Below are 56,522 nucleotides of genomic sequence, written 5' to 3' on the forward strand. Positions count from 1 at the left end.
CCGGTTGGTCGAAGGACGCCAGCTGCACCGGTGCGGGCGGCGGAGGAGCGTCCGGTGGCGGGGCGTCGGCCGGCGGCGGGGCCTGCGGGCCGTTCAGACCGGGCAGGTCCAAGCCCGCCGGAACCGGCAGGACCTCGCGCGGAGTCGGGCCCGACAGCCCGGTACCGCACACGGGCCATGCACCGCGGCCCTGCGTCGCGAGGACTCGCTCAGCGACGGCGATCTGCTGCTCTTTGGTGGCCAACTGAGCCGACGGGGCGTATTGGCCCCCGCCGTGCGCGGCCCACGTGCCGGCGTTGAACTGAACGCCGCCGTAGTAGCCGTTGCCGGTGTTGATTCCCCAGTTGCCACCCGATTCGCAACGGGCTACCTGATCCCATTCGCCATCCGTGGCCGCGGCTGCTTGACCAGCCATGGCAATGCTGCCGCCACCAAGTACCGCCCCCGTGAAGGCGATCTTGGCGACGCTGATGTTGGATGTCGAGGGCTTGCGGTGACGTCCACTCATACGCGCCGAAATTTTCCTCTCGTGACGCGCCTGCGAGGTCAGCTGTCGGGTTCGGGTTCAAGAGGTCACCCGGCCTCCGTCGTCTCGCGAGAGCCGACGTCGGCTTCACCCCAAGGAGTCGCACGCGACCCCGGTCCGGCGGACCGGTGGGTCCCCCGTCTCCATCCAGATTTCGGTGTCCCTCGCCCGTTGGATGGAGCTCGGCGCTACGGGTGAGGGAGGACCGCCGCTCGGTTGATCTTGGCGAGCCTTCGCAGACGGTAGCCGGTTCTGTTGACCCCGTCACTTTCTGCGAAACTCGGCGTTTCCCGCACGGACATGTTCGAAAGACGCAGGAACACCTGGGATTTGCCCAGCTCACCACATCCCGATATCGGGCCGTGTCCCGGCCGTTATCATTCCGTTACGTGAGCTATCTCACAAAATTAACCGCCGGCGAAGGGGGGTAACACGTCAATCGTGTTACCCGAGCGCAACGGTTTGGTTTCGTCGCGGACCGCGATGCCGTCGCAGAGGTACGAGCAACGTTCCAGCACGGTTGCAAGGCGGGTACCCGCAGCGGCGAGCTTTTCAATCAATTCGGCCATCGTGGCGCCCGGGCGCAGCACCACCGTTTCCGATTCGGCTCCGCAGGCGGCCCGCGCGGCGGCGAAGTAGCGGACCGTCACCTCGATGCCGTCGGTGTCCTCGACGTCCAGCGCAAGCTCAGCCACCGATCGCGCTCATCGGGCGGTCGGGCTGGATGAAGTTCGGGTTGTTGATCCCGTGGCCGGCGGGCTTGGCCCACATCGCGGTACGCCAGGCCAACCCGATCGCGTCGTCGGAAGCACCGCCGCGTAACAGGCCGCGCAGGTCGGTCTCGTCGGTGGAGAACAGGCAGCTGCGGATCTGGCCGTCGGCCGTCAGCCGGGTGCGGTCACACGTCCCGCAGAACGCGTGCGACACCGAGGCGATGACACCGAACTTTCCGGCGGGCGTATTCGGGCCGGTGTCCACCAGCCACAGCTCGGCGGGCGCCGAACCGCGCGGCGTGGGGTCCGGGCGCAGCCGGAAGTATGGTCGCAGCGCCGCCAGCACGTCGTCGGCGGTCAACGCGGCCCCCCGGCGCCACTGGTGCCCGGCGTCCAGCGGCATCTGCTCGATGATCCGCAACTGGTAGCCGTGTTCGAGGCAGAACCCCAGCAGCTCGACGACATCCTCGCGACCGGTGGCGGGGTCCAGCACCGCGTTCACCTTGACCGGCGCCAGTCCTGCTGCCTTGGCGGCGGCCAGGCCGGCCACTACATCGGCGAGCCGGTCCCGACGGGTGATGGCCGCGAAGCGATCCCGGTTCACGCTGTCCAGCGAGACGTTGACGCGGTCCAGCCCGGCCGCGGCCAGCTTGGCGGCGCGGCGCGCGAGCCCGACGGCGTTGGTGGTCAGCGAGATCTCCGGACGGGGCCGCAATGCCGCCGCCGCCGCGACCACGCCTTCGAGGTGGCGGGACAACAGCGGCTCACCGCCGGTGAACCGCACGCTGGTGATGCCGAGCCGGGTCACGGCGATGTGCATCAGCCTGGCCAGCTCCTCGGGCCGCAGCAGCTGCTCGCCGGGCAGCCAGTCCAGGCCTTCGGCCGGCATGCAGTAACTGCACCGCAGGTTGCAGCGATCGGTCAGCGATACACGCAGATCGGTGGCCGCCCTGCCATAGGTGTCGAGCAGCGGGCCGTCCGTTGGCATTTCGGCAGCGGGCGTGCCGCCCGTCAGACTCGGCACTGTCGGTACACCCAGTGCGGTCAGCGTCATGCGGGCACCCGCGCGAATGGGGTCGCCGACCCGACCGGAACGATCTCCTTGCCCAGCGGCATCAGCGACACCGGGATGAGTTTGAGGTTGGCCAACGCCAGCGGTATGCCGATGATCGTCACCGCCATGGCCGCCGCGCTCACCAAATGGCCGATGGCCAGCCAGATGCCGAACAGCAGCACCCAGACGATGTTTCCGATCAGGGCGCCGGTCCCGGCGGTCGGTTTGTCGACGATGGTCCGGCCGAATGGCCACAACGTGTACGAGGCGATGCGCAGCGCGGCGAACCCGAACGGAATCGTAATGACGAGCAAGAAGCTGATGAGCGCCGCAGCGAGATATCCGACGGCCATCCAGAGGCCGCCGAAAATCAGCCAGATGATGTTCAGAACCAGGCGCATATCTCCTCCAGCAGTACTGCCAGCCTAGCGAGTGCGAAGGAAACGGGGGTGCTGGTCCGGCAACCACCCGAGTAGGATCTGAATCCGCATCGCGTCCTGCACAGGCGGGACGCTTCTTATGTTGGCCATTCCTAGACATTTCCTTCAGACAAGCAGGTGAGACCAGTGCCGACCGGCAAGGTTAAGTGGTACGACGCCGAGAAGGGGTTCGGCTTCCTGTCGCAGGAAGACGGCGAGGACGTCTATGTCCGTTCGTCGGCGTTGCCCGAGGGCGTTGAGGGGCTGAAGACGGGGCAGAAGGTGGAATTCGGGTTGGCATCCGGCCGGCGCGGACCGCAGGCGTTGAGTCTCAAGCTGATCGACCCACCGCCCTCCCTTGCCAAGACGCGGCGCGAGGCACCCGCCGCTGTCGACCACAAGCACAGTCCCGACGAGCTGCACGGCATGGTCGAGGACATGATCACCCTGCTGGAGGGCACCGTGCAGCCCGAGCTGCGCAAGGGGCGCTACCCCGACCGCAAGGTGGCACGCCGCGTCTCCGAGGTGGTCAAGGCCGTGGCTCGGGAGCTCGACGCCTAACTGCCCCCGTCGGCCGGCGGGCGAGAGCAGGTAAGGGCGCTCGCCCGCGAAAGTGGTTGGGATAAACCGTCCTTCTGGCGCAACGGTTCCTGACGGTGGCTGCGTCGACCGGCTCGATTGCCGAGGAGCAGAATCGTCTCCCATGGCCACCTACGTTGCCGGTGCAGGGGAGTTCACCCGGGACACCAACTACATCACCACCCGCATCACCGCCGACGGACGCGACGGTTATCCCGTCGAGCCCGGGCGGTATCGGCTGGTCGTCGCCCGCGCCTGTCCGTGGGCGAACCGAGCGATCATCGTCCGGCGCTTGCTGGGCCTCGAAGATGTTCTCTCCATTGGGTTTTGCGGCCCAACCCACGATGAGCGCAGCTGGACGTTCGACCTCGACCCGGGTGGCGTGGACCCGGTCCTGAAGATCCCGCGGCTACAAGACGCCTACTTCAAGCGCTTCCCCGACTACCCCAAGGGGATCACCGTCCCGGCGATCGTCGATGTCGCAACGGGTGCCGTCGTCACCAACGACTTCGCGCAGATGACGCTGGACTTGTCCACCGAGTGGAGCGCGTTGCACCGCGACGGTGCGCCCGAGCTGTACCCCGAGCGGCTGCGCGCCGAGATCGACGAGGTCAGCAAAAGGATCTATACCGAGATCAACAACGGGGTCTACCGGTGCGGTTTCGCCGGCTCGCAGGACGCCTACGACGCGGCCTACGACCGGTTGTTCGCCGCGCTGGATTGGGTGAGCGATCGGCTGGCCGATCAGCGATTCCTGGTGGGCGACACCATCACCGAGGCCGACGTGCGACTGTTCACCACGTTGGCCCGCTTCGACCCGGTGTATCACGGGCACTTCAAATGCAACCGAAGCAAACTGAGCGAGATGCCGGTGTTGTGGGCCTACGCGCGGGACCTGTTTCAGACGCCGGGCTTCGGCGACACGATCGACTTCGTGCAGATCAAACAGCACTACTACATCGTGCATGCCGACATCAATCCGACCCGCATCGTGCCCAAGGGGCCGGAACTGGCGAGCTGGCTCGCCCCACACGGCCGGGAGGCATTGGGCGGCAAGCCTTTCGGTGACGGTACGCCGCCGGGGCCGCCGGTCGACGGCGAGCGGGTGCCGGTCGGCCACGGGGCGTAGGTTGTACCTGCGGCCCTAAGAAATGAGCCGCACCGACCATTCCGCATGCGGGGCTTCGTGCAGTTCACCCGCCTGGTCGACGACCAAGGTCAGCAGCTGCACGACGATTCCGGTCAGCCGCCCGCGTTGTGGGTCGACCGAGGGGATCGTCACGGCAAGGCGGGTGCCGGGCCGGAACATGGTGGTCGCCGTGTTCGCGGGATTTTCGTACACCTGCAGCAGCCGCCACGGCGCCCGCGAAATCGCCTCGGGAACCGAGAGCTGGACCGGATATCTGCCGGTGACCCGCAGCTCGCCCTGAGCTTGTGGTTGCTGGCAGTCATCGAGGTTGAGCACATTGCAGTACATGTAGGGGCCCACCCGGACCGAGTGCCCGTGCGAGTACGCGCTGATCTCCGGTCGCCGCGGGCCCGAGTCGCGCAGCAGCCACCAGGTGCCTACTCCAGCGCCCGCGGCCAGCAGCACGACCACGGCCGCAAGGGCAACGGCCACACCACGTTTCACTTCGGGACCGCCGCGGTCATACCGCTGTCGCGAGGCATGCCTTCCTGCTCGACCATCACCGGCCGGTTACCACCCAGGCCGGGGATCAGCGAGTTGCCGCGGAAGCTGACGATGGTTTGGGCCAGACCCAGAATCAATATCGCACTGATGGCCGTGAAGCCTACCCACAGCTCGGTGTAGACCATCACGCCCACCGCGCCGCCCAGCACCCAGGCCAGCTGCAGCGTCGACTCCGAGCGCCCGAACCCTGACGCCCGGGATTCTTCGGGCAGGTCGTCTTGCAGGGATGCGTCCAGCGACGCCTTGCCGATGGCGGCAGCGGCGGACGTGATCAGGGTGGCGATCGCGGCCGCCATCAGGCTGCCGGCCACCGACGCGGCCAACGCGACCGCGCACACCGCCACGGTGCAGCGCACCACCAGCACGGCGGGCCGGCCGAGTTTCAACCGCGCACTGGTGAAGTTGCCGACGAAGTTACCGATCCCGGCAGCGGCACCGATGATGCCCAGCATCGCGAGTTGCTCCCAGCCGTTGGCTTCATGCGACTTGGCGACGAACGCGGGATACAGAAACAGGAAGCCGACCATCACCTTGATCGTGCAATTACCCCACAGCGAGGTAATGATGTTGCGGCCCAACGGCTGTCGCAGTGCGCCGCTGACTTCCTTGTGCCAGCTGCGGCGCAACGGCTCGCTGTCCTGGCGATAGCTCAGGGTGGCCGGAACTTCACCCTCGGTCACCTCGACCCAGCGTGGTATTCGCATCGACAGGAAGGCGCCCGCCACCGTCACCGCCACCACGACGAACAGTGCTCCTGGCAGCTTGAGCAGGTTCGCTCCGGCGTACTCGACGCCGCCTGCGATCGCGCCGCCGACGATGGTGCCGCCCAGCAGACCGAACATCGTCAGCCGCGCGTTGACCCGCACCAGGTCAATGGTCGGCGGCATCACCCGGGGTGTCACCGCGCTGCGCAACACGCTGAACGACTTCGAAAAGACCATCATCCCCAGCGCACACGGATAGAGCACCCACGATGGGAAACTGCCGCTGGCGCCGTCGTAGTTCATGATCAGCAGCACCGCCAGCGCGGTACGCAACCCAAATGACAACGCCAGCGCGACGCGCCGGCCGTGCTGCAAGCGATCCAGCGCGGGCCCGATCAGCGGCGCGATCACCGCGAACGGCGCGATGGTGATCAACAGATACAGCGCGACTTTCGACTTGCTTTCGCCACTGGCCGCGGCGAAGAACAACGTGTTCGCCAGCGCGACGGCCATCGCGGAGTCCGCTGCGGAGTTGGCCACCACCGGCCACGTCAGCGCGGTGAGGCCGGACTTGTCGGCGCCATCGGCGGTGGCGGCCCGTTGCACCATCCAGTACATCCGCGAGCCCATCTCGCGGCTACGCATCGCGGCGGCGCGGGTGACGGTGATCCGTTCACGTTCACCCGAGGACTCGCGACGTGGGGGCGCGCTGTCGCGGTTCGGTTCTTTCTGCCGGCCCAACGGCGGCAGGTAGCGGTTGGCACTGGGCGGCGCAGGTGGGCGACGCGTGCGTCGGTAGTCCGCGTCGTCGGTGGGGTAGTTGGCCATGCCGGGGTGCTGATTCGTCGATCCGGTGCGGGTCCGGCGGCCCGGGTTGGAGGGCGCACGGCCCGGATCGTCACGCCGCCGTCCAGACACAAATCAATTCTGTCCTATCCCGGGGGGCAACCGGGCGTGGCTCGCCAACTTAGACCGAGGGGCAACCGGGTGCGGCTCGCCAACCTACTATTGAGACGCGATGCATGGAGAAGACAGCGTGACCGGACCCACCGAGGAATCCGCCGTGGCAACCGTGGCCGAGTGGCCGGCAGAGTTGGCGGCGGTGCTCACGCGTGCGGTCGACCAGGCCAGGGCCGCTGTCGAGGAGTTCAGCGGACCCGACGCGGTCGGGGATTATCTGGGCGTCAGCTTCGAAGACCCGAACGCCGCCACGCACCGGTTCTTGGCTCACCTGCCCGGTTACACCGGATGGCAGTGGGCCGCCGTCGTCGCCGCCTACCCCGGCGCCGAACAGGCCACGATCAGCGAGGTCGTACTGGTCCCCGGGCCGACGTCGCTGTTGGCGCCCAATTGGGTGCCCTGGGACCAGCGGGTGCGCCAAGGGGATTTGAGCCCTGGCGATCTGCTGCCGCCGGCGGCGAACGACGAGCGGCTGGTTCCCGGCTTCATGTCCAGTGGTGACCCGCAGGTCGACGAGACCGCGGCCGAAGTCGGGCTGGGCCGGCGTTGGGTGATGAGTCTGTGGGGCCGGGCCGATGCCGCCGAGCGCTGGCACAACGGCGACTACGGCCCCGACTCGGCGATGGCGCGGTCCACCAAACGGGTGTGCCGCGATTGTGGCTTCTTCCTGCCGCTGGCGGGATCGCTGGGCGCGATGTTCGGCGTCTGCGGCAACGAGCTGTCCGCCGACGGGCACATCGTCGACAAGCAGTACGGCTGCGGCGCACACTCCGACACACCGGCACCGGCGGGCAGCGGTTCGCCGGCGTACGAGCCCTACGACGACGGTGTCCTGGACATCATGGCGCCTCCGGCCGAGCCGCCCGAGGCGCCGCCAGTGGTGTCCGAGCCGTCCGACGAATCGCCCGAGGTGTCGGCGGAGTCGCCGCAGGCCGTGGCCGAAACGCCGGAGGCTGTGGCGGAAACGGCCGAGCCGTCGGATTCGCCGGAAGCCTCCGAGACTACCGAGTCGTCGGAAGCCTCCGAGACAGCCGAGTCACCCGATGTCGCTACGGAATCCGCGACGGATTCGCCCGGCTAGCTTTTCTCGGCCGCGGCCTTGATTCGCGCCAGCGAGGCGTTCATACCCTCGACCAGTTCGCGTTCGAAGGTCGCTGTCCCACCCAGGAACGCGTTGATCGACAAGCTCGCATACGCACTGAGGCCGTTCTCGGCGTGCCGGCTCTCGACGACCCGGGTGCCATCGCCGTTGGGCTCGAGCTCATAGCTCCAGATCGTCCGGTTTGTGTCGACCCGGAAAGCCAGCTTCTTCTCCGGAATGACCTCGACGACCGTGGCCGTGGTGGGCCAGAGCAGGCCCAAGCGCCGGTTGAGGTTCAGCGTGCGGGTGCCCGGGCGCAGCGGTCCGAACGCCTTCATCCAGCGACACTGCGGACTCCACTGCGGCATGCGGCGGAAGTCGGAGATCAAGGACCAGACTTTCGAGGCCGGCGCGTCGATGTCGATCTGCGCCTGCAGCAGCGGGGCTGCCATCGCTTCCTCCCGGCTGAAGCTATTTAGGGTCGAGAAAGGATTCCAGGCCCGTCTGTGCGCCTCGCTCGCCACGACGGGCCCCGGCGAGCTGCAGTAAGAAGATGGTCGTACCCACCACGCCGGTTCCCAGCCCGGCCAGCGTGATCGGACGCCAACTCTCCAGCGAGGGAACGAGAAACGCGGCGGCCACGGCGATCAGCCAGCCCACGGCGCCGATCGTGATGAATGGCCACAATCGCAGCAGCCCGGGTGGCAGCGGGGGCGGCTCGGGACTCCGGCCAGGTTCGGCGCTCATCGCGATCAATCTAACCCGGGGCCACCGTCACCGTGGCGTGGCCATCACTGTCTTTCCCAGCGAATGCGTGATAGTCCACCGTTCGACGTTTCTCAGCCCGAATTCTCGAGTTCCGATGTAACCTCGCGCCATGCCTGACAGCGATGCGCGGCTGGCGGCCGACCTGTCGTTGGCGGTCATGCGGTTGGCCCGCCAACTGCGGTTCCGGAATCCGTCCTCCCCGGTGTCGCTTTCTCAGCTGTCGGCATTGACAACCCTGGCCAACGAGGGCGCGATGACGCCCGGCGCCTTGGCGATTCGCGAACGCGTCCGGCCCCCGTCGATGACCCGGGTGATCGCGTCGCTCGCCGACGAGGGCTTCGTGGACCGCACCCCGCACCCCGTCGACGGCCGGCAGGTCCTGGTCTCGGTCTCCGAGTCCGGCGCCGAATTGGTCAAGGCGGCCCGTCGCGCCCGCCAGGAGTGGCTGGCCGAGCAGCTTGCCACGATGGACAGCGACAAACGCGCCACCCTTCGCGAGGCGGCCGATTTGATGTTGGCGCTCGTCGACGAAAGCCCGTGAGCCCGCGCCTGGATGTCCAGGACGTCAACGATCCCGAGGACCCGCGCCTCGACGATTTCCGCGACCTCAACAGCATCGATCGCCGTCCCGACCTGCCTACCGGCAAGGGACTGGTGATCGCCGAGGGAGTGCTGGTGGTGCAGCGCATGCTGGCGTCGCGGTTCACCCCGCACGCGCTGCTCGGCACCGAGCGCCGGCTCGACGAACTCAAAGATGACCTGGCCGGAGTCGCGGTGCCGTATTACCGCACCTCCGCGCAGGTCATGGCGCAGGTGGTCGGCTTCCACCTCAACCGCGGTGTGCTGGCGGCCGCGCGACGGGTGCCCGAGCCGAGCGTTGCGCAGCTCGTCGAGGGCGCGCGGACCATCGCCGTGCTCGAAGGCGTCAACGACCACGAGAACCTGGGCTCCATCTTCCGCAACGCGGCGGGGCTGGGCGTGGACGCGGTGGTGTTCGGCAGCGGCTGCGCCGACCCGCTCTACCGTCGCGCCGTGCGGGTGTCGATGGGACATGCGCTGCTGGTGCCCTATGCCCGCTCGGCGAATTGGCCCGCCGACCTCGGGATGCTGAAGGAAAAGGGATTCCGGCTGCTGGCGATGACCCCGGACGCCGGGGCGTGCTCGCTGGCCGAGGCGATGGCGGCCGCACGCGATGACCGGATCGCGATACTCGTCGGCGCCGAAGGCCCCGGCCTGACGCCGGCCACGCTGCGCATCAGCGACGTGCGGGTACGCATCCCGATGTCGCGCGGTACCGACTCGCTCAACGTCGCGACTGCCGCGGCGTTGGCGTTCTACGAGCGGGTTAGGCTCGGCGAGTGAGCGACAAACTCGGCCAGCCCGCCCAGTCTGTGCCCTGGGCAACGGGTTTGACGGTCGCGGGGTTTGTCGCCGCGGTGACCGGCGCCGCGATCGTGGTGCTCAGTCTCGGTCTGGTCCGGGTGCATCCCCTGCTGGCGGTCGGGCTCAACGTGGTGGCTGCCGGAGGCCTGGCGCCGACGCTGTGGGGGTGGCGACGCACGCCGGTGCTGCGCTGGTTTGTGCTGGGCGCGGGAGTGGGCGTGACGATCGCGTGGCTGGCGCTGCTCGCGCTCACGCTGTCCTAGCTAGCGCTGTCCGCCCGAGCGCACGCCGAGCAGCACGTCTTCCCATGCCGGAATGACCGGCTTGCCGCGGCGGCTGTGCACCGGCGGATCCGGGGTGGGAGCGGGTGCCACCGGCTCCGCGGGCGCAGGTTCGTCGAATTCGACGTGGGCCACCCGGGCCAGCGGGCGCAGCGGACGCTCGAAGTCCGGGTCGATCAGCTCACTGGCCGCGTCGTCGACCGCGGTGACGGTGCCGCCGTGGGCGCCCGGAATGAAGAAGAAATGCGCCAGGTTGTCGGAGCGACCGACCTTCCAGGCCAGCTGCACGGTCCAGCGATTGTCCTCGTTGCGCCAGGCGTCCCAACTGAGTCCGCTGGGGTCCAGGCCGCGGGTGACCATCGCGGCGCTGACGGTTTCCAGCAGGGTCATCACCGCGGGGCCGTCGGCCAGCATCGGATGCGAGGCAGTTGCCAGCTCGGCGGCGCGGTAGCGCTCCAGCAACACCGGGTGGGCGAACCGGCGAACCCGGGAGAGGTCAGAGCCCGATGCCGCGGCCACCTGCTCGACGGAGGCGCCCGCGCGGATCTTGGCCTGAATCTCCTTGGGGCTCAGCATGTTGGTGACTTCCATGTCGAGGTGCGGTTGCTCCGGCGGCGCTACTTCGCCGCGCAGCAGGTCACGCAGTCGGTCGTCGGCCGCCAGCTGGTACCGCTCTTCGGGGCCATCACCCTCGCAGATGACGTATTTGCTGTCGGCGTCGAGCCCAACCAATTTGAGTTCCCGCATGGCTTCTCCTCGCAGGCTTTGTGCAGGTCAGCTTCAATTTCTCCGGACCCGTCACTGTGCCGCACTCTAGTCCAGCTAACGCCCACAACCCGTGCTGACACGCTGGGCGGTTTGCGCGCCGATCGCCGAACTAAAGCCGCTCGACGACCCAGTCGACGCACTGTGTCAGGGCGCTGACGTCATCGGGGTCGACCGCGGGGAACATCGCGATCCTCAACTGGTTGCGGCCGAGCTTGCGGTACGGCTCGGTGTCGACGATCCCGTTCGCACGCAAAACCTTGGCGACCGCCGCGGCGTCGACGTCGTCGACGAAATCGATGGTGCCCACCACCTGGGAGCGCAGCGCCGGGTCGGTGACGAACGGCGTGGTGTACGGCCGCTCCTGCGCCCACGAATACAGCCGCTGCGACGAGTCCGCGGTGCGCTTGACCGCCCAGTCCAGTCCGCCGTTGCCCAGCATCCAGTCGAGTTGTTCGGCCATCAGCGCCAGGGTGCCGATCGCCGGGGTGTTGTACGTCTGATCCTTCAGGCTGTTCTCGATCGCGATCGGCAGCGACAGGAAGTCGGGCACCCAGCGGCCGCTCCCGGCGATGGCCTCGACCCGGGCCAGCGCGGCGGGGCTCATGATCGCCAGCCACAGTCCGCCGTCGCTGGCGAAGTTCTTCTGCGGCGAGAAGTAATAGGCATCGGTGTCGGTGATGTCGACCGGCAGGCCGCCGGCCCCGGACGTCGCATCGATCGCGACGAGTGCGTCACCCGACCCGGCCGGACGCTTGATCGGGACCGCGACGCCGGTCGACGTCTCGTTGTGCGCCCACGCGATCAGGTCAACCGACGGGTCGGTCTGCGGCTCGGGTGCGCTGCCGGCATCGGCCTTGATGACGATCGGATCCTCGACGAACGGGTTCTTGGCGACACAGGACGCGAACTTCGAGCTGAATTCGCCGTAGGTCAGGTGCAGCGAGCGCTTGTCGATCAACCCGAACGCGGCCGAATCCCAGAACGCGGTCGCGCCACCGTTGCCCAAGATGACCTCGTACCCGTCGGGCACGGAAAACAGCTCCGACACCCCTTTGCGCACCCGGCCTACCAAATTCTTGACCGGCGCCTGCCGGTGCGAGGTGCCGAACAGCGCAGCCGCGGTGGTGGTCAGCGCCTGCAATTGTTCGGGTCGGACCTTGGAGGGGCCGCAGCCGAAGCGGCCGTCGCGGGGTTTGAGGTCAGCGGGGATCTGGAGCTGGTCAGCCATGCTCATCAGGGTAGTGAGCCGACCCGTGACGGCGCTGGGCCGGGCTGTTTGTTCTGTTCCGCCGACGGCTACATACCGAGGATGAAGCCGGTAAGTGTGAGCCATACCACACGAAGTCGGTGACCACCGGTCAGGCAACAGTGGCGATCTAGGCTCTAGAAAGTTCCCGGTACCTGCGGTACTGTTTGGACATTGCACAGCCGAATGTAAACCTCGCTGGGGAGGCTTGGGTATGGCAAGGACGCGAATGGTCCGGCGTTGGCGCAACAAGATGGAAGTGCGTGACGACGCCGAGTACGTCAGGATGCTCGCCACACTGTCTGAGGGGTCGGTGCGGCGGAACTTCAACCCGTACACCGACATCGATTGGGAGTCACCCGAATTCGCCGTCACCGAGAACGACCCGCGGTGGATCCTGCCGGCGACCGACCCGTTGGGTCGCCACCCCTGGTATCAGGCCCAGTCGCAGGAGCGCCAGATCAAGATCGGCATGTGGCGCCAGGCCAACGTGGCCAAGGTGGGTCTGCACTTCGAGTCGATCCTGATCCGTGGCCTGATGAACTACACGTTCTGGGTGCCGAACGGGTCTCCCGAATACCGGTACTGCTTGCACGAATCGGTTGAAGAGTGCAACCACACCATGATGTTCCAGGAGATGGTCAACCGCATCGGTGCCGACGTCCCGGGCATGCCCCGAATGCTGAAATGGCTCTCGCCGTTGGTTCCGCTGGTGGCGGGACCGCTGCCGGTGGCGTTCTTCATCGGTGTGCTCGCCGGTGAGGAGCCGATCGATCACACGCAGAAAAACGTTCTGCGCGAAGGCAAGTCGCTGCATCCGATCATGGAACGGGTGATGGCGATTCACGTGGCCGAGGAAGCGCGGCACATTTCGTTCGCGCACGAATTCCTGCGCAAGCGGCTGCCGGAGTTGACCAAGCGGCAACGGTTCTGGACGGCGCTGTACCTGCCGTTGACCATGAAGGTTTTGTGCCGGGCAATTGTGGTGCCGCCCAAGGCGTTCTGGCGCGAGTTCGACATCCCGCGCGAGGTCAAAAAGGAACTGTTCTTCAGGTCGCCGGAATCGCGCAAGTGGCTCTCCGACATGTTCGGTGATGTGCGCATGCTGGCCTATGACACCGGCCTGATGCAGAATTGGTCCGCACGGCTGATGTGGCGGATCTGCAAGATCAACGGCAAGCCGTCGCGCTACCGCAGCGAGCCGCAGCGCCAGCACCTGGCCGCCGTGCCGGCCGCATAAGCACTGCGAGTTCGGTTATGCCGCACGTTATTACCCAGTCGTGCTGTAACGACGGGTCCTGCGTCTTCGCCTGTCCGGTGAATTGCATCCACCCGTCGCCGGACGAGCCGGACTTCGCGACGACCGAGATGCTCTACATCGATCCGGTCGCCTGCGTGGACTGTGGGGCATGCGTGAGCGCCTGTCCGGTGGGCGCGATCGCGCCTGACAGTCGGCTGGAGGGCAAGCAGCTGCCGTTCGTCGAGATCAACGCGTCGTTCTACCCGCCGCGACCAGCCGGCGTGAAGCTGCCGCCGACATCGAAGCTAGCGCCGGTGATCCCGGCCGCCCAGGTGCATGCCCGTCGCCGGCCGTTGACGGTGGCGATCGTCGGGTCCGGCCCCGCCGCGATGTATGCCGCCGACGAGCTGCTCACCCAGCACGGCGTGCGGGTCAACGTCTTCGAAAAGCTGCCCACGCCTTACGGTTTGGTGCGCGCCGGGGTCGCCCCCGACCACCAGAACACCAAGAAGGTCACCGAGTTCTTCGACCGGGTCTGCAGCCATCGGTACTTCCGGTTCTATCTCAACGTCGAGGTCGGTAAGCACCTGAGCCACGCCGAGTTGCTGGCCCATCACCACGCCGTGCTCTACGCGGTCGGTGCGCCTGACGACCGACGGCTCGACATCGACGGCATGGGCCTGCCCGGCACGGGAACCGCCACCGAGTTCGTCGCGTGGATCAACGGTCATCCCGACTTCGCGGATCTGCCAGTCGATTTGAGTCACGAACGCGTGGTGATCGTCGGCAACGGCAACGTCGCCCTCGACGTCGCCCGCGTGCTGACGACCGACCCGGACGAGTTGGCCCGGACCGACATCTGCGACCGTGCACTCGAAGCGCTTCGTCACTCCGCGGTCCGCGAGGTCGTGATCGCCGCGCGGCGCGGCCCCGCCCACTCGGCATTCACCCTGCCCGAATTGATCGGCCTGACAGGCACATCCGACGTGGTGCTCGATGCCGACGACCGCGAGCTGGTGGCGCGCGACCTCGCAACCGCCTCGGACCGGTTGACCCGAAACAAGCTGGAGATCTTGACCAACCTCGGTGACGCGTCAGTGCCCGGGCCGCGCCCGCGCATCCGGCTGACTTATCAGCGCACGCCCGCGCGCGTGCTGGGTGAGCAGCGAGCCACCGGCGTGGAGTTCTCCATCACCGGCACCGAAGACGTGGAGCGCATCGACGCGGGTCTAGTGCTGACCTCGATTGGCTACCGCGGCAAGCTGATTCGCGATCTCCCGTTCGACGAGTCGACGTCGGTTGTTCCGAACGACGGCGGTCGTGTCATTGATCCCGAGTCCGGCCGGCCGGTGACCGGGGCCTATGTAGCCGGGTGGATCAAGCGAGGCCCGACGGGGTTCATCGGCACCAACAAGTCGTGCTCGTTGCAGACCGTCCACGCGCTGGTCGCCGACTACAACGCCGGAACCCTGACCGACCCAGTGGCCAAGCCCGAGGCGCTGGACCAGCTGGTGCACACCCGCCAGGCCAACGTCGTGGACGCCGCGGGCTGGGCCGCCATCGATGCCGCTGAAATCGCCCGGGGCATTGACGACGGCCGCCCGCGCAACAAGTTCACCGACGTCGCCGACATGCTCGCGGCCGCGGCGACCGCGCCAGCGGCGCCGAAACGCCGACTGCTGGCGCGGCTGCTCGGTTAGCTGCTCGACATCGCCGCCTGGATCTCGTCGGGACTGACCTCGCGCACCGGCTGACCCAATGACCAGCGGTGCCCGGATGGGTCCTCGACAACGCCGTACCGGTCGCCCCAGAACATGTCCGCGAGCGGGACCACCACCGTCGCGCCCGCATCGACCGCCCGCTGGAACTTGGCGTCGACGTCGGTGACGGTCAGGTGGATGGTGACCGGCGTTCCGCCTAGCGACTTCGGTGTCATCGACTTGCCGCCGCAGGTCTCCGGGAAGTCGTCGTTGAGCATGACGGTGGAGCCGTTGATCCGGACCGCGGCGTTGACGATCTTGCCGTCGGGACGCGGCACGCGTCCCAGCTCTTCAGCGCCAAAAGCCTTGACGTAGAAGTCGATCGCGGCCGCCGAATCGGCAACGACCAGGTGGGGGATTACTGCGGGTTCGATGGTGATGGCCATTGTGGTCTCCTCGCTGTCGGTCTCGCGGCCGGCCCCGGGAGGGGACTGGCTCACGGTTATTGACTGCCTCCGCGACACAAACTCATCGCGGCGAGACCCATTCAAACGCCGGGCACCGACAAGTGCGTTAAGCGTGAGTGAGAACCCGGTCCCAACCCTCGACCGATTCCGGGCTGCGCGGGCCCGGACCCACGTAGATGGCCGACGGACGCACCAGCTTGCCGAGCCGCTTCTGCTCGAGAATGTGCGCACACCAGCCCGCGGTGCGCCCGCACGTGAACATCGCCGGCATCATGTTGGCCGGCACCTCGGCGAAGTCCAGGATGACCGCGGCCCAGAACTCGACGTTGGTCTCGATCGCCCGGTCCGGACGCCGCTCCCGCAGCTCGGCCAGGGCGGCCTGCTCGAGCGCGACGGCGACCTCGTGGCGCGGTGCTTTGAGTCGCTCGGCAGTGGCACGCAGTACTCGCGCCCGCGGGTCTTCCGCGCGGTAGACGCGGTGCCCGAATCCCATCAGCTTGTCTCCGCTGTCCAGGATCTTCTTGACCAGGCCTCGCGCGTCACCGCTGCGCTCGACCTCTTCGATCATCGGCAGCACCCGCGCCGGCGCGCCGCCGTGCAGCGGACCGCTCATCGCCCCGATCGCCCCCGACAACGCCGCGGCGACGTCGGCGCCGGTGGACGCGATCACCCGCGCGGTGAACGTCGAGGCGTTCATGCCGTGCTCGGCGGCCGACACCCAGTAGGCGTCGATGGCCTCGACGTGCCGCGGGTCGGGCTCACCCTGCCAGCGGGTCATGAAACGTGCTGTGACGGTTGGGCATTCATCGATCACCCGCTGCGGCACGGCCGGCTGGTAGATTCCGCGCGCGGACTGCGCGACATAGGACAGCGCCATTACCGACGCCCGGGCCAGCTGGTCGCGGGCGACGCTTTCGTCGGTGTCCAGCAGCGGCTGGTAGCCCCAGATCGGCGCCAGCATCGCCAGGCCCGCCTGAACATCGACGCGCACATCGCCGGTGTGGATCGGCAACGGGAACGGCTCGGCGGGCGGCAAACCGTGGCCGAACCTACCGTCGACCAGAAGAGCCCAGACATCGCCGAATGTCACCTGCTGATCCACCAGATCCTGGATGTCGACGCCGCGGTAGCGCAGCGCGCCGCCGTCTTTATCCGGTTCGGCGATCTCGGTGGTGAAGGCGACGACGCCTTCGAGACCGGGGACAAAATTTTCCGGGACCACAGACATAGGAAAATTCTTGCACCTTGGCTTTTTGCCGACGCTACCGGCCGGTAGCTACCCCCGGTAGCGTTGGTCCGATGGCCGGACCAGACCCCTTGACTGACCAAGATCACCTGCAGCGGATGCGCGTGGAGTACGGGTCGGCGGAGCGCGACGGCAGCTCCGATCTCGACGCTTCCTGGCTCGACGACGGGTGGCTTTCGTTATTGCGGAGGTGGATGGAAGACGCCGAACGTTTCGGGGTCGCCGAGCCCAACGCGATGGTGCTGGCGACGGTCGCCGACGGCAGACCGACGAGCCGCACGGTGCTGTGCAAGAGCGTCGACGAGACCGGTATCACCTTCTTCACCAACTACGACTCCGCCAAGGGCATCGAGCTGGCCGAGACGCCGTATGCGTCGGCGACCTTTCCCTGGTACTTGCTGGGGCGCCAGGTTCACGTCCGCGGCGCGGTGACCAAGGTCGACCCGCAGGACACCGCGGACTACTGGTCCAAGCGGCCGCGCGGCTCACAGCTGGGTGCATGGGCATCGCATCAGTCGCGGCCGATCGCATCCCGGGCGGCGCTGCTCGATCAGCTCACCGACGTGACCACTCGCTTCGCCGATACCGAGAGCGTTCCGGTGCCGCCGAACTGGGGCGGGTACCTGATCGCGCCCGAGACGGTGGAGTTCTGGCAGGGCCGAGAAAACCGGCTGCATAACCGCATTCGGGTCGCCGGCGGTCGCGTCGAACGCCTGCAACCCTGATCACATACGGCGCGCGGCTGTGAGGCCTAACACCGCACGATAAGGCGCGGTTCACCTCGAGGAAAGCCGCGAGGTCAGCAGAGGCGACCCCGGGCAGGCGCGTCGCCGCAATAACGACTACCTTCAGCTGTACGCACCTAGCCAAGGCGCAGCCATACCAGCCAGAGCGCAAAGGGGTTCTCGTGGCCGAAACCGACGACACCGCAACTCTGAAGTACCCAGGCGGTGAGATCGACCTGCAGATCGTCAAAGCCACCGAAGGTGCCGACGGTATTGCTCTTGGCCCGCTGTTGTCCAAGACCGGCTACACGACGTTCGACAACGGCTTCGTCAACACGTCCGCGTGCAAGAGCGCGATCACGTACATCGACGGCGACGCCGGCATCCTGCGCTATCGCGGCTATCCGATCGATCAGCTCGCGGAAAAGTCGACCTTTCTCGAGGTCTCGTACTTGCTGATCTACGGCGAGCTGCCCACCACCGACCAGCTGGCCGACTTCACCAAGCGGATCCAGTTGCACACGATGCTGCACGAGGACCTCAAGCGGTTCTTCGACGGCTTCCCGCGCAACGCGCACCCGATGCCGGTGCTGTCCAGCGCCGTCAACGCGCTGTCGGCGTACTACCCCGATTCGCTCGACCCGATGGACACCGAGGACGTCGAGCTGTCGACGATCCGGTTGCTGGCCAAGCTGCCGACGATCGCTGCCTACGCCTACAAGAAGTCGGTCGGGCAGCCGTTTCTCTACCCGGACAATTCGCAGTCGCTGGTGGAGAACTTCCTGCGGATGACGTTCGGGCTGCCCGCCGAGCCGTACCACGCCGACCCCGAGGTGGTTCGGGCGCTGGACATGCTGCTGATCCTGCACGCCGACCACGAGCAGAACTGCTCGACGTCGACGGTCCGGCTGGTGGGCTCGTCGCAGGCCAACCTGTTCACCTCGATCTCCGGGGGCATCAATGCGCTGTGGGGGCCGCTGCACGGCGGCGCCAACCAGGCCGTGCTGGAGATGCTCGAGCAGATCCGCCAGAGCGGGGACGACGTCGGCGAGTTCGTCCGCAAGGTCAAGAACCGCGAAGAGGGCGTCAAGCTGATGGGCTTCGGCCACCGGGTCTACAAGAACTACGACCCGCGTGCCCGCATCGTCAAGGAGCAGGCCGACAAGATCCTGGCCAAGCTCGGCGGCGACCCGCTGCTGGACATCGCCAAGCAGCTCGAAGAGGCCGCGCTGACCGACGACTACTTCATCGAGCGCAAGCTGTACCCGAACGTCGACTTCTACACGGGGCTCATCTACCGGGCGCTCGGCTTCCCGGTCCGGATGTTCACCGTGCTGTTCGCGCTGGGCCGGCTGCCCGGCTGGATCGCGCACTGGCGTGAGATGCACGACGAGGGTGACAGCAAGATCGGCCGTCCGCGCCAGATCTACACCGGCTACACCGAGCGCGACTACGCCCCGATCGACGGGCGCTAGGCGAGCTCTAGCCAAGCGACGCCAGCACCGCCATCGCGGCGTTGTGGCCGCCGATGCCTGACACGGCGCCACCGCGGCGAGCACCCGAGCCGCACACCATGATTCGCTCGTGGGCGGTCGCGACCCCCCATCGACGGGCGGGGCTGTCGAGCGCTTCGTCGTCGTTCGCGAACGGCCAGGACAGGGCGCCGTGAAAGATGTTGCCGGCCGTCATCGCCAGCGTGTGCTGCAGGTCCAGTGTGGTTGTCGTCTCGATGCAGGCCCGACCCTGCGCATCGCTCATCAGCACGTCCTGAATCGGTTCGGCGAGTACGGAATTCAGCGACGCCAGCACCGACTCCGTCAGCTGATCGCGAGAAACGTTGTCCAGCAACGGGTGTGGTGTGTGCAGGCCGAATACGGTCATCGTCTGCGCACCCGACTCCCGCAGCCCGGCCGACAGGATGCTCGGATCGGTCAGCGAATGGCAGTACGCCTCACACGGCAGCGGCTCGGGTAGCTTGCCGGTGGCCGCGCGTGCGTAGGCCGTATCCAGTTGGCTCCAGGTCTCATTGACGTGGAACGTCCCGGCGAACGCCTGCGCGGGGGTGACGCTGTCGTCGCGCAGTCGGGGCAGTCGCCGCAGCACCATGTTCACCTTCACCTGCGACCCCGGCGCCACCGGTGCCGGCGGCTCACCGAGCAGCTCGGCCAGCACCGCCGGGGTGACGCCGGACAGAATGAACCGGCCTCGAATCCGGCGCAGTGCGCCGTCCTGACGGTAGTGCACCCGGCCATCCGGCTCCACACCGTAAACCTCTGCGCCGGTGACTATTTCGGCCCCATGACGGACAGCGGCGGCGGCCAGGGCTGCCGTCACCGCGCCCATCCCGCCGATCGGGACGTCCCAGTCGCCGCCGAGCACGTGGTAGAGAAAGCAGATGTTCTGGCGCAGCGACGCATCGTCGAGGCGCGCGAACGTGCCGATCAACGCGTCGGTGGCGATCACCCCGCGGACCAGGTCGTCGCGCACCGCGTCGGCGATCGCGCATCCGATCGGCTCTTCGACGATCGAGCGCCATGCCGCGTCGGCCGCCGGATCGCCGCCGTCGCAGACGAGGCGGCGGGCCTGCTCCCTGGTGCGCAGCGGTTCGGTCAGCGTCGGCCACAGCGGCTCGGTCACCAGGCGGGCGCGCCGGTAGAAGCCGGCGAAGCCGTGCTCGTCGTCGGCGGCGCCGACCGCGCGGAACGACTCCTGGGACCCGACCAGCAGTCCGCTGCGTCCGCCGGTCGCGGGTTGGGGTGTGTACGACGAGAATTGCCGCCGGGCCAGCCGTATGTCGGCGCCCAGGTCCGCGACTATGCGCGGTGGCAACAGGCTGACCAGATAGGAGTATCGCGACACCCGGACATCGACGCCGTCGAAGGCGCGCGCGGACACCGCGGCCCCGCCGATGTGTCCCAGCCGCTCCAGCAATCGCACCCGGAGACCGGCTCGGGCCAGATAGCCGGCTGCCACCAGGCCGTTGTGGCCCCCGCCTACGACGACTGCGTCGAAATCCGGCGCGTCACCGAGGGACATGGCTATCCCAGGTAGCCCTCGACCTGGTCGCCGGGGCGTACCGCGGCTTCACGTGGATCACCGCCGGTTTCGCGCAGCGCGCGCCGCTGTCGTAACAGGTCCCAGCACTGGTCGAGTTCGACCTCGACCCGCCGGAGCCGGTCATGCTCCTCGGACTCACTGATGTCGCGGTGCTGCAGCTGTGCCCTGAGATTCTTTTCCTCGTCGACGAGGTTGCGGATGTGCGCCAGGGTTTCGCTGTCGGTCGGTTTACTGCCCATTGCTCCAGTGTGCCCGACGCAACGAGTGACCACAGGTAGGGCCGGTAGGCTGCAATATCGCCGGCAGGACGGACGCGTCACGGCGCCGGAATGCGGGGAGGGGACAATCGTGGGGCTAGGGGGGCGCTTCGGCCGGCCGGCCGAAACGCCGCGGCGCACCCCGATCTGCTACCGGCGTTCGCTGGGTATGGGCTGGCTGATCGGTGTGGTGGTTATTCCCTTGCTGATAGCCGCGATCGGCTACGCCCCCTCCGGGACCCCCCACCCGCCGCCGGTGGTCGCGTCGCCGGGTAATCCCGGCAAGCCGCCGTTGTCGCTGGCCCCGCTGTCAATTGTCCGCAACGGCAACGACATAACCCTCACCGGCGAATTCCCCGACGATTCGGCGAAAGCCGTGCTGACAAGGGTGCTCAAAGGCGCATTGCCGGCCGGCATCAGCATCATCGACCGAATCCAAATCGATCCGAATGTCGACGCACTCGATTTCTCCAATGCCGGAACGATTTTCAAGAACAGCGCCTCGATCACGGACTTCGGTCTCACCGTCAACGGGGGCACGATCTCCTTGACCGGTACCGCGGCGTCACAAGACCAGAAGAACACGATCGCCCGGGAGGCCACGCACACCTGGTCGAATCTGACTGTCGTCGACCAGCTTGCCGTTGACCGCACGCCGATGGTCGCGCCAAGAAACGCCGGGTCGAAGTCGTATGTGGCCAGGCAGGATCCGGCATGGATTTCCTGATCCAGTGGTTGTGGTACCTACTGGCCTTTGTGGCGGGCTCGGGCCTCGCCTGGCTGATAACGACGGGTATGCGTCGATGAATCACGTGAATTGGTGGCTCTTCGGCGTGTCGTTCGCGATGGGATTGGTGTTGACGCTCGCGTGTCTGGCCCGGCCAGTCACACGTTCAGTGCCACTTGATGTTCCGGTGGATCACCCAGTGATGCCCGATCCTGCAACGACGAGGATTGTGACCGATCCTGCGACGACGAAGATTCCTGCCGTGCAACGGGAATCGCCGACCCGGAAGATCACGGTGCCACCGCCGGCCGGGTACGGGCCCGGCTCCGCGCCGGCCGGCCCGGGTGGCCGTGGACCGGCGGGATGGTTGGTCAAGGCGCGCATCGACACCCGGCTTTACTACACCCCCGACACCGCCGGCTACGACCCGACGACCGCGCAGGTGTGGTTTTCCGACGAGCAATCCGCGTTGCGGGCGGGATTTACGCCGTGGCACAACAACTCCGGCACGTGAGGGTCTAACTGGGGGCGGGCAGGTGCAGTAGCAGCCGCGCACCGCCCAGCGGGCTGTCTTGCAGCGACGCCGTCCCGCCGTGCAGATGGGCCTGCTGCGCCACCAGCGCCAGCCCCAGACCCGAGCCCGAGTGCGAAGCCGTCGACCCGCGTGAGAACCGCTCGAACACCACCTCGCGCTCGCCTTCGGGCACGCCGCTGCCGTTGTCGTCGACGGCGATGTCCACTCCGGCGCGCGAACTGACCGCCGACAGCTGGACCCGGGTGGCGCCGCCGTGTTTGACGGCGTTGGCGATCGCGTTGTCGACCGCCAGGCGCAACCCGGCCGGCATCCCGACGATGATGCAGGTGGGCGAGGGCACCAACGACACATCCAGGCCGGGGTAAACCCTTATCGCGTCGTGGGCGGCACGGTCCAGCAGTTCGGTGATGTCGACCGGCACGTGATCGTCGGAGGTGGACAGTTCACCCTGCGCCAACCGTTCCAGCGCGGTCAGCGTCGCCTCGATGCGCGACTGGGTCCGAATGACGTCGCCGAGCACCTCGTTGCGCTGGTCGTCGGGCATATCGAGGGTCGACAGGACCTCGAGATTGGTGCGCATCGCGGTCAGGGGGGTGCGGAGTTCGTGGGAGGACACGGCCGCGAAATCGCGTGCCGACGAGAGTGCCTCCTTGGTTCGGTTCTGCTCGTCCCAAATACGTTGCAGCATCCCGCGCATGGCTTCGGCGATCTCGACGGCCTCGGTGGCGCCGTACACTTCGACGCGGGGTGCCTCGTCGCCGGCATCGATCGAACGGGTCTGCTGCGCAAGCTGTTTGAACGGTCGCACCGCGAAAGAGGCCAGCAGCCAAGCGAACACCGTCGACGCGAAGATGGCGAAGCCGCAGATGAGCAGCACCCTGCGGTGCAGATTGTTGGTCTCGGCGAGGGTGGCGTCATATGTCGCGCCGACGGCCAGCGAGGTCGGCTCCGGTCCCGGGATCTCCACCGTGCGCACCCGGTAGCGCACGCCGTTCACGTAGGTGTCGGCATAGTCGACGTCGAGGCGGGGCAGCGTCACGTCCGAATTCGACTTCATCAGGGTGCCGCGCCGGATCGTCATGATTGCGTCACGGTCGTTGGGCGAGCGCGGGATTTCGTCCAGGCCGCGCGGCAGGAAGGGGATGGCGAAACCGGCGGCCTCGTCGAGCCGGCGGTCCAGCCGCTCCTTGCGGTCGTTGGTGATGCCGACCCAAACCACGGCACCGACGATCAATACCGGAATCGCGGCACCGATGGCCGTCGCCAGCACTACCCGGGTCCGCAGCGAGGGTGTTCGGGCCAACATCCGCGACAGGAAATTCATGGCTGTGCTGCCTACCGCGTCGTCACTGCATTCGCAGTACGAACCCAACCCCACGGACGGTGTGCAGCAACCTGGGACCGCCGTTGGCCTCCAGCTTGCGGCGCAGATAACCGATGAAGACGTCGACGACGTTGGTGTCGGCGGCGAAGTCATAACCCCACACCAGCTCCAGCAGCTGCGCGCGGGACAGCACGGCGGTTTTGTGCTCGGCCAGCACGGCCAGCAGGTCGAACTCACGCTTGGTCAGGTCGACGTCGACGCCGTTGACGCGAGCCCGCCGGCCCGGAATGTCGACTTCCAGCGGGCCGACCGTGATGGTTTCCGACGAGGTCGACGCGACGGCACCGCGGCGGCGCAGCAGCGCTTTCACCCGCGCGACCAGCTCGGCCAGCACGAATGGCTTGACGAGGTAGTCGTCGGCGCCTGCCTCCAGGCCCGCGACGCGGTCGTCGACCGAGCTGCGGGCGGAGAGCACGCAGACCGGGACGTCGTTGTCCATCGCTCGCAGCGCGGTGACGACGCTGACCCCGTCCAGCACGGGCATGTTGATATCCAGCACGATCGCGTCCGGGCGGGTCTCGGTGGCGCTGCGCAAGGCCTCGGCCCCGTCCACGGCGGTGGACACTTCGAAGCCGGAAAGCCGCAGGCCACGCTCTAGCGAGGCGAGCACATCGGAGTCGTCGTCGACGACCAAGACGCGCGGTGAGCTGACACCAGAGTCCATACCGCCCATTTTGCCGGATTGTTGTCGTGGACGGGTCATCGGGGAGTGGCCCGCTGCCCAAATGGTTACGCTTTCGAGTCTGCGCCGCGACTAGCGATCGCTACCGCCATGTCATGATCGAATCCAGGTGGCAGCCCAGGACATTGGTGTCTTGGGCGGTGTTGTTATTGCGGGCCTTCGATTTCGGTGCCACTGCGCGTAACGGAACTCCAGAGACGGAATCGTTGTGACTGAGGCCATGCGCCCACCGGATGCACCTGCGTTCCTGCCGTCGATGGCCCAGGAAGCGATGGCGGCATCGGGCCGCGTCGCCGAAATCTTCGATGCACCGGGCGATATCGCCGGCGAACCCAGCTCCCAGCCGGGCCGGGCCGGCCGTCTCGAGCTGCACGACGTGGGTTTTCGGGTGCCCGACCCGGTTGCGGGTGACAAATGGTTGCTTCGCCATGTCACGCTGGTTGTCGAACCCGGCGAGACGGTGGCCCTGGTCGGTGCACGGGGCGTGGGGAAGTCGCTCCTGACAGCGCTGCTGTCTCGACTCTATGACGCCGCGGAGGGGCGGATACTGTTGGACGGCAGGGATATTCGCGACATGTCGCTGCCGTCACTGCGCCGCGCGGTATGTACGGCATTTGAGGACCCGACGGTGTTTTCGATGTCGGTGGCCGAGAACCTTCGGATCGACCGGCCGGACGCCACCGACGCGGAATTGTCCGCGGCGATCGACATCGCCGCGGCGCGGTTCGTCTACGACCTGCCGTTCGGTATCGATACCCGCGTCGGCGAACAGGGCATGCGGCTCTCCGGCGGCCAGCGCCAGCGCTTGTGCCTGGCCCGGGCGATTGTCGCCACGCCCAAACTGCTGGTGATCGACGAGGCCCGGCCCGGCCTCGGCGCCCATACCGGGACCGAGCACACCGCGGCGCTGCGGGTGGCCCTGAAGGGGGCTACCGGCATCGTCGTCGCGCGCCGGCTGTCCACCATGCTGCTCGCGGATCGGGTGGCCTTCGTGGACGAGGCCGCGTCGGGGCCCACGATCACCCATGTCGGCAGGCACGCAGAGCTTTTCGCTCGAGTACCGCGATACCGCCAGCTGTTGACCGACCGTCGCAGACCCGTCGGCGACGCGACCGACCGGACCGCCATAGACTTCGAGATCTAAACCGCCAGATCAACCGTGCCGCAGGCCGCTCAACTGCAACGCCAGTTGTCGTCGCACAGCGGGAAACTGCGCGGCCAGGCGCATTGCGGAATTACGGACAGGCCGTATCGGCCGCGGCAGCGTCGAGATCCGGGTGAGGCGACCCGTCAATTTCAGGACCTGCTTCCCCCGATGGCGCTGAGCCGTGCAATAGCGGTCCAACACCGCATCCGATCCGCCCGAGAGGGCTTCGGAGAGTGCTGCAGCCAGTGAAATACTATCGGCGATACCAAGATTCATCCCTTGACCACCGGCAGGGCTGTGGACGTGGGCGGCATCGCCGGCGAGTAGTACGCGACCTGCCCGGTAACTGTCCGCGACGCGATGGTGAATCCGGAACCGGGTCCCCCACAGTAGCTCTGTGACCACCGTCCGACCCGGCCCGAAACCCCGGGTATCCAACAGCGACTGCACGAACTGCGATGACGGCGCCTGAGGTGCTTCCGCAGTGGGGGCCACGACGCGAAAGATGTTGTCGGGCAGAGGGGCTAACACAGTCAAGCCGCCCTTGGCGTAGAACAGGACGACCTCGTCGCGAGGCGCCTCGCCGGACACGCGGACATCGGCAAGCGTGAACGATTCGGCGAATTCGCCACCGGTAAAGCCAATTCCGGCTTGTTCGCGCACCGTGCTGTGCATACCGTCGGCGCCGACGATATAGGTGGCCCGAATGCCGTCGCCATCCTCGAACGTGGCCGTGACACCGTTTGCATCCTGGATGACGCGGCTCAGGACCTTGGGTCGGATCACGCCGGCGCCCAGTTCGTGCAGTCGCTCCAGCAATAACCGCTCGGTTTCGGCCTGCGAGAGCATCAGGGTGTAGGGATGCGCGGTCGGCAACTCGGTGAAGTCGACCGGAATCAATATGCGCCGCCCCTGCCGGATGGTGAAACGCGGCGCGATCAGCCCCGCTTTGACCATTCGCCGCGCCACATCGAGTTCTTCGAGCACCTCGAGGGTGCGGGCATTGACCGCGGCGGCGCGCGAGGTGTTCTGTCCTTGGGCCTGCTTGTCGACTACGACGGTTCGGATCCCGCGGGCGACCAGTGCGGCGGCGAGCGTGAGGCCGGTGGGTCCGGCGCCAATGACCAGGACATCGGTGTCGTTCATGGTTGCGGCTCCTCTTCGGCAAACTAGTCAACGCTTGTTGGCATTTCCCATGCTTGCCCGCCGTGCTGCCTTTGTCAACAGCTGTTGGCCTACAGTTGTTGACATGAGGCGATCGTCGGAACAAACCAAGGCGGCGATCCTGGCCGCGGCCCGGGAGCGGTTCGGGTCGGCCGGCTTCCAGGGGGCGACGATCCGGAGGATCGCCGCCGATGCCGGGGTGGATCCGGCGATGGTGATGCGTTACTACGGCAGCAAAGACAACCTGTTCGCGGCCGCGGCCGAGTTCGATCTACAGTTCCCGGATGCCGCAGCGATGGACCGCGCGCAGCTAGGACGGTCGCTGGTCCGGCACTTTCTCGAACGCTGGGACGATGGCGCGTTGGTGATCCTGTTGCGGTCCAGTGCCACCAACGACGAAGCGGCGCAGCGCATGCAGGAGATATTTCGCAGCCAAATCCAGCCGCTGGCAGCATCGTTGGTACCCGAAAATGAATCCGGCCTGCGGGCTGGGCTGGTTGCCAGCCAAATTCTGGGTATGGCGTTGTGCCGCTTCGTATTACGGATTCCGCCCGTTGTCGACATGACCCGCGACGAGATTGTTGACTGGCTCGGCCCGACGATCCAGCGCTATTTGGGGTTACCGGAGAACTGACGACCCAAGTGGCTCAGGGCAATCCGATGCCGCGGTAGCGACGCAGCCGCTGAGCGATCCGTTCGTCGCCGGGGATGTCGCGCAGCGCGTGCACCTCTGCGGCAATCGCACCTGAGAGTCGCTGGGCGAACTCGAGCGGCTCGTCGGCGGCGTCAGGATTCTCGGGCACGATGGCGTCGACGATCCCGGCCCGCAACAGGTCTGCCGACCGAATACCTTGGGCCGCAGCAAGTTCCGGCGCATGCTCGGTGTCGCGGAAGACGATCGCGCTGGCGCCCTCGGGCGGCAGCGGGGCCAGCCAGCCGTGCAGCGCGGCCAGGACCCGGTCGGCCGGCACCATCGCCAGCGCCGGCCCGCCGCTGCCCTGGCCCAGCAGGACCGACACCGTCGGGGTGTCCAGCGTCACCAGCTCGGCCACGCATTGGGCGATCTGACCGGCCAGCCCACCCTGCTCGGCTTCGGCCGACAGCGCGGGTCCGGCGGTGTCGATCACCAGCACCAGCGGCAGCCGCAGCTCGGCGGCCAGCGCCATGCCACGACGGGCCTCCCGCAACGACGCGGGCCCCACCAGCCCACCGGTGAGGCGCTGCTGGCCGAGGACCACCGCGGGCTGGCCGGCGAATCGGGCCAGCGCCAACAGGGTGGTCGCCGCCTCGCCGATGCCGGTACCAGACAGCAGCACCAGGTCGGTGGCGCCGTGGCGCAGCAGATGCCCGACACCCGGCCGGTCCGGTCGTCGTGACGCGACCACCGAATCCCAGGCCGGCACATCGGGTATCGATTCGCCGGGTGCCGCGGGCGCCAGCGGCTCGGGAGCGTCGGCGATGACGGTCAGCGCGCGATCCACCGTCCGGCGCAGCTCGTCGATCGCGACGACGCCGTCGATCACCCCGTGCCGCTGCAGGTTCTCCGCGGTCTGGATGCCCTTCGGGAACGGCTCGCCGTAGAGCTGCTCGTAGACCCGCGGCCCGAGGAACCCGACCAGCGCGCCCGGTTCGGCGACGGTGATATGGCCCAGCGATCCCCAGGACGCGAACACCCCGCCGGTGGTCGGGTTACGCAGGTAGACCAGGTAGGGCAGATGTGCTCGTTTGTGCAGCCGGACGGCCGCGGCGATCTTGACCATCTGCAGGAACGCCACGGTGCCCTCCTGCATGCGGGTGCCACCGGAGCTCGGCGAGGCCAGCAGCGGGAGCCGCTCGGCCGTGGCCCGCTGCACGGCGGTGGTGATCCGTTCGGCCGCCGCGACCCCGATCGAACCGCCGAGGAAGCTGAACTCGCACACCACGACCGCCACGCGGCGCCCGTGTATTCGTCCCTCGCCGGTGAGAACCGCCTCGTCCAGGCCGGTGGCGGCCCGGGCGTCGGCGAGCTCGCGCGCGTAGGCCTCGCTGATCGGTATCTGTAGCGGATCGCTGTCCCAGCTCACAAATGAGCCCTCGTCCAGCACCGCATCCTGCAGTTGTTCGGTCGTGATGCGACTCACGCAGCCAGGCTATATAGGCTGGCGCCCATGATCGGTATCACGCAGGTCGAAGCCGTAATGACCATCGAGTTGCAGCGTCCGGAGCGTCGCAATGCCCTGAACTCTCAGCTCGTCGACGAGCTCCGCGAGGCCGTGCTGAAGGCCGGTGACGGATCCATCCGGGCGATCGTGCTGACCGGCCAGGGCACGGTGTTCTGTGCCGGCGCGGACCTGTCCGGCGATGCGTTTGCGGCCGATTACCCGGACCGGCTGATCGAGCTGCACAAGGCCCTGGACGCCGCCCCCATCCCGGTGATCGGCGCGATCAACGGCCCGGCCATCGGCGCGGGCCTGCAGCTGGCCATGCAATGCGATCTGCGAGTCGTCGCTCCGGACGCGTTCTTTCAGTTCCCGACGTCGAAATACGGCCTGGCCCTGGATAACTGGAGCATCCGGCGGCTGTCGTCGCTGGTCGGTCACGGCCGGGCCCGGGCGATGCTGCTGACGGCGGAGAAGCTGACCGCCGAGACCGCGCTGCAGACCGGGATGGCCAACCGGATCGGGACGCTGGCAGACGCCCAGGCCTGGGGCGCCGAGATCAGCGGGCTGGCCCCGCTGGCGATTCAGCACGCTAAGCGGGTACTCAACGACGACGGTTCGATCGAGGAGGCCTGGCCGGTGCACAAAGAGCTGTTCGACAAGGCCTGGGGCAGCCAGGACGTGATCGAAGCGCAAGTCGCCAGGGTGGAGAAGCGACCGCCGAGGTTCCAGGGCGCCTGACGGTCATGATGCCCGCAGCACTTCGCCTGGCCGCCGGCACGGTCTCACTCGCCGCCGGCGGGTGGATGTTGCGCGCGCTGCAGGGGGCGCCGGCCGCGCTGGGCGCCGACCCGTCGTCGATCCGGGACGTGACGAAGCACTCGCCCAACGTGCACGACGGCGTCTTCGTCAACCTCGACCCCGCCTCCAACGCCAGCTTGGACCGCGAGCAGTTTGCCCTGATCGCGTGGGAGTTCGTGGGGCGGCGTGGCCGCAGTCGCCCGCCGGGGCCGATCCCGCTGGGTGCGCCGGGGACGTTCGACGCCGACCCGGGCCGATTGGCCGTCAGTTGGCTGGGCCACTCGACCACCCTGCTGGAGATCGACGGCTACCGGGTGCTGACCGATCCGGTGTGGAGTCATCGCTGCTCGCCGTCGGACGTGATCGGACCCGAGCGCCTGCATCCGCCGCCGGTGGAGCTCGAAGCGCTGCCCGCCGTCGATGCCGTGGTGATCAGCCATGACCACTACGACCACCTCGACATCGACACCGTCATGGCGTTGGCCCGTACCCAGCGGGCGCCGTTCTTCGTCCCGCTCGGTGTGGGTGCACACCTGCGCGCGTGGGGCATACCCGGGCATCGCATCGTCGAACTCGACTGGAATGAAAGCGGTCAGGTCGATGAGCTGACCCTGAGTTGCCTTCCGGCACGGCACTTTTCGGGTCGCTTCCTGGACCGCAACACCACGCTGTGGGCATCCTGGGGAATCGTCGGTCCCAGCCACCGCGCCTATTTCGGCGGGGATACCGGATACACGAAAAGCTTCGAGCAGATCGGGGCCGAGTACGGACCGTTCGACCTGACGCTGTTGCCCATCGGCGCCTACAACCCGGGGTGGCCCGACATTCACATGAATCCCGAAGAGGCGGCGCGGGCCCACGTCGATCTCACGGCCGGCGGGTCCGGTCTGTTGGTGCCGATCCACTGGGGCACCTTCCGGCTGGCGCCACACCCGTGGGCGGAGCCGGTCGAGCGGATGCTGGCGGCCGCCGAAGCCGCCGAAGTCGCGGTGGCTGTGCCGGCCCCCGGGCAACGGCTGGATCCGTCCGGCCCGCTGCGATTCAACCCATGGTGGCGGTTCTAGAGCTATCCGTTAGCGCGCAACGCAATTCGGTGTATGCGCGAGTCAGATCGTCGAGGGTGAACCCTCGGTTGAGACCGCTGGGGTTAGGCAATACCCATGCCATGGCGCCGGCGAATCCGGGAGCATGGCGGCCCCACGGGATTCTGGGTACGCCGGTCATCGCCGCCAGGGCACGCTTTCCGAGAAAGCCGATCGCGCGTGGCGCGTAACGTCGCATCTTCGCTTCGAACTCGGCTCGGGCGCGCCGGAATTCCTCGGTCGATACATCGCCGGCCCGTCGAGTCGGTCGAGCAACGACCGCGGTGATGCCGCAACCGTAGTCGAGCAATCGGCGCTCATCCTCGGGCCGCAAGCGCGTATCGGTGAATCCGGCCAGATGCAAAACGGGCCAGAACCGGTTGCTGCGATTCGAGAAATTGTGCCCGTCGGCGGCAGCCGTCGCTGCCGGGTTCATGCCGCAGAAGACGACGTCGAGACCCGGGGCGAGGATGTCCGATTCGTATTGCATCATGGTTGATACTTCCATCGGGCGAGCACGCTAAAGTCTGCGGGCATGACCAAACGCGCGGTGATCGCCGCTGTCGTGGTGTTGTTGTCGCTGGTCGGATGCGGCTCAGGTCATCCCATATCGAGCCCGCTCTCGACGTTGTCCGAAGCGCCCCCCAACGAAATGTCGGGCCTGGACATTCCCGCCGGCCGCATCGACGCGGCGATCGCGAAGGTCGACGGCCTGGTCGGCGACCTGATGCGCAGCACTGGGATCCCCGGCATGTCGGTTGCGATTGTCCGAGGCGGAAAGACGTTGTACGCCAAGGGATTCGGAGTTAAGGACGCGACCAGAGGCGACGACCAAGACAACAAGGTCGACGCCGACACGGTCTTCCAGTTGGCATCGGTGTCGAAATCGTTGGGTGCGACGGTGGTGGCACATGAAGTGGCCACCAATGTCGTCACCTGGGACACGCCGGTGGTGTCCAAGCTGGGATGGTTTGCGCTGTCGGATCCCTACGTCACCAGCCATGTGACCGTCGCCGACCTGTACTCGCACCGCTCCGGGCTGCCCGATCACGCCGGCGACAAGCTGGAGGATCTCGGGTATGACCGCCGGCAAGTGCTGGAGCGTCTGAAGCATTTGCCGCTGGCTCCTTTTCGAACTACCTATGCCTACACCAACTTTGGATTGACGGCAGCTGCCGAGGCGGTAGCGGCCGCCGCGGGTAAATCCTGGGAGGACCTGTCCGACGAGGTGCTCTACCGCCCCCTGGGTATGGCGTCGACGAGTTCGAAGTACGCCGATTTTCTCGCCCGGCCCAACCGGGCGGTGCTGCACGTCAAGGTGGGCGACAAGTGGGAGCCACGCTTCCAGCGTGACCCCGACGCACAGACGCCGGCGGGCGGGGTGAGTTCGTCGATCAACGACATGGCGCGCTGGCTGACAATGGTGATGGCCAACGGAACGTACAACGGGCAGCAGATCACCTCGCCCGAAGCCCTGCTGCCCGCGATCACGCCGCAAATCGTTTCCTCGCCCGCCTCATCGCCGAAAGCCAGGGCCGGGACCTACGGTCACGGTTTCAACGCGTCGGTGACCTCGTCGGGACGCACCGAATACAGCCACTCCGGTGCCTTCGCATCGGGCGCGGCGACCAACTTCGTCGCGATGCCATCGGAGGATGTCGGCATCATCGCGTTGACCAACGGTGCGCCCTACGGCATCCCGGAAGCGCTGACCGCCCAATTCATGGACCTCGTGCAGTACGGCCAAATTCGGGAGGATTGGCCGGCGCTTTACAACCACGCCATCGGTTGGATGAACAACGCCGAGGGCTCGCTGGTCGGCAAGCAGGCCCCTACCAACCCCGCGCCGGCCCGGCCGCTCACCGACTACCTCGGCGTCTACGCCAGCGACTACTGGGGCCCGGCCGTCGTGACCCAGAACAACGGGCAACTCCTGCTCGCGCTAGGGCCGAAGAATCGGACCTTTGGACTCACACACTGGGACGGTGACACCTTCACCTTTTCGATCACCGATGAAAACGCCCCGCCCGGAACGATTTCCAAGGCTGTGTTTTCGCCGAACACCCTGAACCTGGAGTACTACGACTCCGACAAGCTGGGAACGTTCACCCGATGAACCGCGGGCTAACCGATGCAGAGGTGGCGCAGCGGGTAGCCGACGGTCACAGCAACGCGGTTCCGGCACGTGCGGCCCGCAGCACCGCGGACATCGTCCGGGCCAACGTCTTCACCCGCATCAACGCGATCCTGGGCGTGCTGTTGGCGATTGTGCTCGCGACGGGTTCGGTCATCAACGGGCTCTTCGGCCTGCTGATCATCGCCAACAGCGTCATCGGCATTGTTCAGGAGATCCGGGCCAAACAGACACTGGACGCCCTCGCGATCGTCGGTCAGGCAAAACCCTTGGTGCGCAGGCAATCCGGGACCGAGATACTGCTGCCCGGCGCGGTGGTGCTCGACGACGTCATCGAGCTCGGTCCCGGAGATCAGATCGTCGTCGACGGCGAGGTGCTCGAGCAAGACAACCTGGAGGTCGACGAATCACTGCTGACCGGCGAGGCGGACCCGATCGACAAGCACGTCGGCGACGCCGTCATGTCGGGGAGTTTCGTCGTCGCCGGCACGGGTGCCTATCGCGCCACCAAGGTCGGCCCGGCGGCCTACGCCGCCAAGCTCGCCGACGAGGCAAGCAAGTTCACCCTGGTGAAATCCGAGCTGCGCAACGGCATTAACCGGATTCTGCAGTTCATCACCTATCTGTTGGTGCCGGCCGGTCTGCTGACGATCTACACGCAGCTGTTCACCACCACCCATGTGGGCTGGCGGCAGTCAGTGCTGCGCACGGTCGGCGCGCTGGTGCCGATGGTGCCCGAGGGTTTGGTGCTGATGACCTCGATCGCGTTCGCGGTCGGCGTCATCAGGCTCGGGCAACGTCGTTGCCTGGTACAGGAATTGCCCGCGATCGAGGGATTGGCCCGGGTCGACGTGGTGTGCGCCGACAAGACCGGCACGCTGACCGAGAGCGGCATGCGGGTCTGCGACGTCGTCGAACTCACCGGCAACGAGGCCATTTCCGACGCGCTGGCCGCGCTGGCCGCGGCCGACTCCCGCCCCAATGCCAGCATGCGGGCGATCGCGGCGACCTTTGACCGGTCACCCGGCTGGATCACCACCGCGACAGCACCTTTCAAGTCGTCCACCAAATGGAGCGGCGTGTCCTTCGCCGACCACGGCAACTGGGTGATCGGCGCGCCCGACGTATTGCTCGATCCGGCTTCGGCCGCTGCCGCACAGGCCGAACGGATCGGCGCTCAGGGATTTCGGGTACTGCTGCTCGGCGCCGCCGATGTCGGCGTGGACCACCCGGACGCACCGGGTCAGGTCACGCCGGTCGCGTTGGTGGTGCTCGAGCAGAAGATCCGCCCGGATGCCCGCGAAACGGTGGAGTACTTTGCCGCCCAAAATGTTTCGGTGAAGGTGATTTCCGGTGACAACGCGGTCTCGGTCGGCGCTGTCGCGGCCAAGCTCGGCCTGCACGGCGAGGCTATGGATGCCCGTCAATTGCCCACGGAGCCTGGCGAATTGGCTGACACGCTGGACGCCTATACCACCTTCGGCCGGGTGCGGCCCGATCAGAAACGGGCCATCGTGCACGCCTTGCAAGCGCACGGGCACACCGTGGCGATGACCGGCGACGGCGTCAACGACGTGCTGGCGCTCAAGGATGCCGACATCGGTGTGGCGATGGGCGCCGGAAGCCCGGCGTCGCGCGCGGTGGCGCAGATCGTGTTGCTGGACAACAAGTTCGCGACGCTGCCATACGTCGTCGGCGAAGGCCGACGGGTGATCGGCAACATCGAGCGGGTCGCCAACCTGTTTCTGACGAAAACCGTGTACTCGGTGCTGCTGGCGCTGTTCGTGGGGATCGAATGTCTGCTGGCGAAACCACTCGGGGCCGATCCGCTGCTCTACCCGTTTCAGCCGATCCACGTCACGATCGCTGCCTGGTTCACGATCGGGATCCCGTCGTTCATCCTGTCGCTGGCTCCCAACAACGAGCGCGCCCATCCCGGCTTCGTCAGGCGCGTGCTGACCTCGGCGTTGCCGTCGGGATTGATCGTCGGCACCGCGACTTTCGTCTCCTACCTGGTGGCCTACCACGGCCGGCACGCCACCTTCACCGAACAGGACCAGGCGTCGACCGCCGCGCTGATCACGCTGCTGGTGACCGCGCTCTGGGTGCTGGCGGTGGTGGCGCGTCCCTACCAGTGGTGGCGGGTCGCGTTGATCACTGCCTGCGGCCTGGCGTACGTCGCGATCTTCAGCATCCCGCTGGCACAGCAGAAGTTTCTGCTCGACCCGTCGAATCCGGCCGTGACGTCGACCGCGCTGGGCATCGGGGCTTTGGGCGCCGCGGCGATCGAGGCGGCGTGGTGGATCCGGGCCAGAATGCTCAACATCGAGCCCCGGTTGTGGCGGACTGCCGGCGAGGCCGATGGCGCCCGGGCGGACTTCGGCCAGTAGGGTTTTACCAGCAAAGCAGGATCCCCGGGCGGCCCCGGGGAGCAGCGGGGAAGGGACAGCGGATGGGATTCCTGGACAAGGCCAAGGACCTGCTGGCGCAGAACGCCGACAAGGTCGAGACCGCCATCGACAAGGCCGGTGAGTTCGTCGACGACAAGACCGGGGGCAAGTACTCCGACACCATCCACAAGGTGGCCGACGAGGCGAAGAAGGCCGCGGGGTCTGCGGCTCAGGGCGACCAGCAGAACTAGACATATGGCGAAGCTTTCCGGATCCATCGACGTACCCCTTTCGCCCGAACAGGCCTGGACGCACGCGTCTGACCTGTCCCGCTACCAGGACTGGCTGAGCATCCACCGGGTGTGGCGCAGCAAGCTGCCCGACGACCTGCAAAAGGGCACGATCATCGAATCGATCGTCGAGGTCAAGGGCATGCTCAACCGGATCAAGTGGACGATCGTGCACTACAAGCCGCCCGAGGCCATGACACTCAACGGCGACGGTGTCGGAGGCGTCAAGGTCAAGCTGATGGCGAAGGTCAAGCCCAAGGACGATGGCTCGGTCGTCAGCTTCGACGTGCACCTCGGTGGCCCCGCGCTGTTCGGCCCGATCGGCATGATCGTCGCCGCCGCGCTGAGAAGCGACATCGACGAATCGCTGGAAAGATTCGTCACTGTGTTCACCGCTCCCGATCCCGGCCGCAACGGACATGGCGGCGCCGGCCGCTGACCGTCTGGCGGATCTGCTGGCAACCACCGTCGGTGTCGAGCTGCCGGTAAGGCTGCGAGCCTGGGACGGCAGCGAGGCCGGCCCCCTAAACGACCCGGACGGCCCGGTCGTGGTGGTCCGTTCCCGTCGTGCATTGCGCCGATTGCTGTGGCGCCCAGGCGAACTCGGCTTGGCACGCGCGTATGTGACCGGCGATATCGATGTCGAGGGTGACCTGGCCGACGGCCTGCGGCGCGCCTGGCGCCAAGCGCGCGAGCGCGCGAGCGTCTCGATCTCGCCGCGGGCCGCGATGGTGGCGGCCCTGCGCGCGGCGCGGCTCGGGGCGCTCGGACCGCCGCCGAGAACCCCGGCCAGCGAGGCGCGGCTGTCCGGGCGACTGCACAGCCGACGGCGCGACCGGGCGGTGATCGCCCATCACTACGACCTGTCCAACGACTTCTACCGCCTGCTGCTCGACGACCACATGGCTTACTCGTCGGCGTATTTCACCGATGCGGGCCAATCGCTGCACGACGCCCAAACCGCGAAGCTGGATCTGATCTGTCGCAAGCTCGGGCTCGAACCGGGCATGCGCCTGCTGGACGTGGGATGCGGCTGGGGATCGCTGATCCTGTACGCGGCACAGCGCTACGGCGTACGCGCCACCGGTATCACGCTGTCGGACCGGCAGCGTGAGTTCATCGTGGCCCGCGCCGCCGAGCGCGGTCTGGATGAGGTCATCGAGGTTCGGCTGCAGGATTACCGCGACTTCGGCAACGACCCGCAATGGGCGGGTGTTTTCGACGCCGTCGGTTCCATCGAGATGGGTGAACACGTCGGCGAACAGTGGTATCCCGCCTACGTGCGGATCCTGGGCTGGGCGTTGCGACCCGGTGGCCGGCTGTTGCTGCAACAGATGTCGCGGCGGGCCGACGCGGCGCCGGGCGGGGGAGCGTTCATCGAGGCTTACGTCGCAGCCGACATGCACATGCGACCGCTGTGGCAGACGTTGCGCTACCTGCAGGACGGTGATTTCGAGATCGCGTCTGTTGAGGCGATGCGTGAGCATTACGCCCGCACCGCGCAGTGCTGGATCGAGACGCTGGACGAGCGCTTCGACGAATTCGTGGCCCTGGTGGGGGAAGAAGTCGCCCGCGTGTGGCGACTGTATCTGGCCGGCGGCATGCTGGCCTTCGAGGAAGGCCGGATGGGTGTGGACCAGATCCTTGCCGTCAAACCAACGGCCTGACGATCCCGAGCGTGGCGGGCGGGCACTGCGTCCAGCGCCCTATTAAGGTCGCACCCATGACCCGCCGCCTGCGTCCTGGATGGCTGGTGGCGTTGTTTGCCCTGGTCATTTCGGCCAGTGCCTGGATGCCGTGGCTGACGACGTCGGTGGGTGGCGGCGGCTGGGCGAGCGCGATCGGGGGCAGACACGGCAGCCTGCAGCTTCCGCCCGGATTCGGCGCGGGCCAGCTGATTGTGCTGCTGTCCTCGGCCTTGCTGGTGGCCGGGGCCATGGTGGCCCGCGGCCTGTCGATGCGGATTGCTTCAATTGCCGCGCTGGTGATTTCGCTGCTCATCGTCGCGCTGGTGGTGTGGTACTACAAACTCAACGTCAACCCGCCGGTATCCGCGGAGTACGGGCTCTATGTCGGCGGGATCGCCGCGCTGGGCGCGGTCGTCTGCTCGGTCGCGTCGCTGATCGCCGCCGTCGTAGCCGGCCGCGCCCGGCGGTGAGACCTCAGCGCGACGGGAATTCGTGTTTGCCCGACACGGAGCTGCCCGCAGGCTCGTTGACCCCGAACACAAACGGCGCGAACACGACCTCGCGACCGTCGGGGTCGCGATAGGTGACCGCACCGGTTGCTGCCCAGTACGGATGCTGTTGCACCTCTTCGACCCCGGCCTCGCGCAGACGCGCGATCGCGGCGCGCTGAGACTGCTCATCGGGAAAGTACAGGCACAGCTGTTCGTGGTGATCGACGGCAACGTCACCGTCGGGGGCCGCGACGATCTCCATCGTCAGATTCCAGCTGGGCAAACCGAAAATCGCGCCGTTGCTGCCATAGCTGGCCTCGAACGTCTCGAACAGCGGCAAACCCACCAACTCACGGTAAAACCATACAGTCTCTTCGAAATTCGACGACCTGCGGGCGAAACGGATGGCGCCCATCGAGGCCAATTGCATGGGCCAATGTGTGGTCCGGCGGGGCTTTTCGGAGTTCATTGCCATCCTATGATGACGTTTCGGCGAGTCGGGGGGTTCACAGGCCCACGGCGGACGCCGCCGACTCGGCAGAGTTCCAGCGGCGCAGTTGGGCACCGGGCGCCCACGTCGAATGTGTTCCGCTCGAAATGCGTTCCGGCAGTTGCAATTTGCATACCGGGCCGTCGTCGACGCGAGCCGCGTCGAACACCACGCAATAGGAGGCATCGGTGTTCATATCGGTGGTGAGGGTGACCAGGTAACCGTCGTCTTCACCGGTTGCACCCACCCGCGGCGCCATCGCGGTCTCACTGCCGTAGACGCCGTCGCCGAATGAGATACTCTGCTGGCTCCCGGTACGCAGGTCGTGTTTGACCAGCCCGTCGAACAGGAACCAGCCCGGCTTCCCGGTGGCGGCGTAGGTGTAGCGGTAACTGTCACCCGCGTAGTCGGGGTTGATCGTGCCGAACTCGGTGATCGAGTCCGACAATTGCTCCTCTTTGACCGAGCCGGTGACCAGGTTGAAACGCCAGCGGTGCAGCCGGGCCTGCAAGCGGTCCAGCGCGAGGAAGCGAAATAGCTTGTCCCACTTGGTTCCTCCGGTGTCAAGCGGTTGCGGATCGCCCTCGAAGAACCCGTCCAGCACGATCTCGTCGCCGTCCTCGTAGGCGTTGGTGAAGTGCAGCACGAACGTCGGTTCCGCTTCGAACCACTTGATGTCGGCGGTCGATCCGCGGCGCGGGATCACCGCGAAGCGCGACGGAATATCGGGGTAGAAGCGGGGCAGGTGCACGTCGTGTTCGAGCAGCCGCGGATCCCAGAACAACGGGAAATCGTTGAGGATGGCGTAGTTTTCGGTGAACGCCATGTCATGGGGGAGACGCGGGCCGGGCAGCGGGATGTCGACGTAATGGGCCAGCTCGTTGGCTTCGTCGACCACGCCGTAACGCATGTACGGATCCTGCTTGCTGTAGTTGAAGAACAGCAGTTCTCCGGTTTTGCTGTCCACCTTGGGATGTGCGGAGACACCCCAGTCGCGGGGAAAGCGCCCGTTCCAGCTTTCCTTGCCGAGGGTGGTGGCCGAGTACGGGTCGATCCGGTACAGATCGCCGCACTGGTAGAAGCTGGTGAGTGCGATTCCCCGGTGCACGACGACATCGGTGCTCGACGCGTCTTTCATCTTCGTGCGCGCGCCCCAGCCTTCTTCGCGCTGGGCCAACTGCACCGGTTCGGCCAGGCCCGGCCACAGCGGCTGCCCAGCATCGTTCTCGGCCGCAAAGCCGTCGGTGCGGATAAAGCGGTTGCGGTAGAAGGCTTTTCCATCGCGGAAGCCGACCACGTGCACCATGCCGTCGCCGTCGAACGGGTGATACGTCTTGATTGCCGGATGCAGCGGATTCTCGGTGTTGCGCAGATAGATTCCATCCAGGTCGGCCGGGATTTCCCCCTCCACCGCGATCAGATCCTCGGCGTCCCATTCAGTGGTTTGAGGCCGCCACGGGCCGGTCCGGTACGGGTGGTCGTCGTCTTCGGGCAATGTCGACAAGAACTTGCCGACGATCTCAACGTCCATGTCATGCGCCTTTGGTTGTGCCCACCACAAAGCTGACGGTCGTGGCGGTGCTGCCGCCGAAGTTCAGCGTGCCGAACGTCTTCGCGTCCTCGACCTGATAATCACCGGCGCCGTCGCTGACCTGCTTGGCCGCGTCCAGCAGCATTCGCACGCCCGAGGCCCCAACCGGGTGCCCACCGCCGATCAGCCCACCGCTGGGGTTGATCGGGAGCCGCCCCCCGATCTCGATCTCCCCGTTCTCGATGGCCTTCCACGCTTCCCCCGGTCCGGTCAGCCCGATGTGGTCGATGGCCAGATACTCACTCGGGGTGAAGCAGTCGTGCACTTCGAACCCGTCGATATCGTCGAGCGCCACCTGTGCGCGCCCCAATGCATCGAGCACCGCCGAACGCACATGTGGCATCACGTACGAGTCGTCAGCGGCTCGGTCGAATTTCTGCTGCAGCCCCAGCCCGACGGTGCGATGCCCCCAGCCCTCGATTCGGCCGATCGGGCGTGCGTCGGGATGGTCGCGCAGATAGGCGTCGTTGACCAACACCAATCCCGCTCCGCCGTCGGTCATTTGGCTGCAGTCGTAGCGGCGCAGCCGGCCTTCGGTGACCGGGTTGGTCGCGTCGTCGGCGGTGATCGGGTCGGGGATGCTCCATGCGCGGGTCTGTGCGTTGGGGTTGCGCCGGGCGTTGGCGAAGTTGAGCTGCGCGATGGCCCGCAGATGGTTGTCGTCCAAGCCGTAGCGCCGGTCGTACTCGTCGGCGACCTGCGCGAACATCGACGGCCACAGGTAGCGCGCGTCGGCTCCCTCGTGTCCGGTCCACGCGGCTGCGCCGAGATACACCGCGGCGATGTCGCCGGGCACGGGTTTCTCCAGCTCGATCCCGACCACGAGCGCGGTGTCGTAGGCGCCGGAGCGCAGGTCGGCGATCGCCGCCAGCGCCGCCACACTGCCGGACGCGCAGGCGGCCTCGTGCCGTGACGCCGGAGTGTCCCAGAGCCCGTCACACACCGTCGCCGGCATCGCGCCGAGGTGGCCCTGGCTGACGAACATCTCGCCGAAGGCATTCGCGACGTGGACCACGCCGATGTCCGAGGCGTCCATCTTGGCTGCGGTGAGGGTGCCGTCGACCACCTCTTCGGTCAACGCCGCATAGTCGCGGTTCTCCTTCGTGAGGTTGCGAGCGAAATCGCTCTGGTAACCGCCGAGAATCCAGACACCGTCGTCCATACCAGCGCACGGTACTCCTGGATGACGCCAGAAATGGCGGACCCGTCGGCTCTCGGGCTGAACCGACGGGACCTAGATGGGCGCGTAGGCCGGCCGACGCGCACATCCTGTTGGGGCATTACCATCCCCGGGGCCAGGCAAACATGGCAAACCACGCACGCGGCGATTCGCTCAGCCGCCTGTGACCTGTGAAAACGACGATTCCCGCTGCTTACCGGCGCATTGCGACTAGACGGCGCCCCCGACAAGTTCGGTGGGTTCGGGTCCCTCGGGAGGCTGGGCAGACCGACCCGCGGCACCCTGAGCGTCGGCGCGATCCACCTCGGCGAGGTCGATGCCCTTCGTTTCGCGGGCCGCGACGGCGGCCACGGCGCTCACCGCGGCGGCGCCCGCCAGGTACCAGGCGATGGGCACCGCGGAGTTGTAGATCTCGAGCAGTCGAACCGCAATGATCGGCGCGAGCGACCCGGCCACGATCGACGTGACCTGGTATCCCAGCGACACGCCCGAGTACCGCATCCGGGTCGGGAACATCTCGGCCATCGCGGCGGGCTGAACCGCGTACATCACCCCGTGGAACACCAGACCGATGATCACCGCGGACATGATGACCGCATTGTGGCCGCTGTTCATCATCGGGAAGGCGAAGAAACCCCAGGTGGCGGTCGCGACAGCACCGACGAAATAGACTGGGCGCCTACCGAATCGATCGCTGAGGTGCCCGAAAAAGGGAATGACCGCGAAATGCGCGGCGTGCGCGGCCAACAGCCACCACAAAATGGTTTTGGTGTTCGCGTGCACATGCACCTTGAGATACGTGATCGAGAAGGTGACCACCAGGTAGTACATGATGTTCTCGCCCACGCGCAGTCCCATGGCGGTGAAAATGCCGCGCGGATAACGCTTTATCACCTCCAGGACGCCGGCCCGAGTCGATTTGGCGCGTTCCGCCTCGCGCTGGGTCTCCAGGAAGATCGGGGCGTCGGTGACCTTGGTGCGGATGTAGTAGCCGATCAGGACGACGACCGCGGATAGCCAGAACGCCACCCGCCAGCCCCAGCTGAGGAACTCCGCGTCCGACAGGGTCGAGGTGAGAACCAGCAGCACCGCGGTCGCCAGCATATTGCCGCCCGGCACACCGGCCTGCGGCCAACTCGCCCAGAAACCGCGGCTGGCGTTCGGGCTGTGCTCGGCGACCAGCAGAACCGCGCCGCCCCACTCGCCGCCGACGGCGAAACCCTGGATGAACCGCAGCGTCACCAACAGCGCCGGGGCCCAGTATCCGATCTGAGCGAACGTCGGCAGGCAACCCATCAGGAAGGTGGAGGCGCCGACCAGCACCAGGCTCAGCTGCAGCAGCTTCTTGCGTCCATAGCGATCCCCGAGTTGGCCGAAGACGATGCCGCCCAGCGGCCGCGCGGCAAAGCCGACGGCGTAGGTCACGAAGGCGGCCAGGATGGCGTCGAGGTCGTTGCCGCCCTTGGCGAAGAAGATCTTGCCGAACACCAGGGTGGCCGCGGTGCCATAGAGAAAGAATTCGTACCACTCGACGACGGTGCCGGCCATGGAGGCGGCGACCACTCGGTTGAGGTAAGCCCGTCCGGCTCCGAATCGTTTGGGCTGCAACCCATCACCTGCATTCACGGCTCGCCCTCCTTGGCGGACTGCCCACCCGCGATGACGGGTTTGCTGCGCATGGGAGCGTACCCGGGCTGGCCTGGCAACGCAGGTTGTCCACGGCATTTGTTCCGCGCGCCGGAAGGCTTCTCTGCTCAGCCGGTTCGGTGTGCCGTTGTGCCCGCCTCGCAGCGACAGTGCACGGCTCGTCGACGCACAGCCCCGATTGTCGCTGCGAGGCGGGCATTAAGCCACCCCCGGGCCGGCGCCGTTAGCCTGGCTGGCCCGCGCGATGAGAACGGGTGCCTAGCAAATCCGCCTGGGAATGGGTTGAAACCAGGATTTCGACACGGTCACGGATGCATACCTATTAGCTGATCGCTGGTCACACGAGCCCCTTAAATCACTATCGTCACATGAGCCAACTGCGTACGTCAATGTGGCGTCTCGCTCCTGGAAAGGTATGACTTTGTCGGGGATTCTTCGGACCATGTCGCTAGCGTTGGTGCCGGTGGCCGCTATCGCTTACATCGTCGCGGCAGGCCCCGCGCCGTCAGCAAACGCCACACCGTGCGGTGCGCCCGAGGCGAACATCGAGCCGCCCGCGCAGGCGCCCATACCCGCGCCTCAGCCAGTCGTCCAGCCGCCGACCGGGCGGCGCCCCTCGCACGCGAACGACCAGGCGCCACTGCCCAAATTGGGACCGCTGATCTCGTCGTTCCTCAAGCCGACCACCGGGGGTGGCCAGCGATACTCGGCGCCGATGGTTCCGCAGGCGGGAGTGGCGCCGCCGCCGGCGCCGAACCCGCCGGTGCCCGGACTGCCGCAGTCGCCGAATGCGGCGCCGCTACGGCCGAACGCCGCCCCCCCGGCTCCGCCGGCCGCAGCGCCGCAGCCGGCACCCGATGCGGCAGCGCCGCCGGCTCAGATCGCCGGAGCGCCGACGTCGCTGGTCGACTGGGTGACCGGGCCCAACGGACCGAACAAGACCCTGCAACGTTTCGGCATTTCCGGCACGGACCTCGGGATCATTTGGGACAACGGCGATCCCGCCAACCGGCAGGCGTTGATGGCCTTCGGTGACACCTTCGGCTATTGCAAGGTTCGCGGACAGCAATGGCGCTACAACGTGCTGTTCCGCAGTAACGACCATGATCTGTCGCAGGGAATCCACATCGCCGACGGGGTGCCCAACAACAACTACTCCGGCTCCCCAGTCTGGACCAACGGCCTTTCCAAGCAGGTCGTCAACACCATCCATAAGGCGAATCACGAAACGGGCATCATTCCGACGTCGGCCATGTCGCTGGGCCGTACGCAGTACATGAGCTACATGTCGATCCGGCAGTGGGGTCGCGACGGCGAATGGTCGACCAACTATTCGGCCATCGCGAGATCCAACGACAACGGCCAGAACTGGGGGATCTTCCCCGGCTCGATCCGCACGTCCTCGCCCGACACCGTGCCAGGCGCCGGGTACACCCCCGGCAACGAGAACTTCCAGATGGGTGCGTTCATGAAGGGGCAGGACGGCTACATCTACAACTTCGGAACGCCGTCGGGACGAGGTGGTGCGGCATATCTGTCGCGTGTTCCGCCGGCCCAGCTGCCGGACCTGAGCAAGTACCAATACTGGAACGGCGACAACGGCGGGCACTGGGTCGCGGCCAATCCTGGTGCGGCGACCCCACTTTGGCCCGGGCCGGTCGGCGAGATGTCGGCCCAGTACAACAGCTATCTGAAGCAGTACCTGGTGCTGTACACCAACGGTGGCAGTAACGACGTGGTGGCGCGGACCGCGCCGACGCCGACGGGACCGTGGAGTGGGGAGCAGCCGCTCGTGTCGGCGTTCCAGATGCCCGGTGGCATCTACGCGCCGATGATCCACCCTTGGTCATCGGGTCGGGACCTGTACTTCAACCTGTCGCTGTGGTCCGCATACGACGTGATGTTGATGCACACGGTGCTGCCGTAGGCCATCGGGTCAGGACGGGGCGATGATGCGGTGTTCGTAGGCGAAGACTATCGCGGCGGCGCGATCGCGCAACCCGAGCTTGGTGAAGATGCGACCGATGTGCGTCTTGACGGTGAGGCCCGAGATGAAGAGCTCGTCGGCGATCTCAGCGTTGGTGTGCCCCTTGGCAATCAGTGTGAGCACATCGCGCTCGCGGGGAGTGAGCTCGTCGATCGAGACGACCGGGACCGCCGATGGTACGGCGCTGGCGCGATAGGTGGTCAATACCCGCGCGGTGACGGCGGGGTCGAGATAACTGTGGCCGTTGCCGACGGCCCGAACGGCACGGATCAGTTCTTCGGCCGGCGACTCCTTGAGCACGAAACCCGCTGCCCCGGCGCGCAATACGCCAGATAGCAGCTCGTCGTCGTTGAACGTGGTCAGCGCGAGCACCGGTGGTCCGCCGCTTTCGCTCAGCCGCCGGGTCGCCTCGATCCCGTCGACCCGTTTCATGCGCAGATCCATGACCACGACATCGGGTCGATGGTGCGCCACGGCGTCGGGAACCTCGTCGCCGTCCGAACATTCGCCGACCACGACGATGCCGTGCTTGGCGCGCAGGATCAACGACAGGCCCGAGCGGACCAACTCCTGATCGTCGACGATCAGGGCATTCACCAGGGATTCGTCGTCGTTCACGACGCCGTCATCCGCGTCGGTGGGTCGGATTCGTGGGCGCCCGACGGCACACTGGCGTGCACCGACCACCCGTCCCGGCTGGGGCCGAAATCGATTGTCCCGCCCAGGAGTTCGATGCGCTGCGCCATCCCATGCAATCCGCGCCCTGGCTCGACGGGCCGTTCGGCGGCCGCGGCGGGAAGTTCGTTGACGACGTTCAGTGTCGCCGCGGTGCGCGACACGGTGAGGGTGATCCTTGTCGCCGCGTCGGGTGCGTGCTTGGCGACATTGGCCAGCGACTCCTGGGCGATCCGATACAGCGCGAGTCCGGCGGCCGCCGAGATGTCGTCGAGGGAACCGCTGACACCGAAGCTGACATTCAGCCCAGCGCGGCTGAAATCCTCTACCAGGGTGGGGATATCGGTGATGGCCGGTTCCGGCGTGAGTCCCATGGTTTCGGCATCGAGTAATCCGACGGTGCGCCGGATGTCTGCCATTGCCTGTCGCCCCAGGTGTTCGGCGCGCTGCAGGGCGCGAACGGAGTCCTCGTCGACGCCGTCGTGCTCGAGGGCGTGGCGTGCTCCCGTCAAGTGCAGCAGCGTGACGCTGAGCGAATGTGCGATGACATCGTGCACTTCTCGGGCGATGCGCCGGCGTTCGTCGGCTGCGGCGTGCGCAGCCAGCTGGTCCTGCATCTGGCCCTGTTTGGTCAGGAGGTCTTGCTGGGTGCGCATCAGATAGCCGACGAGCCAGCCGATTGCGACGAAAGCCAGATACAGCGCTGGGGTATTGAGGCGGTGCATGGCCGCCGCGTACCCCAGCAGGGCGGCCGCCGAAGCAGCGGCCAGCACGCCACCCCGTGCCGAGGTGATGGCGCTGACCATGCCGACGGTCAGGGTGAGCATCAGCGGAGCGAAATCACCGGTAATCGCTGTGGGAGTGGCGAACAGCAGAATCGCGGTCCCCACCATGAACGCCGCCCAAAGCGTGGGGCCCTCATGCCTGTCGACGATGCCGCTGAGGTCGAAGGCGAAGAACACCATCTCGGGGCTGAACGCGATCACCATCGCGACCACCACGATCGGCCACTCAGAAGCGGGACGTTGCAGGGCCGCGATGCTGCCCACCACGAGCATCATCGCGTCGAAACCGGCGACGACGGTCATGCTGAAGCCGTAGGGCAGCAACTGCTCTTTTCTTCGCGCCCAGGTTTGTACGCGGCGCTTCAGCGCGTCCGGCATGGCCTGATCGTAAAGGGCGCGAGGGCCGTTGGCATCATCCCGGGGCAGGCATCGATGTCCTACCCCGGTAGTACATCCCAACCTGTCACAGTCGGTACATCTCGCGAGACATCGCCGCGTCTTCGATGAAAGCTTCGCGGCGCGGGTGGTGGTAGCGCTGCTGGGTTTGCATGCGCGGCGCCCGGGTTCGAAATGCACTCCGGACTGCCTCGCGGGCTCCTACCATCAAGTCCGCGAGTAGGCGGCCAATACTGTTGCGCGGCAACGGGAACGCCCCGACGCCGACCTGGGCTGAATTCGCTGGGAGAACCACCCCGGCAAACCAGCCGGTCACCAAAGTGCGTTCGACGGATGCCGGACGCCTCCACACAGCGCCGATGTCAGCCATCGGATCGCTCCTCGTGTTGTGTCATGCATCGACGCTACGAATTTCGGCTATTCCCACGCATCGTGCTGAGGTTCGATCTTGATCTGCGACCGTAGTAGGAGCTCGCGGCGCACGGTCTGCGACTGCCGTATCACCCGACCCGAAAGTGCCAGGTCTAGCAAGGGCGGGCAGTTTGGATAAAGATGTGGTGGGGATCGGATAGGCAGCCTCGCTGCTTTCCGGGGCAGTCGCGTGAGGGGAGGCGTATTCGGTGCAGACCAACACGCGCTCCGCACGGATTGTCGCCACCAGAATCCAACCGCCCACCTACCTCGGCAAGCTGGTCGCCCGGGACCGCCTCATCGACTTGCTGCGCGCCAACCGCAGCAAGCGCTTGGCCTTGATCCACGCACCGGCCGGATTCGGCAAGACCACCTTGGCGATGCAGTGGCAGCGCGAACTGCGTGCCGAAGGCGTGCCAACGGCATGGGTCAGTCTCGACCGAGACGACAACGACGTCTATTCCTTCCTGCGCAGCCTCATCGAGGCGGCCCGTCGCGTCGAGCCCACGGTGGGCGCCGAGCTGGCCGATCTCCTCGAACAGCACTCACGCGACGCGCAGCGTTATGTGCTGGCCGAGCTGGTCAACCAGGTCGCGGAATACCGTCTGCCCGTGGCGATTGTGCTCGACGACTGGCATCTGATCGACGATCCCGAGACGATCGCGGCGCTGGAATTCCTGCTCGACGTCGGCCCGGACAACCTGCACCTGATCGTGACCAGCCGAACCCGTACACCTGCGATCGGCAAGCTCAAGGTGCGCGACCAGGTCAGCGAAATCGACGCGACGCTTTTGCGGTTCGACCAACGCGAATCCGCGGCATTCCTACTCGACCTCAACGCGCTCGAGCTCGACGGCGACGACGTGCTGCGGCTGTGGTCCAGCACCGACGGCTGGATCGCCGCACTGCAACTGGCCACCCTGTCGTTGCGCAACACCAAGGACGCCGCCGCGCTGATCGGCGGCTTCTCCGGCCGCCACCACTCGATCGGTGACTATCTGGCCGAGAATGTGCTGGACGGCCTGCCCAGCGAGCTGCTCGACTTTTTGCTGACCACCTCGATATGCGAGCGCCTGTGCGGTGGCCTAGCAGCGGCCGTCAGCGGACAGTCTCGCGGCCAGGCCATTCTCGAAGAGCTCGAACGCCGCGACATGTTCCTGATGCCGCTCGATGACAACCGCGAGTGGTTTCGCTACCACCACCTCTTCGGCGGATACCTGCGCCAGCGCCTGGAACGCGATCACGCCGACCGGATCGTGGACCTGCACCGGACCGCGTCGGCCTGGTTCTCCGAGCAGGGCCTGCTCGGCGAGGCGGTCACGCACGCGCTGGCCGCGGGCGACGAGACGGACGCCGTCGATCTGGTGGAACAGCAGGCAATGTACCTCGTCGAGCACAGCCGGATGGCCAGCCTGCTCGGGCTGGTGAACCGACTGCCAAAGGACCTGGTGCCGACCAGGCCGAGGCTGCAGATCGCGATCGCGTGGGCGAACTGTCTGCTGCAGCGGGCCGAGGACGCGCAGACCGCACTGGATCACGTCCGCGCCGCCCTGCACGGGTCGACCGATGCGGCGGCCCCCGAGATCCTCGGCGAGGCCGACGTCGTGCAGGCGTGTACCGACGTCTACCGCGACCGCATCGACCGTGCCGCCGCTCTGGTTGCGCCCTGCCTGGTGGAGAAGCCGACCTGCCGGCCGTTCTTGGTGGCGGTCTCGTCGAACATCTGCACGTTCGTCGACATCCACACCTTCGCCTACGACCGGGCGCTCGCGCGCCAGCAGTGGGCCAACCCATTTCACGAAATGGCCAGTGGTCCCTTTGCCGGCGTGTACGGACAATGCTTCGCCGGACTGGCGGCGTTCGCCCAGCTCGATCTGGACACCGCCGAACAGCGCTACGTCCAGGCCCGTGATCTGGCGCGGAGTATGGCCGGCGAGCATTCACACGCCGCGCGGCTGGCGGGCGCGTTGGTAGGCCGGCTGTGCTACGAGCGCGGCGAAATCGAAGCCGCTGAAACGCTTTTGGAGGAATGTCACGAGCTCGGGGCGGAAAGCGGTGTTGCCGATTTCATGATCGCGACCTATAACACCCTGGCACGGATCAAGGTGCTGCGCGGCGACATCGACGACGCATATTCATTGCTCGACGAGGGAAATCAAGCGGCACAACAACTCTCGTTACCCCGGCTGTCTGCCGCCCTCGACTGTGCGCGCCTGAGCCTGCACGTGGCAGCGGGCGACATCGACCGGGCGCAGGACGTCTTGGACCGCCAGGCCACCGAAATGCCGCCGGGTGCGAACAGCATCGCCATGGCGGTGCGCCACTACCGGCTGGTGATGCGGGCGCAGATTCTCAGCGCACGCGGCAATCACGACGCCGCGATCGACCTACTGTCCACGATCCGGCAGGACAACCGTGACGCAGGCGCGCGCTACGCCGAAGTTGCCAGCACCGTAGCGCTTTCCCGGGCACACGCTCTGGCGGGTGATGCGCGCGCCGCTACCGAGGAGGTGGTGCCCGCATTGATTGCCGGTGCTGGGGTCGGGTTACTTCGCACCGTCGTCGACGCCGGGCCCGAGTTACTGAATGTCATTGTCGGCCTTCGGGAAGCCAGCCGGACCGGTCGACGAGACACCGAACTGCCTGAGGTGCCGGCCGAATACCTGTCGTTGCTGCTGACCACCGCGCACTCCGACGCCCAGAAGGCGGCGATTCCGATGATCGGCCTTCCCGGCGAACGGAACTCCTTGCCTGAGGAAGGGCTCAGCAGCCGTGAAGTGGAAATCCTGCGCCTGCTGGAACGCGGCATGACAAACAAGCAGATCGCCCGCAATCTCGGCGTCACGATCAACACCGTCAAGTGGTACCTGAAGGGCATCTACGTCAAGCTCGGGGTCGCACGACGCGGCGAATCAATAGCGGAGGCGCGCCGACGCGAAATCCTGCCCTGATCGATCACTCCAGCCGGTCGAGCAGGCTTCGCGCCGCCGCCGCGACGCGTGCCCGGTCGAAGGTGATCGACATCTCGTAACGCCGGTCTCGCTCTGCGTCCGGACCGCATGCGGGGAACGTTCGTTCGCGTGCGATCAGCGCCGCGGCGGTGTCGGGGCCGAGTATCAAGACGGTCGATTCGTCCGTCAACGGGTCGCCGGGCTCGAGCCGGACCTGCCTGACTCGCGGTCCCAGCTCTTCAGGCAAATGCTGGCCGAAAACCGCTACCAGCGGCGATCTTTCGGCGAGTATCGAGAGGTTCTGTTGTGACATCTCGTGAATGTCGCGGGTGTCTTTCAGCGTGAAGAGAATCATTGGCGGGGTTTCCGCAGTGACGGCTATCCGGCCGATGTGCCGGGCGAGTTCGGTGACAGTGTCCTTGCGGACAATCCGCGTCGTCGGAATTAATTCTGCCAGACCAAGATTCGCCGGGACTATTTTCGTCGGCGCTGGCTGCATCTTTCGTGCCGGCCACGAGAACGGCCGCGACGTGCTCGGAAGCTCTCCGGGGCTGCCGAACCGCATACCCTGGCCGAGCGTGGCGCCGTATGCCAATGCCTGTTCGAGATGGTCATCGGTTTCGATACCTTCCGCGCAAATCACGGCACCGGTCCGCTCGTGGTGCGCGGTAATAGCCGCGACGGTGCGGGCCTGCATCCGATCCGGTTGGTGATGTATCAAGCCCATGTCGAGTTTCAAGATTTCGGGCGACAGCACATCGAGCAACACCAGTGAATCGGGGTGTGAGCCGATGTCGTCGAGCGCGATCGCGAAGCCCTGCGAACGCAGCGCCACGACCTTGCGCAGCAGTGCGCGCGGATTGGTCAACAATCCCCGCTCGGTGACTTCGAATGTGAGGCGGAAGCGCGAGGCCGCGTGCATGACGTCCTCGTCTTGCGCCAGGTCGATCTGCGACGTTGCGGGTTCGCAATTGATCAGCAGCAGCATTCCGGGAGTCGACGTGCCCAGCAATGCGCCCCGGGCAGCGGCACGAATGCAGGCGCGATCCAGCGTACTCAAACGGCCGGTCTGTTCGGCGCGGGCGAACACATCGGTGGGCGACGGGTTGTTCAGCTCTGGCCAGCGCGCTAACGCCTCATAGCCCACGACGATTTCGCTCGGCAGCGCCACGACCTGCTGATATGCCGAGATCAGCCCCGTACCCATGACCGCCTCATCGAGGGCCTCGGTCATCGTTGGGCCAGGGGTTATCACCGGGGTTACCTGCGCGAACGTCCAGTGGTCATGAATTCAACGCTAACTCCGAACACCGCGTTTCATCCAATCACTACCCATATTTCCCATGCCCACCACCCCAATGGGTGGTCCGCCCCATGACTCCCCATAGGGTGGACGGCGACGCGGTCCCCGGTTTACTTGCCAGCGCACACACCGGCTACTCCGCTAGGTAGCGCCAGTTGAGTAATGAATGTGGTTCTCCGATATGCGGCAACAATGTCTTAGGTATTTAATTCTTCACGTGGCAATTCCGGCGCGCGATGTTGCAGCGCACGATTCGGAAGAGCAGGTCGGTAGTGCAGCAATCTGATCACTATGACCTGCTCAGCGCCTATTTGAAGAACCGCGGTCTGCAGAAAGTCTGGCAACGGTCAAATTTTGTCGCTATCGCCGCACAGAGCGCGCTGCCGACGATCATGCTGTGGAGCCCCACCGGACCCACCCAGCCGTTTTTGCGGGTGATATCGGTCGCGATATCGGTGCTGGGGGTGGTCGGCGCGACATTGTGGTTGGTCCATTGGCCCACCCGCTGGCAATCGATCCTCTTCGCGTTTTCGGCAATGGCCGCCATTGCCGTCGCGTCCCTATGCCTGTCCAATCCCTATACCGGGTTGATGGGATGCACGGTTTTCGCCATGCTCGGTGGCTTCATCGCGTACTTCCACTCGCGCCGCATGGTGATCACTAACTTCGTCGTGGCCGTGATTTGTGCGGCGATCTTGGCGCACCGATTCATCACCGCCGATGGCGACGTAGCCCTGATCAGCGCCGGGCTGCTTACCGTTGCGGTGCTCAACATCGGTGTGCCCTTCGGCATTCTGTCGCTGATGCATACGTTGCGCAACGACCTGCGTAGCACCGACCGCGATTCACTGACCGGTCTGCACAACCGGCGCTCGTTCTACAACGCGGTGTCGGAGTTGATGGCATTGCACGGCCGGCCGCCGGGCACCTATTTGGTGACGGTGGTCATCGACCTGGACAACTTCAAGCAGATCAACGACACCCAGGGACACGCGGTCGGCGACCAGGCGTTGGTTGCGGTCGGCTCGGCGCTCGAACAGAACTGCCGCCCCGCCGCGGTGATTGCCCGTATCGGCGGCGAGGAATTTGTCGTTGTCGACACGGCCGCCACGCCACAGCACGCCACCATGACCGAACGGCTCCGCCAGGCGGTCGCCGACATTCCCTTCTCGATCACGGCCAGCATCGGGACTTCGGCGACCGCTCTTGCCGAGCTTCCGGCGAATGTCGACGTGAAAGTGATCGACGATTTGATCGTCAGCGCCGACGCCGCGATGTACGAGGCCAAACGGGCCGGAGGGAATCGGGTCTGTCACTGCCCGGAGCTGATGCGCGCGGGGTAGGTAGCTAAGGGCTTCCCGTCCATCAGGGCGCGGTGGAGCAATCCTTCGCGTGGTGCAAGAGCAGACTCGCGCGGTGATCGCAATCCCGTTGTGGCACAACGCGAATCCGTGCCTCGCTCGGGGTGATGCCGAAATGCTGCTTGAAGACGGTGTTGAAGGTGCTCCTGGAACGAAAGCCACTGGCGATCGCGATGGCGTCGATCGGGGTGTTCGGCGGCGACTGGCGCAGCAAATCGGCGGCGCGGGTGAGCCGTGTGGTGCGGATCAGATCGCTGGCCGTGGTACCAGCGCGCTGCAGGGCCAACTGAATTTGACGCACCGACCAGCCCAACGTGTGGGCGACGCCGGCCGGCGTGAGGTCGGGATTGCTCGCGTACCGCGCGACGTGTTCGCGCACCGCCTGCTCGACAGAAGCGAGGGTGTCAGGAGCTCCGCCGCGACCGGTCATGCACGCGAACAGCAGGTCGTTGACGGTGGCGCAGGACCGCGAGAACTCGTAGTCGTCGAGGGTGTCGTGCTGCAGGCTCACGGTCGAGATCATCGCGCTGACCACCGAGCCGAGCCCGCGCCGGAAGTCCATCACGACGGGACCTTCCGGCAAGTTGAGGGGCCGGCGTGCGTCTGCCACGTCGAACGTCCAGCCCCGCGCCCAGGAACTGTGGCGGATCTGGAGAGCACGGGACTTGCTCAGCAGCAGAGCTTGTCCCGGCTGCAGCCGGACCTGGCGGCCGTCTTGCTCAAAGTCGAGAACGCCGCTGCGGATGATGAACAGCATGCTCCCGAGATCGCCGTCGGCGCGCACGTCGGCGTTGGTTTTCACGTAGTGCAGGCCTTCCGACCAGAAATCGACGACGCGGTGATCTCCGTTGTGCTGGACGATGCTGCCTGCTCGGAACTTCGCCATGTCTGGAAACACGAAGTGCAGCGAGCCGTGATTCGCGCAGACATGGTCGACCCAGTAGCCGGCGGGATCGCCGAGGGCGCTACGTGTGTCGCTGCGCTGGGCGACGTAGCTACTCACCACGCGTGGTCGCTGCGCCCTGGCGCTGACTTGATTCCCGCTGTTCATAGCAGCTCGAATTCGCCTCTTCCCACCCTCGTGTCCGACCAAATGACCATCGAGTATGCCCGTCTAGGAGACGTGGCCTCCTGGATGTGCGCGATCCAGCGCATCGTGTGCGCAAACCTCGCATTGTGTGGCTGCACCTAATAAGCCAGCGCATTCCGGTGGGCAAATATTTCGCGTCCCCGCGTCATCCCCAATCGCGGGGAGTCAGCCGCTCGAGGGATCGCAGGAAGATCTTTCGCTCCTCGGCGCTGAGTTCGCCGAGCCAGCGTTCTTCGCCGCGCTGGATTTCACTTTGCACAGCGTCTTTGACCTGCCGACCGGCATCGGTGATGGTGAGCAACCGCACCCGGCGATCGTCCGGGTCGGGCCGGCGTTCGATATAGCCGTCGTCCTGCAGGTCGTCGAGGGTGCGGATAATCCGGGTCTTGTCGGCGCCGATTGCCGCGGCCAACGCGGCCTGGGTACGCATCGACGCCCGATCCAACGCCAGCAGCACGACGTAGCCCCACATCGTCACCCCGTGCGCTGCCAGGACCGGCTCCTCGGCCGCGATCAGCTCGCGCAGCAGCGGCGCCAGCATCGCGGCCAGGTCAGGACGCCGGTCGGGCGACTTCGCAGCCACCGCGCCATCATAGGCATTGCAATATCGTATGCGAATACATATCGTATGCTCATGCTTACTAATACGCCCGACATCCGACCTCAGCATCGCATCGCGGTGTTGCACTCGATCGACATCGTCAATGCCGTCACTCGTGCCGACTTCGCCAAGCCAACGCCTTGCGCGGATTGGACGCTGCTGGATCTCCTCGCTCATATGACCGTTCAACATCGCGGATTCGCCGCGTCGGCACGAGGCGACGGTGCTGATCTCGAGCACTGGAATGCGGACAACGTCGTCGACGCGGTGAGGACCGATCACGCGCGCGTCTACGCCGATGCCGCCCTCGACGTGATCGACGCCTTCGCCACGGATGGCGCAAGCGAGGCGCTTTTCGGGCTGCCCGAGTTCGGCGAGGGCGCAGCGGCTCCCGGCGCGATGGCGATGGGCTTTCACTTCGTCGACTACGTCGTGCACGGCTGGGATGTCGCCGCGACGCTGGGCCTGAGCTACGAGCTGCCCGCCGACGTCATTGCCGCCGTGCTGCCCCTTGTACTGGCCGTGCCCGACGGCGAATTCCGCGGCGGGCAGGGGGTGCCGTTCGGGCCCGCGCTCGAGACGGCGGGCAGCGACGATTTCGACCGCATTCTGTGCCACCTCGGCCGTCGGCCGGACTGGGCGCAGCGGCCCCCGGCGGTCACCGGCGCCTGATCGTGCAATCGCTTAATCGTAATGAATATGCCCGTGCTAGAAGAGATTTAATTCGACACCATGGGAAAGATGACGAATAGCCAAGGCGTTCAGCCTATTTGGTGTAGCAGTTTCGCTTGTCCGGAGCGATTTGTCGGCGAGGAGTATCGGCGCGTATTGCCGTGATGTCCGCACGCTAGTGTTCTTTGGTTGGCCTCAGGGGCCAACCGAATAGAACAGGTGGGGAAATTGATGACGGCAGCAGACTCGTCGACGCTCGAATCGCGGGTCGGCCATTACTACGCGATGGAAGACATCTATCAGGTCGGCCGCGAGAAGCTGCGCGAATTCGCGCGGGCCGTGCAGGACTATCACCCGGCGCACTGGGATGTCGCCGCTGCCGCGGAGTTGGGATATTCGGACGTGGTGGCGCCGCTGACGTTCACGTCGGCCCCGGCCATGGCGGCAAACCGGCGCCTCTTCGAATCGGTGGTCATCGGGTACGAGATGTACCTGCAGACCGAGGAGGTCTTCGAGCAGCACCGGCCGATCGTGGCCGGCGACGAACTGCACATCGACGTCGAATTGTCATCGGTGCGCAGGTTCGCCGGCAGAGACCTGATCACCGTGACCAATACCTTCACCGACACCGCCGGCGAGCGGGTGCACACCCTGCACACCACCGTCGTCGGCGTCACGGCCGAGGATGTCGATCCGGCGATCAGGGGGACGGCGCAGAAAGTGATGATGCACGACGTCAACCTCGCCGGAATCGAATACTCCGACGTGGACTACCAGAAAACGGTGCGCCCGGCGGACGAGGTCCGGATCTCCGAGGGGGGCACCGCCCGCACCCCGGGGACGCCGTCCTTCGATGACGTGAAGGTCGGCGACGAGTTACCGGTGCACCACGCCCGACTGTCCCGCGGCGACCTGGTGAACTACGCAGGGGTGGCCTGCGACGCCAACCCGCTGCACTGGGACGAGAACCTCGCCAAAATGGCGGGACAGCCCGACGTGATTGCCCACGGAATGCTCACGATGGGTTTGGGTGCCGCGTTTGCCTCGACATGGACCGGCGACCCCGGCGCGGTGTCCCGCTACGCGGTGCGGCTGTCCCAACCGGTGGTCGTGTCGGCCGCCGAGGGCGCGGACATCGAGTACAGCGGCCGAGTCAAGTCGTTGGATCCGGAAACCCGCAGCGGTGTCGTCATCGTCGGCGCGAAATCGGGTGGCCGCAAGATCTTCGGTCTGGCGACATCAACCATCCGCTTCAGCTGATCTCCGGCGCTGCGGGTCGGCCGGGCGCAACTGAACCTACCAAGTTAACCTGGTTATTTATGTTGCGATAGGCTGGCTTGCCTGGGTCGCCATTTGGCAAGCGCCGCACACCGGCTGCCTAAGTCGCCCGGCTGACTAGGTCACTGATGTCTTGGAGGGCACCGGACGCATGCAGTGGGGATTGCCATGGCCCGGCGAGGAGACTGCGGCGAAAGCGGAGGCCGCTGGAGCGGTCGCTTTTTGCGCCGGCGAGTTCGCCGACCTGAGCGCCTACGTAACCGCCGCCGAAATGACGCGTTCGACGTCGACCGCGATGGTCGGGCCTGGTATCGCTTACGCGTTCGCCCGGTCGCCATTCGTTCATGCCGCGTCTGTACGTCATCTGGCAAAGCGGGCAGGGGACCGCGTGTTCCTGGGGTTAGGAGCAGGGACAGCCCGCATGAACCGAGACTGGTTTGGTGTCAACGCGAATCACCCGGCACCCCGCATGGCCGAACTGATCGAGATCATCAGGAAATTCCTGCGTGCGGAGAACGGTGAGTCGATCGAGTATCACGGCGACTTCTATCGGATCGATGCTGACATTCGCGCACCGGTGCTCG

General features: G+C 66.4%; 54 protein-coding genes, 2 pseudogenes and 1 riboswitch (1 of these 57 running past the window's edge). Of the genes and pseudogenes, 28 read left to right on the top strand and 28 right to left on the bottom strand.

The window, feature by feature from the left end; translation table 11 throughout:
- From ACAG21_RS13770 to ACAG21_RS13785, 4 genes are all read right to left on the bottom strand, one after another.
- On the bottom strand, nucleotides 1-508 hold a 508-nt coding region (locus ACAG21_RS13770; protein ID WP_370496654.1), incomplete at its 3' end, for a transglycosylase family protein.
- An 11-nt stretch (nucleotides 509-519) separates the two neighbouring features.
- A riboswitch (cyclic di-AMP (ydaO/yuaA leader) is annotated at nucleotides 520-696 on the bottom strand.
- 237 nt (nucleotides 697-933) lie between these two features.
- Complete coding sequence (locus ACAG21_RS13775; RefSeq protein WP_370496655.1) at nucleotides 934-1,221, bottom strand: MoaD/ThiS family protein; 288 nt, start codon at nucleotides 1,219-1,221, stop codon at nucleotides 934-936.
- Nucleotides 1,214-2,293, bottom strand: a complete 1,080-nt coding sequence (gene moaA / locus ACAG21_RS13780) for a GTP 3',8-cyclase MoaA (protein ID WP_370496656.1) — start codon at nucleotides 2,291-2,293, stop codon at nucleotides 1,214-1,216. Before moaA ends, ACAG21_RS13775 begins: the two co-directional genes overlap by 8 nt.
- On the bottom strand, nucleotides 2,290-2,694 hold the full coding sequence (locus tag ACAG21_RS13785) for a YccF domain-containing protein (RefSeq protein WP_370496657.1): 405 nt from the start codon (nucleotides 2,692-2,694) through the stop codon (nucleotides 2,290-2,292). The genes moaA and ACAG21_RS13785 overlap by 4 nt, the downstream gene beginning before the upstream one ends.
- 165 nt (nucleotides 2,695-2,859) lie before the next feature.
- On the opposite strand from ACAG21_RS13785, the gene ACAG21_RS13790 reads away from it, so the two are divergent.
- Nucleotides 2,860-3,273, top strand: coding sequence for a cold-shock protein (locus ACAG21_RS13790; RefSeq protein ID WP_370496658.1), 414 nt, complete (start codon nucleotides 2,860-2,862; stop codon nucleotides 3,271-3,273).
- Between the two features lie 142 nt (nucleotides 3,274-3,415).
- A complete protein-coding gene (locus ACAG21_RS13795) occupies nucleotides 3,416-4,420 on the top strand; it encodes a glutathione S-transferase family protein (protein ID WP_370496659.1) in 1,005 nt (334 codons plus the stop codon).
- A 15-nt stretch (nucleotides 4,421-4,435) separates the two neighbouring features.
- Here ACAG21_RS13795 and ACAG21_RS13800 read toward each other — a convergent pair whose 3' ends face one another.
- Together ACAG21_RS13800 and ACAG21_RS13805 are read right to left on the bottom strand one after the other, a co-directional pair.
- A complete protein-coding gene (locus ACAG21_RS13800) occupies nucleotides 4,436-4,924 on the bottom strand; it encodes a DUF2771 domain-containing protein (protein ID WP_370496660.1) in 489 nt (162 codons plus the stop codon).
- Nucleotides 4,921-6,516: an MFS transporter gene (locus ACAG21_RS13805; RefSeq protein ID WP_370496980.1), complete on the bottom strand. Its 1,596-nt coding sequence runs from the start codon at nucleotides 6,514-6,516 to the stop codon at nucleotides 4,921-4,923. The genes ACAG21_RS13800 and ACAG21_RS13805 overlap by 4 nt, the downstream gene beginning before the upstream one ends.
- Nucleotides 6,517-6,724: 208 nt before the next feature.
- Here ACAG21_RS13805 and ACAG21_RS13810 point away from each other — a divergent pair.
- A pseudogene (locus ACAG21_RS13810) lies at nucleotides 6,725-7,507 on the top strand (DUF3027 domain-containing protein); the annotation flags it as partial.
- A gap of 218 nt (nucleotides 7,508-7,725) precedes the next feature.
- Here ACAG21_RS13810 and ACAG21_RS13815 read toward each other — a convergent pair.
- Both ACAG21_RS13815 and ACAG21_RS13820 read right to left on the bottom strand, forming a co-directional pair.
- Nucleotides 7,726-8,181, bottom strand: coding sequence for an SRPBCC family protein (locus tag ACAG21_RS13815; RefSeq protein ID WP_370496661.1), 456 nt, complete (start codon nucleotides 8,179-8,181; stop codon nucleotides 7,726-7,728).
- 19 nt (nucleotides 8,182-8,200) lie between these two features.
- Complete coding sequence (locus ACAG21_RS13820) at nucleotides 8,201-8,476, bottom strand: DUF2530 domain-containing protein (RefSeq protein WP_370496662.1); 276 nt, start codon at nucleotides 8,474-8,476, stop codon at nucleotides 8,201-8,203.
- A gap of 130 nt (nucleotides 8,477-8,606) precedes the next feature.
- Here ACAG21_RS13820 and ACAG21_RS13825 point away from each other — a divergent pair, with 130 nt between their 5' ends.
- From ACAG21_RS13825 to ACAG21_RS13835, 3 genes are read left to right on the top strand one after another with little or no spacing between them, the layout of a single operon-like run.
- Nucleotides 8,607-9,038, top strand: a complete 432-nt coding sequence (locus ACAG21_RS13825; RefSeq protein ID WP_370496663.1) for a MarR family transcriptional regulator — start codon at nucleotides 8,607-8,609, stop codon at nucleotides 9,036-9,038.
- A complete protein-coding gene (locus ACAG21_RS13830) occupies nucleotides 9,035-9,859 on the top strand; it encodes a TrmH family RNA methyltransferase (RefSeq protein ID WP_370496664.1) in 825 nt (274 codons plus the stop codon). Before ACAG21_RS13825 ends, ACAG21_RS13830 begins: the two co-directional genes overlap by 4 nt.
- The gene (locus tag ACAG21_RS13835; protein WP_342926968.1) at nucleotides 9,856-10,143 is read left to right on the top strand and encodes a DUF2537 domain-containing protein; all 288 of its coding nucleotides are present in this window, start codon (nucleotides 9,856-9,858) and stop codon (nucleotides 10,141-10,143) included. Before ACAG21_RS13830 ends, ACAG21_RS13835 begins: the two co-directional genes overlap by 4 nt.
- On the opposite strand, the gene sepH is transcribed toward ACAG21_RS13835, so the two are convergent.
- Nucleotides 10,144-10,908 carry a septation protein SepH gene (sepH, locus tag ACAG21_RS13840; protein WP_370496665.1) on the bottom strand — a complete coding sequence of 255 codons (765 nt, stop codon included), beginning with the start codon at nucleotides 10,906-10,908 and terminating at the stop codon, nucleotides 10,144-10,146.
- A 130-nt stretch (nucleotides 10,909-11,038) separates the two neighbouring features.
- Nucleotides 11,039-12,163, bottom strand: coding sequence for a phosphoserine transaminase (gene serC / locus ACAG21_RS13845; RefSeq protein WP_370496666.1), 1,125 nt, complete (start codon nucleotides 12,161-12,163; stop codon nucleotides 11,039-11,041).
- Between the two features lie 226 nt (nucleotides 12,164-12,389).
- Between serC and ACAG21_RS13850 the strand changes: the two genes are divergently transcribed.
- Nucleotides 12,390-13,415 (top strand): diiron oxygenase, encoded by a 1,026-nt coding sequence (locus ACAG21_RS13850; RefSeq protein ID WP_370496667.1) that lies wholly within the window; start codon nucleotides 12,390-12,392, stop codon nucleotides 13,413-13,415.
- 17 nt (nucleotides 13,416-13,432) lie between these two features.
- Nucleotides 13,433-15,115 (top strand): FAD-dependent oxidoreductase, encoded by a 1,683-nt coding sequence (locus tag ACAG21_RS13855; protein WP_370496668.1) that lies wholly within the window; start codon nucleotides 13,433-13,435, stop codon nucleotides 15,113-15,115.
- Here the strand turns inward: ACAG21_RS13855 and ACAG21_RS13860 are convergent.
- Nucleotides 15,112-15,561: a VOC family protein gene (locus ACAG21_RS13860; RefSeq protein ID WP_370496981.1), complete on the bottom strand. Its 450-nt coding sequence runs from the start codon at nucleotides 15,559-15,561 to the stop codon at nucleotides 15,112-15,114. The two genes, ACAG21_RS13855 and ACAG21_RS13860, sit on opposite strands and share 4 nt — an antisense overlap.
- A 127-nt stretch (nucleotides 15,562-15,688) precedes the next feature.
- Nucleotides 15,689-16,810: a citrate synthase 2 gene (locus tag ACAG21_RS13865; protein ID WP_370496669.1), complete on the bottom strand. Its 1,122-nt coding sequence runs from the start codon at nucleotides 16,808-16,810 to the stop codon at nucleotides 15,689-15,691.
- Nucleotides 16,811-16,881: 71 nt separating this feature from the next.
- Here ACAG21_RS13865 and pdxH point away from each other — a divergent pair, with 71 nt between their 5' ends.
- Both pdxH and ACAG21_RS13875 read left to right on the top strand, forming a co-directional pair.
- A complete protein-coding gene (pdxH, locus tag ACAG21_RS13870) occupies nucleotides 16,882-17,553 on the top strand; it encodes a pyridoxamine 5'-phosphate oxidase (RefSeq protein ID WP_370496670.1) in 672 nt (223 codons plus the stop codon).
- Nucleotides 17,554-17,735: 182 nt separating this feature from the next.
- Complete coding sequence (locus tag ACAG21_RS13875) at nucleotides 17,736-19,028, top strand: citrate synthase (protein ID WP_370496671.1); 1,293 nt, start codon at nucleotides 17,736-17,738, stop codon at nucleotides 19,026-19,028.
- A gap of 7 nt (nucleotides 19,029-19,035) precedes the next feature.
- Here the strand turns inward: ACAG21_RS13875 and ACAG21_RS13880 are convergent, their stop codons facing one another.
- Nucleotides 19,036-20,589 carry a phytoene desaturase family protein gene (locus ACAG21_RS13880; protein ID WP_370496672.1) on the bottom strand — a complete coding sequence of 518 codons (1,554 nt, stop codon included), beginning with the start codon at nucleotides 20,587-20,589 and terminating at the stop codon, nucleotides 19,036-19,038.
- Between the two features lie 2 nt (nucleotides 20,590-20,591).
- Nucleotides 20,592-20,849, bottom strand: a complete 258-nt coding sequence (locus tag ACAG21_RS13885; protein WP_370496673.1) for a DUF2630 family protein — start codon at nucleotides 20,847-20,849, stop codon at nucleotides 20,592-20,594.
- Nucleotides 20,850-20,958: 109 nt separating this feature from the next.
- Here ACAG21_RS13885 and ACAG21_RS13890 point away from each other — a divergent pair, with 109 nt between their 5' ends.
- Entirely contained in the window at nucleotides 20,959-21,594 is a 636-nt protein-coding gene (locus ACAG21_RS13890) for a BON domain-containing protein (protein WP_370496674.1), read from the top strand.
- 229 nt (nucleotides 21,595-21,823) lie between these two features.
- Nucleotides 21,824-22,108 (top strand): hypothetical protein, encoded by a 285-nt coding sequence (locus tag ACAG21_RS13895; RefSeq protein WP_370496675.1) that lies wholly within the window; start codon nucleotides 21,824-21,826, stop codon nucleotides 22,106-22,108.
- Between the two features lie 4 nt (nucleotides 22,109-22,112).
- Here the strand turns inward: ACAG21_RS13895 and ACAG21_RS13900 are convergent, their stop codons facing one another.
- Complete coding sequence (locus ACAG21_RS13900; protein WP_370496676.1) at nucleotides 22,113-23,453, bottom strand: ATP-binding protein; 1,341 nt, start codon at nucleotides 23,451-23,453, stop codon at nucleotides 22,113-22,115.
- Nucleotides 23,454-23,475: 22 nt separating this feature from the next.
- Nucleotides 23,476-24,186: a two-component system response regulator PrrA gene (gene prrA / locus ACAG21_RS13905; protein ID WP_090609587.1), complete on the bottom strand. Its 711-nt coding sequence runs from the start codon at nucleotides 24,184-24,186 to the stop codon at nucleotides 23,476-23,478.
- Nucleotides 24,187-24,439: 253 nt separating this feature from the next.
- On the opposite strand from prrA, the pseudogene ACAG21_RS13910 reads away from it, so the two are divergent.
- Nucleotides 24,440-25,339, top strand: a pseudogene (locus ACAG21_RS13910) (ATP-binding cassette domain-containing protein); the annotation flags it as partial.
- 9 nt (nucleotides 25,340-25,348) lie between these two features.
- Here ACAG21_RS13910 and ACAG21_RS13915 read toward each other — a convergent pair.
- The gene (locus tag ACAG21_RS13915) at nucleotides 25,349-26,488 is read right to left on the bottom strand and encodes an FAD-dependent oxidoreductase (protein WP_370496677.1); all 1,140 of its coding nucleotides are present in this window, start codon (nucleotides 26,486-26,488) and stop codon (nucleotides 25,349-25,351) included.
- 103 nt (nucleotides 26,489-26,591) lie between these two features.
- Between ACAG21_RS13915 and ACAG21_RS13920 the strand changes: the two genes are divergently transcribed.
- The gene (locus tag ACAG21_RS13920) at nucleotides 26,592-27,140 is read left to right on the top strand and encodes a TetR family transcriptional regulator (RefSeq protein WP_370496678.1); all 549 of its coding nucleotides are present in this window, start codon (nucleotides 26,592-26,594) and stop codon (nucleotides 27,138-27,140) included.
- Between the two features lie 13 nt (nucleotides 27,141-27,153).
- On the opposite strand, the gene ACAG21_RS13925 is transcribed toward ACAG21_RS13920, so the two are convergent.
- Nucleotides 27,154-28,626: a carboxyl transferase domain-containing protein gene (locus ACAG21_RS13925; protein WP_370496679.1), complete on the bottom strand. Its 1,473-nt coding sequence runs from the start codon at nucleotides 28,624-28,626 to the stop codon at nucleotides 27,154-27,156.
- Between the two features lie 27 nt (nucleotides 28,627-28,653).
- Between ACAG21_RS13925 and ACAG21_RS13930 the strand changes: the two genes are divergently transcribed.
- Both ACAG21_RS13930 and ACAG21_RS13935 read left to right on the top strand, forming a co-directional pair.
- A complete protein-coding gene (locus ACAG21_RS13930) occupies nucleotides 28,654-29,385 on the top strand; it encodes an enoyl-CoA hydratase (RefSeq protein ID WP_370496680.1) in 732 nt (243 codons plus the stop codon).
- Between the two features lie 5 nt (nucleotides 29,386-29,390).
- Nucleotides 29,391-30,509, top strand: coding sequence for an MBL fold metallo-hydrolase (locus tag ACAG21_RS13935; protein WP_370496681.1), 1,119 nt, complete (start codon nucleotides 29,391-29,393; stop codon nucleotides 30,507-30,509).
- Here ACAG21_RS13935 and mug read toward each other — a convergent pair.
- On the bottom strand, nucleotides 30,487-31,035 hold the full coding sequence (mug, locus tag ACAG21_RS13940; RefSeq protein WP_370496682.1) for a G/U mismatch-specific DNA glycosylase: 549 nt from the start codon (nucleotides 31,033-31,035) through the stop codon (nucleotides 30,487-30,489). The two genes, ACAG21_RS13935 and mug, sit on opposite strands and share 23 nt — an antisense overlap.
- A 27-nt stretch (nucleotides 31,036-31,062) precedes the next feature.
- Between mug and ACAG21_RS13945 the strand changes: the two genes are divergently transcribed.
- The 6 genes from ACAG21_RS13945 (at nucleotide 31,063) to ACAG21_RS13970 (ending at nucleotide 37,499) form a co-directional block, all read left to right on the top strand.
- Nucleotides 31,063-32,643, top strand: coding sequence for a serine hydrolase (locus tag ACAG21_RS13945; RefSeq protein ID WP_370496683.1), 1,581 nt, complete (start codon nucleotides 31,063-31,065; stop codon nucleotides 32,641-32,643).
- The gene (locus ACAG21_RS13950) at nucleotides 32,640-35,051 is read left to right on the top strand and encodes a cation-translocating P-type ATPase (RefSeq protein ID WP_370496684.1); all 2,412 of its coding nucleotides are present in this window, start codon (nucleotides 32,640-32,642) and stop codon (nucleotides 35,049-35,051) included. Before ACAG21_RS13945 ends, ACAG21_RS13950 begins: the two co-directional genes overlap by 4 nt.
- Before the next feature lie 62 nt (nucleotides 35,052-35,113).
- A complete protein-coding gene (locus ACAG21_RS13955) occupies nucleotides 35,114-35,302 on the top strand; it encodes an antitoxin (protein ID WP_370496685.1) in 189 nt (62 codons plus the stop codon).
- Nucleotides 35,303-35,306: 4 nt separating this feature from the next.
- Complete coding sequence (locus ACAG21_RS13960) at nucleotides 35,307-35,780, top strand: SRPBCC family protein (RefSeq protein ID WP_370496686.1); 474 nt, start codon at nucleotides 35,307-35,309, stop codon at nucleotides 35,778-35,780.
- Complete coding sequence (locus ACAG21_RS13965) at nucleotides 35,761-37,008, top strand: class I SAM-dependent methyltransferase (protein WP_370496687.1); 1,248 nt, start codon at nucleotides 35,761-35,763, stop codon at nucleotides 37,006-37,008. Before ACAG21_RS13960 ends, ACAG21_RS13965 begins: the two co-directional genes overlap by 20 nt.
- A gap of 56 nt (nucleotides 37,009-37,064) precedes the next feature.
- Nucleotides 37,065-37,499, top strand: coding sequence for a hypothetical protein (locus ACAG21_RS13970; RefSeq protein WP_370496688.1), 435 nt, complete (start codon nucleotides 37,065-37,067; stop codon nucleotides 37,497-37,499).
- A 4-nt stretch (nucleotides 37,500-37,503) separates the two neighbouring features.
- On the opposite strand, the gene ACAG21_RS13975 is transcribed toward ACAG21_RS13970, so the two are convergent.
- The 4 genes from ACAG21_RS13975 to ACAG21_RS13990 form a co-directional block, all read right to left on the bottom strand.
- Nucleotides 37,504-37,989 carry a VOC family protein gene (locus ACAG21_RS13975; RefSeq protein WP_370496689.1) on the bottom strand — a complete coding sequence of 162 codons (486 nt, stop codon included), beginning with the start codon at nucleotides 37,987-37,989 and terminating at the stop codon, nucleotides 37,504-37,506.
- Nucleotides 37,990-38,026: 37 nt separating this feature from the next.
- A complete protein-coding gene (locus ACAG21_RS13980) occupies nucleotides 38,027-39,541 on the bottom strand; it encodes a carotenoid oxygenase family protein (protein ID WP_370496690.1) in 1,515 nt (504 codons plus the stop codon).
- Nucleotide 39,542: 1 nt separating this feature from the next.
- A complete protein-coding gene (locus ACAG21_RS13985) occupies nucleotides 39,543-40,763 on the bottom strand; it encodes an acetyl-CoA acetyltransferase (RefSeq protein ID WP_370496691.1) in 1,221 nt (406 codons plus the stop codon).
- Between the two features lie 228 nt (nucleotides 40,764-40,991).
- Entirely contained in the window at nucleotides 40,992-42,407 is a 1,416-nt protein-coding gene (locus ACAG21_RS13990) for an MFS transporter (protein WP_370496692.1), read from the bottom strand.
- A gap of 463 nt (nucleotides 42,408-42,870) precedes the next feature.
- On the opposite strand from ACAG21_RS13990, the gene ACAG21_RS13995 reads away from it, so the two are divergent.
- On the top strand, nucleotides 42,871-44,355 hold the full coding sequence (locus ACAG21_RS13995; protein ID WP_370496693.1) for a DUF4185 domain-containing protein: 1,485 nt from the start codon (nucleotides 42,871-42,873) through the stop codon (nucleotides 44,353-44,355).
- Between the two features lie 9 nt (nucleotides 44,356-44,364).
- Here ACAG21_RS13995 and ACAG21_RS14000 read toward each other — a convergent pair whose 3' ends face one another.
- Together ACAG21_RS14000 and ACAG21_RS14005 are read right to left on the bottom strand one after the other, a co-directional pair.
- Nucleotides 44,365-45,033, bottom strand: a complete 669-nt coding sequence (locus tag ACAG21_RS14000) for a response regulator (protein ID WP_370496694.1) — start codon at nucleotides 45,031-45,033, stop codon at nucleotides 44,365-44,367.
- On the bottom strand, nucleotides 45,030-46,253 hold the full coding sequence (locus ACAG21_RS14005; protein ID WP_370496695.1) for a sensor histidine kinase: 1,224 nt from the start codon (nucleotides 46,251-46,253) through the stop codon (nucleotides 45,030-45,032). Before ACAG21_RS14005 ends, ACAG21_RS14000 begins: the two co-directional genes overlap by 4 nt.
- A gap of 638 nt (nucleotides 46,254-46,891) precedes the next feature.
- Here ACAG21_RS14005 and ACAG21_RS14010 point away from each other — a divergent pair.
- Nucleotides 46,892-49,633, top strand: a complete 2,742-nt coding sequence (locus ACAG21_RS14010) for a LuxR C-terminal-related transcriptional regulator (protein ID WP_370496696.1) — start codon at nucleotides 46,892-46,894, stop codon at nucleotides 49,631-49,633.
- 4 nt (nucleotides 49,634-49,637) lie between these two features.
- On the opposite strand, the gene ACAG21_RS14015 is transcribed toward ACAG21_RS14010, so the two are convergent.
- Nucleotides 49,638-50,867: an EAL domain-containing protein gene (locus ACAG21_RS14015; protein WP_370496697.1), complete on the bottom strand. Its 1,230-nt coding sequence runs from the start codon at nucleotides 50,865-50,867 to the stop codon at nucleotides 49,638-49,640.
- Nucleotides 50,868-51,208: 341 nt separating this feature from the next.
- Here ACAG21_RS14015 and ACAG21_RS14020 point away from each other — a divergent pair, with 341 nt between their 5' ends.
- Nucleotides 51,209-52,279 (top strand): GGDEF domain-containing protein, encoded by a 1,071-nt coding sequence (locus ACAG21_RS14020; RefSeq protein ID WP_370496699.1) that lies wholly within the window; start codon nucleotides 51,209-51,211, stop codon nucleotides 52,277-52,279.
- Nucleotides 52,280-52,301: 22 nt separating this feature from the next.
- Here the strand turns inward: ACAG21_RS14020 and ACAG21_RS14025 are convergent, their stop codons facing one another.
- Nucleotides 52,302-53,303 carry an AraC family transcriptional regulator gene (locus ACAG21_RS14025; protein ID WP_370496700.1) on the bottom strand — a complete coding sequence of 334 codons (1,002 nt, stop codon included), beginning with the start codon at nucleotides 53,301-53,303 and terminating at the stop codon, nucleotides 52,302-52,304.
- A gap of 229 nt (nucleotides 53,304-53,532) precedes the next feature.
- A complete protein-coding gene (locus ACAG21_RS14030; protein WP_370496982.1) occupies nucleotides 53,533-53,928 on the bottom strand; it encodes a MarR family winged helix-turn-helix transcriptional regulator in 396 nt (131 codons plus the stop codon).
- Between the two features lie 87 nt (nucleotides 53,929-54,015).
- Between ACAG21_RS14030 and ACAG21_RS14035 the strand changes: the two genes are divergently transcribed.
- The 3 genes from ACAG21_RS14035 to ACAG21_RS14045 all read left to right on the top strand — a co-directional run.
- A complete protein-coding gene (locus tag ACAG21_RS14035) occupies nucleotides 54,016-54,660 on the top strand; it encodes a TIGR03086 family metal-binding protein (RefSeq protein WP_370496702.1) in 645 nt (214 codons plus the stop codon).
- 231 nt (nucleotides 54,661-54,891) lie between these two features.
- On the top strand, nucleotides 54,892-55,920 hold the full coding sequence (locus ACAG21_RS14040) for a fused (3R)-hydroxyacyl-ACP dehydratase subunits HadA/HadB (protein ID WP_370496703.1): 1,029 nt from the start codon (nucleotides 54,892-54,894) through the stop codon (nucleotides 55,918-55,920).
- Between the two features lie 169 nt (nucleotides 55,921-56,089).
- A protein-coding gene (locus ACAG21_RS14045; RefSeq protein ID WP_370496704.1) for an LLM class flavin-dependent oxidoreductase crosses the window boundary here: on the top strand, nucleotides 56,090-56,522 show its beginning. The gene runs 563 nt beyond the window's last position; the window shows 433 of its 996 coding nt (coding positions 1-433); it begins with the start codon at nucleotides 56,090-56,092; its stop codon lies off the right edge, out of view.

The organism is Mycobacterium sp. pR1184 (genome assembly GCF_041287235.1).
Taxonomy (GTDB): domain Bacteria; phylum Actinomycetota; class Actinomycetes; order Mycobacteriales; family Mycobacteriaceae; genus Mycobacterium.

Coding starts and splice junctions, on each gene's coding strand:
- moaA (WP_370496656.1), bottom strand. CDS start 2,293: ATGACGCTGACCGCACTGGGTGTACCGACAGTGCCGAGTCTGACGGGC.
- ACAG21_RS13785 (WP_370496657.1), bottom strand. CDS start 2,694: ATGCGCCTGGTTCTGAACATCATCTGGCTGATTTTCGGCGGCCTCTGG.
- ACAG21_RS13795 (WP_370496659.1), top strand. CDS start 3,416: ATGGCCACCTACGTTGCCGGTGCAGGGGAGTTCACCCGGGACACCAAC.
- ACAG21_RS13805 (WP_370496980.1), bottom strand. CDS start 6,516: ATGGCCAACTACCCCACCGACGACGCGGACTACCGACGCACGCGTCGC.
- ACAG21_RS13815 (WP_370496661.1), bottom strand. CDS start 8,181: ATGGCAGCCCCGCTGCTGCAGGCGCAGATCGACATCGACGCGCCGGCC.
- ACAG21_RS13820 (WP_370496662.1), bottom strand. CDS start 8,476: ATGAGCGCCGAACCTGGCCGGAGTCCCGAGCCGCCCCCGCTGCCACCC.
- ACAG21_RS13825 (WP_370496663.1), top strand. CDS start 8,607: ATGCCTGACAGCGATGCGCGGCTGGCGGCCGACCTGTCGTTGGCGGTC.
- sepH (WP_370496665.1), bottom strand. CDS start 10,908: ATGCGGGAACTCAAATTGGTTGGGCTCGACGCCGACAGCAAATACGTC.
- serC (WP_370496666.1), bottom strand. CDS start 12,163: ATGAGCATGGCTGACCAGCTCCAGATCCCCGCTGACCTCAAACCCCGC.
- ACAG21_RS13850 (WP_370496667.1), top strand. CDS start 12,390: ATGGCAAGGACGCGAATGGTCCGGCGTTGGCGCAACAAGATGGAAGTG.
- ACAG21_RS13855 (WP_370496668.1), top strand. CDS start 13,433: ATGCCGCACGTTATTACCCAGTCGTGCTGTAACGACGGGTCCTGCGTC.
- ACAG21_RS13860 (WP_370496981.1), bottom strand. CDS start 15,561: ATGGCCATCACCATCGAACCCGCAGTAATCCCCCACCTGGTCGTTGCC.
- ACAG21_RS13865 (WP_370496669.1), bottom strand. CDS start 16,810: ATGTCTGTGGTCCCGGAAAATTTTGTCCCCGGTCTCGAAGGCGTCGTC.
- pdxH (WP_370496670.1), top strand. CDS start 16,882: ATGGCCGGACCAGACCCCTTGACTGACCAAGATCACCTGCAGCGGATG.
- ACAG21_RS13880 (WP_370496672.1), bottom strand. CDS start 20,589: ATGTCCCTCGGTGACGCGCCGGATTTCGACGCAGTCGTCGTAGGCGGG.
- ACAG21_RS13885 (WP_370496673.1), bottom strand. CDS start 20,849: ATGGGCAGTAAACCGACCGACAGCGAAACCCTGGCGCACATCCGCAAC.
- ACAG21_RS13900 (WP_370496676.1), bottom strand. CDS start 23,453: ATGAATTTCCTGTCGCGGATGTTGGCCCGAACACCCTCGCTGCGGACC.
- prrA (WP_090609587.1), bottom strand. CDS start 24,186: ATGGGCGGTATGGACTCTGGTGTCAGCTCACCGCGCGTCTTGGTCGTC.
- ACAG21_RS13915 (WP_370496677.1), bottom strand. CDS start 26,488: ATGAACGACACCGATGTCCTGGTCATTGGCGCCGGACCCACCGGCCTC.
- ACAG21_RS13920 (WP_370496678.1), top strand. CDS start 26,592: ATGAGGCGATCGTCGGAACAAACCAAGGCGGCGATCCTGGCCGCGGCC.
- ACAG21_RS13930 (WP_370496680.1), top strand. CDS start 28,654: ATGATCGGTATCACGCAGGTCGAAGCCGTAATGACCATCGAGTTGCAG.
- ACAG21_RS13935 (WP_370496681.1), top strand. CDS start 29,391: ATGATGCCCGCAGCACTTCGCCTGGCCGCCGGCACGGTCTCACTCGCC.
- mug (WP_370496682.1), bottom strand. CDS start 31,035: ATGGAAGTATCAACCATGATGCAATACGAATCGGACATCCTCGCCCCG.
- ACAG21_RS13945 (WP_370496683.1), top strand. CDS start 31,063: ATGACCAAACGCGCGGTGATCGCCGCTGTCGTGGTGTTGTTGTCGCTG.
- ACAG21_RS13950 (WP_370496684.1), top strand. CDS start 32,640: ATGAACCGCGGGCTAACCGATGCAGAGGTGGCGCAGCGGGTAGCCGAC.
- ACAG21_RS13955 (WP_370496685.1), top strand. CDS start 35,114: ATGGGATTCCTGGACAAGGCCAAGGACCTGCTGGCGCAGAACGCCGAC.
- ACAG21_RS13960 (WP_370496686.1), top strand. CDS start 35,307: ATGGCGAAGCTTTCCGGATCCATCGACGTACCCCTTTCGCCCGAACAG.
- ACAG21_RS13965 (WP_370496687.1), top strand. CDS start 35,761: ATGGCGGCGCCGGCCGCTGACCGTCTGGCGGATCTGCTGGCAACCACC.
- ACAG21_RS13970 (WP_370496688.1), top strand. CDS start 37,065: ATGACCCGCCGCCTGCGTCCTGGATGGCTGGTGGCGTTGTTTGCCCTG.
- ACAG21_RS13975 (WP_370496689.1), bottom strand. CDS start 37,989: ATGAACTCCGAAAAGCCCCGCCGGACCACACATTGGCCCATGCAATTG.
- ACAG21_RS13980 (WP_370496690.1), bottom strand. CDS start 39,541: ATGGACGTTGAGATCGTCGGCAAGTTCTTGTCGACATTGCCCGAAGAC.
- ACAG21_RS13985 (WP_370496691.1), bottom strand. CDS start 40,763: ATGGACGACGGTGTCTGGATTCTCGGCGGTTACCAGAGCGATTTCGCT.
- ACAG21_RS13995 (WP_370496693.1), top strand. CDS start 42,871: ATGTCGCTAGCGTTGGTGCCGGTGGCCGCTATCGCTTACATCGTCGCG.
- ACAG21_RS14005 (WP_370496695.1), bottom strand. CDS start 46,253: ATGCCGGACGCGCTGAAGCGCCGCGTACAAACCTGGGCGCGAAGAAAA.
- ACAG21_RS14015 (WP_370496697.1), bottom strand. CDS start 50,867: ATGACCGAGGCCCTCGATGAGGCGGTCATGGGTACGGGGCTGATCTCG.
- ACAG21_RS14030 (WP_370496982.1), bottom strand. CDS start 53,928: ATGCTGGCGCCGCTGCTGCGCGAGCTGATCGCGGCCGAGGAGCCGGTC.
- ACAG21_RS14035 (WP_370496702.1), top strand. CDS start 54,016: ATGCTCATGCTTACTAATACGCCCGACATCCGACCTCAGCATCGCATC.
- ACAG21_RS14040 (WP_370496703.1), top strand. CDS start 54,892: ATGACGGCAGCAGACTCGTCGACGCTCGAATCGCGGGTCGGCCATTAC.